Origin of the sequence: Ruegeria discodermiae (assembly GCF_030758345.1) — a bacterium.
Lineage (GTDB): Bacteria > Pseudomonadota > Alphaproteobacteria > Rhodobacterales > Rhodobacteraceae > Ruegeria_C.
In genome coordinates, this window is sequence record NZ_JAVAMO010000001.1 from 282,530 (window position 1) to 337,228 (window position 54,699).

Here is a 54,699-nt window from a genome sequence, read left to right on the forward strand (position 1 = left end):
GCAAAACGTCCCGTCAGCCGCGATGCCCCGGCGCGGTCACCTGTTATCAAGGTCTTGAAGAAAGGACCAAATCCTGCTGATCACCACAGACCCGTCACCGACGGCAGACGCAACGCGCTTGACCGATCCGGCGCGCACGTCCCCCACGGCGAAAATTCCCGGGTGTGAGGTTCCATAGAGCGAGGCAGCGCCGACATCGCGACCGGTTTTTACAAACCCCTTGTCATCAAGCGCGACGCATCCTGAAAGCCAGCTAGTATTCGGAGCCGCACCGACCATGACAAAGACTGCGGGGGTCTTGAGCGTCCATTCGGTTCCCTGTTCCGTATCGCGGATCACCACCTCATCCAGATGGTCGTCGCCTGCGCAGGCAGACATCTGTGAATGTGTGTGAAGCGTAATTGAGGGGTCGTTTTCAAGACGGTTGCGCAGGTAATCCGACATCGAGCTTGCCAGCGACGTTCCCCGGATAAGCACATGCACATGTCGTGCGGTACGGCTCAGATACATCGCCGCCTGACCTGCGGAGTTTCCGCCGCCAATGACAACAACCTCGGACTGGCCGCAATAGCGTGCTTCCAGATCGGTTGCGGCGTAGTAAATGCCGGAGCCTTCAAAATCTTCCAACCGGTCGATATTCAGCTTCCGGTACTGAACGCCCGTCGCAACCACGATGGAGCGCGCCATAACCTGCTCTTCATCCTCCAGCGTCACGCAGAACGTACCGTCCGCATCCTCCGACACCGCCTTTGCTCTTCGCGGAACGGCAAAGCGCGTGCCGAATTTCATCGCCTGGACCTCTCCGCGCCAGCACAGATCGGCGCCCGAAATGCCCGTCGGAAACCCCATGTAGTTTTCGATACGGCTAGACGTTCCAGCCTGCCCGCCAATCGCGAGGTCTTCGATGACCAGGGCTTCAAGCCCTTCGGCACCCGCATAGACCGCGGCGGCAATGCCCGCAGGTCCGCCCCCCACGATGAGCACATCGTAAACGCGATCCTTCGACAATGTGACATCGAGGCCGAAATAGGCAGCCACCTGCCTTGGCGTCGGGTTTTGCAGTGCGATCTCAGGGCCGAGGATCACGGCCGGATGGGTCGGATCCAGACCGGTTTCATCGGCCAGTTTTGCGGCTTCCGGTGATCCCAATGCAATTTGGCGGGCCGGGATTCGGTTGCGGTTCGCGAAATCGGCGATTCTGCGGATGTTGCGGTCTGTCTCGCCAGACAGCAGGGTCATTCCTAACAGGTTGTTTTCGATCATGTGGCGGCGTCGGGCGGCAAAGACCGAAACGATATCATCCCCAAGTTCGGGGATTTTCGACATCAGGTCGAGCATAGCCGGACGCGGAATTCTGAGCAGGCGTACATTGGTCGCCGCGCAGATATCGACCTGAGCCCGGCCACCATAGAGGAAGTCGATCTCGCCTATGAACTCGCCTTTGCCCATTCTGCCGTAGGAAAAGGGCACGTTGGTGATCGGGTTTATGACATCGACCAGGCCGTCGGTGATCTGGTAGAAATAATCCTGCGGGCCACCCAGAACAAATATCTTCTGGCCTTGGCTGAACGTTACCTCTTCTCCGATTTTCTGCATGGCTTGAACATGCTCTGGAGAGAGGCGCTTGCGCGCCAGAGAGGCAATATCTTCAGCAAGGCTTTCCATTTAGCGCATCCCAAGCAAGGTTTGAGATTGGTTTCAGGCTCGTGCCCGGATGGTGTCGGAACGCAAGGAGACTGGCAAGTGGTCACCTTGTCTGCCCATGCGCGAAATAGAGATCGAAAACTCTACCCGCAATCCCTGTCTGGCCGCTCAAAACTTTCCTTCTTACATCCCGTCGCCACGCTTGAACCTTTTTGCGCTAACGCATAGGTTCTCGCAAAATTTGCGGGGTGTGCCCGCTCTTCTGGACAAAGGAACATCCCATGGAAGGTGGCGCAATCGCCCAGTTTCTCCCCCTCATTCTGATCTTCGCGATCATGTACTTCCTGCTGATCCGTCCGCAGCAGAAGAAGGTCAAGGAACATCAGGCCATGGTCAACGCGCTGCGCCGGGGTGATCAGGTGGTCACGCAAGGCGGTCTGATCGGCAAGGTGACCAAGGTCAAGGATGATGGCGAACTTGAGGTCGAGATTGCCGAAGGCGTCAAGGTCCGGGTGGTGCAGGCGACCATTTCCCAGGTGCTGAACAAGACCGAACCGGCGAAGTAAGAACGTCGGTCAACCCATTAAAAAGGCAGGGTAATGCTGCAAATCGATACCTGGAAACGGGTCCTGATCTGGCTGGTCGTGGTGGCTGGCCTGCTTCTGGCCCTGCCGAATGCGTTCTACACCCGTGTGGAACAATCCAACGATGCCCGTGCCGCGATTGAGCTGGGCAATGACACGCCGCAGATGCGGGCCGAGGCGGGGCAATGGCCCTCCTGGCTGCCGTCGGGGCTGGTCAATCTGGGTCTCGATCTGCGCGGGGGTGCGCATCTGCTGGCCGAGGTCAAGGTCGAGGATGTGTATGAGGTGCGCATGGATGCCATGTGGCCGGAAATCCGCGATGCGCTGCGGGATCAGCGTGCGACGGTGGGCACGATCCGCCGTCAGGACAGCGCGCCGGGTGAGATTCGCGTCCGCATCAGCCAGCCCGAGGGCATGTCGCGCGCGCTGCAGGTTGTCCGCGAACTGGCAACGCCGATCCAGACCCTTGCCGGTCCGACGGGTACTGATATCGAGGTTTCTGCCCAAGGCAATGACATTGTCGTGACGCTGAGCGAGGCCGAGAAGCTGGCCTCGGATGATCGCACGGTGCGCCAGGCGCTGGAAATCATCCGCCGCCGGATCGACGAGGTCGGCACGCGAGAGCCCACCATCCAGCGTCAGGGCCCGCAACGTATCCTGATCCAGGTGCCGGGCATCGGCAGCGCCTCGGAACTCAAGGAAATCATCGGCACCACGGCGCAGCTTACCTTCAACCCGGTTGTCTCGCGCACCACCGACGCCGACGCCCGTGTGGGTCCGGGGGAAAAGCTGGTCCCCTCAATCGATGAGGCGGGGACGTTCTACATCATCGAAGCTGCCCCCGTGGTCACCGGCGAGGAACTGGTCGATGCCCAGCCTGCCTTTGACCAGAACGGTCGTCCGGCGGTGAATTTCCGCTTCAACACCACCGGCGCGCGCAAGTTTGGCGACTATACGCTCGACAATATCGGCGCGCCCTTTGCGATCGTGTTGGACGACGAGGTCATCTCGGCCCCGGTGATCCAGAGCCATATTCCTGGCGGTTCGGGCATCATCACTGGTAATTTCAGCGTTGAGGAAAGCACCAATCTGGCGGTGCTACTCAGGGCAGGGGCTTTGCCCGCCGGGCTGGAATTCCTAGAAGAGCGCACCATCGGCCCCGAACTGGGTCAGGACAGTATTGATGCGGGCAAGGTGGCGACCATGGTGGCCTTTGCCGCGGTGCTGGTCTTCATGGCGCTCAGCTATGGCCTGTTCGGCCTGTTTGCCAATGTGGCGCTGATCATCAATATCGGGCTGATCTTTGGCCTGTTGTCGCTGATCGGGGCGACGCTGACGCTGCCCGGTATCGCCGGGATCGTGCTGACCGTGGGTATGGCGGTGGACGCCAATGTGCTGATCTTCGAGCGGATACGCGAAGAGTTGAAAACCGCCAAGGGACCGGCCCGCGCCATCGAGCTGGGTTATGAGAAAGCGCTGAGCGCCATTCTGGATGCCAACATCACCACCTTCATCACGGCGGTGATCCTGTTTGCCATGGGCTCCGGCCCGGTGCGCGGCTTTGCCATCACGCTGGGCTTGGGTATTCTCACCTCGGTCTTCACCGCGATCTTCGTGACGCGTTTGCTGGTGGTGATCTGGTTCGAACGCCGCCGTCCCAAAATGATCGAGGTGTGATATGAGACTGAAACTTGTCCCCCAGAACACCTCGTTCGATTTCTTCAGCCGCTGGAAATTGTGGCTGGGCATCTCGGCCTTCATGATGCTGCTGGCGGCGGGGTCGTTCCTGTATCAGGGCCTGAATTTCGGCATCGACTTCCGCGGCGGTACCACGATCCGCACCGAAAGCGCGCAGCCGGTGGATGTGGGCGTCTATCGCGGTGCGCTGGATGCGTTGGAGCTGGGCGATATCACCATCACCGAGATTTTTGACCCCACCTTCGGCCCCGACCAGAACGTCGCCATGTTGCGCATTCAGGCGCAGGAGGGCGAAGAGGCCGCAACCGCCACCATGGTCGCCCAAGTCGAAAGCGCGTTACAGGGCGCAGTGCCAGACATCGAGTTTGTGTCCGTCGAATCCGTTGGCCCCAAGGTCTCGGGCGAGTTGATCCAGACGGCTGTAATTGCTGTGGTCCTCGCGATCGGGGCGGTGCTTGTCTATATCTGGCTGCGCTTCGAATGGCAGTTCGCGCTGGGGGCTGTGGCCGCACTGGTGCATGACGTGATCCTGACGATTGGCGTGTTCTCGGAGCTGCAGATTCGCTTCGACCTCGCGATCATCGCGGCGCTTCTGACCATTGTCGGTTACTCGCTGAACGACACGGTGGTGGTCTTTGACCGGGTGCGTGAAAACCTGCGGAAATACAAAAAAACCCCGCTCAAGGATGTGCTGAACGTCTCGATCAACGAAACGCTGAGCCGAACGGTGATGACCTCGGTCACCACGCTCTTGGCGCTGATCTCGCTTTATGTGCTGGGCGGAGACGTGATCCGTGGCTTTGTCTTTGCGATGATCTGGGGCGTGATCGTGGGGACGTATTCCTCGGTCTTCGTGGCCTCGGCGATTCTGCTCTATCTGGGCGTTAAGCGGGACTGGACCAAGCCGTCCAACACCGCTGGCAACCAATACGCCAATATCGATGCCTGATCCCCGCTCACCCGTCTGGCATAAGGGCCGGAACGGGTGAGCGAACATCTGCTTTCCCTGGAAATTGCCGATCTCGCGGTGCTGTTCGTCGCCGCTCTGATGGCGGGGTGCACAAGGGGCTTTACCGGGTTTGGCACCGCGATGGTTTATCTGCCGCTGGCGGGGATGGTGCTGGACCCGGTTTCGGCTGTCACGACGCTGATTCTGATGGATATTTTCGGGCCGGTGCCGATGGTGCCCAAGGTGCTGCCGCATGCCCATCGCGCAGACCTGCTGCGGCTGCTGGCCGGGACAGTGCTGGCCGTGCCGCTGGGGCTGGTGGCGTTGTTCGTCATGAACCCCGACCTGTTCCGGGTGCTGGTTTCGTCCGTGTCGCTGTTGATGCTGGCGGGGCTGCTTATGGGCTGGCGTTATAGCGGTGCGCTGGGTCCGCGTGCGGTATTCGGGACAGGGCTGGTCGCGGGGTTTCTGGGCGGTGCGGTGGGCATGCCGGGGCCGCCGGTGATCTTCGTCTACATGGCCAGCCCGCATCCGCCGCAGGTGATCCGCGCCAATACCACGCTCTATCTGCTTGGCTATGACATCCTGATGGTGACGTTTCTGGCGCTGGCCAGCCGGCTTGACCCGGCAATCGCGGTCACCGGCTTGCTGCTGACGATCCCGAATATGCTTGGCAATCTCGCGGGCAGCGCGCTATTTGTGCCGGAACGCGAGAAACTCTACCGCTCCGCTGCCTACATTCTGATCCTCGGCGTCGCGCTGGCGGGGCTGCCAATCTGGACCTGACCCATGCGCCTGAACGAGATCGCCTTTACCGATGCCCAACCCGTCGATGGCTACGGCCCGGGGTTTTTCCGCATCGCAGGCGAGGTGCTCTATGGTCCGGTTCTGACCGGTGCCTCTGGTACGTTTACGTGGGGCGGCTACGACGATACCGCGCCGCTACTCGAACTGGCAGGCCAGATCGATGTGCTGTTCATCGGCACCGGTGCTGAGATGGCGCATCTGCCCGACGCTTTGCGCCGCGCATTGGAGGAGTCAGGCATCGGGGTGGAGAACATGTCCTCTCCCGCCGCCTGTCGCACCTATAACGTCCTGCTCTCCGAAGGCCGCCGCATTGCGTTGGCGGCCCTGCCTGTGTGACTGGGCCCGCTTTTCATCGGGTCAAATTTATTTCGGAGAGTTTGCATCATTCCCGCTAGATGTCACAGACGCGACACTCCGTCCCTGCGCGACTCCGGCCTTTTGCCGCCCCCTGCAATCGGTTAAGCGGGTTTCATGACCCTGATCGTCACCGACCTTGCCATCGCCCGCGGAGGCGTTCCCGTGCTCGAAGGGCTGGGATTTGCCCTTGAGCCGGGGCAGGCGCTGGTTGTGCGGGGGCCCAACGGGATCGGCAAGACAACGCTGTTGCGCACCATCGCCGGATTGCAGCCACCGCTTGCGGGCCAGATCGCCGGGGCTGAGGACCGGATCGCCTATGCCGGCCATTCCGACGGCATCAAGCCGACGCTCACGGTGACCGAAAACCTGAATTTCTGGGCCGCCGTCTTTGGCGCGCGCGGCATCTTGGGCGCTTTGGACGCTTATGACCTGCACGAGCTTGCCGACCGGCATGCCGGTAACCTTTCGGCGGGACAGAAACGTCGCCTGGGTCTGGCGCGCCTGCTGGTCACCGGGCGCCCGATCTGGGTGCTGGACGAGCCGACCGTTTCGCTCGACAAAGAGGCCGTTGGAAAATTCGCCGATGCGGTGCGGGCGCATCTGGGGCAGGGTGGGTCGGCGCTGATCGCCACCCACATCGATCTGGGGCTCGAAGCAGCGACGCTGGATGTCGGCCCATTCCGCGCGGTGCCGAAACCGGTCGATGATTTCGACGGAGACTTCCTGTGATCGCGCTGCTGTTCCGGGATCTGAAACTGGCCATGCGCGCCGGGGGCGGCTTTGGTCTGGGGCTGGTCTTTTTCCTGATCGTCACCACGCTGGTGCCCTTTGCGGTGGGTCCGCAATCCGACCTTTTGGCCAGCATCGCGCCGGGTGTGCTGTGGTTGGGCGCGCTTCTGGCCTGTCTTCTGTCGCTCGACCGGCTGCTGGCGCTGGATTGGGAGGACGGCACGCTGGACCTGCTGGCCACCGCCCCGCTGCCGCTGGAGGCCGTGGTGTCGGTCAAGGCGCTGGCACATTGGATCACCACAGGCCTGCCGCTGGTTCTTGCGGCCCCGGTCTTTGGCGTGCTGCTCAATCTGCCGGGGCCGGGCTTTTTCTGGCTGGTGGTGTCGCTGGCGGTGGGCACGCCCGCGCTCAGCGTTGTGGGCACGTTTGGGGCGGCGCTGACCGTAGGGCTGAAACGCGGCGGGCTGCTGTTGTCGCTCTTGGTGCTGCCGCTCTACGTGCCGACCCTGATCTTCGGGGCCGAGGTGGCGCGGCGCGGCGCGCAAGGGATGGAGACGGGCACGCCGCTTCTGATGCTGGGCGGGATCACGCTGGCCACGATCGCTCTGCTGCCATTCGCCAGCGCGGCTGTCTTACGTGTGAACCTGCGTTGATTTGTGTCAATTGAGAATGCAAGCGAGTCGGGCTAGATAACTCCCATGTCGATAGCCGCCAAAGCCAACACGATCTGGCAATATGCCAACCCAAAGAAGTTTCTGGCCACCTCCGAACGGGTGCTGCCGTTTTTCTGGGCCACCGCCGCGATCTGCCTTGTTGTAGGGCTGGTCTGGGGGTTTTTCTTTACACCCGATGATTTCAGGCAGGGATCGACGGTGAAGATCATCTATCTGCATGTGCCTTCGGCGCTGATGGCGATCAATTGCTGGCTGATGATGCTGGTGACCTCGCTGGTCTGGCTGGTGCGGCGCCATCATGTCAGCGCGCTGGCGGCCCGCGCGGCGGCGCCCATCGGGGTGGTGATGACGCTGATCGCGCTGGTCACCGGTGCGATCTGGGGGCAACCCATGTGGGGCACCTGGTGGGCCTGGGACCCGCGGCTCACGTCGTTCCTGATCCTGTTCCTATTCTATCTGGGCTATATCGCGCTGTGGGAGGCGATCGAGGATCCCGATACCGCCGCCGATCTGACCTCGGTCCTGTGCCTGGTGGGCAGCGTGTTCGCCATTCTCAGCCGCTATGCGGTGAATTTCTGGAATCAGGGCCTGCATCAGGGGGCCTCGGTGATGCGGGCAGGGGCCGTAACTGGCACCGATACGACCGAAAAGGTCAGCAACGTGTTCTTCTACCCTCTGTTTCTGTGCATCATCGGTTTTGTGCTGCTGTTCATCGCGCTGGTGCTTTATCGCACCGGGACCGAGATTCGCGCGCGACGCATCCGGGCGCTGCTGGCACGGGAAAGGGCAGGCGCATGATGCCGGATCTGGGGAAACATACCGAGGCGGTGCTGTCCTCTTACGCGCTGTCGCTGCTCATGCTGGTGCTGCTCGTCGCGCTGAGCCTGTGGCGCGGGCGCAAGGTCCGGGCCGAGATGGAAAAGACCGAACAAAGGATGTCGCGCAATGGCTAAGATATCCCCTATGATGATCGCGCCGCCGGTGATCTTTGCCGCTTTTGTGTTGCTGGCCGCCGTGGGCATGTTTCGCGACGACCCCGAGGCGCTGCCCTCAGCCCGTGCCGGACAACCTGCGCCGCCGGTTGTGATGGAGCCCTTTGCCGACAAGCCGGTCTTTGACGATGCGACCCTGCGTGATGGCGAAGTGAAGCTGGTGAATTACTGGGCCAGTTGGTGCGCCCCCTGCCGGGTTGAGCACCCCAATCTGGACGCTTTGTCCAAACAGGGCATCCCGGTCTATGGGGTGAACTACAAGGACCAACTGCAAAACGCTGCCGGTTTTCTGGAGGAGCTGGGCGATCCCTACACCGCTCTGGGCCGCGACCCTCAAGGGCGCATGGCGCTGGATTGGGGCGTCTATGGCGTGCCCGAGACCTATGTGGTGGATGGCGATGGCACGATCCTGCTGCGCTTTGCCGGGCCGGTCACCCAACGCGCCTATAAGGAACGGATCGAGCCGGTGCTGAGCGAGGCGCGCGCGCGGGCCACCAACTGATCAGGTCTTGGGCTGCCTTGCCAGTTGCACGGCAAGAATACCGGCTGTGATCACCAGAACGCCGATGGCGTCCTGCAGCGTCAGCCGCTCGCCCAGCAGCAGTGCCGCGATGCCGACTCCGAAGACCGGGTTGAGAAAGTGGAAGGTGGCCGCGCGCACCGCTCCGATCCGATCCAGCAGCCGGAACCAGATATAGGTCGCGGCCAGACCGGGGATCAGCGTGGTGTAGGCAAAAGCCGCCGCAAGCGGCCAACTGGGGGTGACCCGGATCACCTCAAACAGTGGCGCGGCGAGGAACAGGATCGCCGAGCCGACCAGCATTTGCAGCCCGACCACCATCATGAAATTCCCGCCCGTGGTGGCGTTTCGCACGGACAGGGTGGCCAGTGTCAGCGCCACCGCGCCAATCCCGCAGAGCATCACGCCAAACAGATCAACCCCGGCGCTGATCCGCGCGCCCATGATCAGCGCGACGCCAACCAGCCCCGCCAGCAGGCCCAGAACCCCCATCAGGTTCAGCCGCTGACCTAGGATGAGCCAGTTCGCCAGCGCCACCAGCAGCGGCATGGTCGAGGCGATGATGGCCGCGACCGAGGCCTGCACGGTTTGCATCGCATAGAAGTTCAGACCCAGATAGAGCGCGTTCTGGCAGATGCCGAAGATGATGGTCGCGCGCCATTGCGCCCGGGTCAGATGCCAGCTCTGCCCCATCAGCCGCGCGATCCAGACCCCCAGAAGCCCCGAGATCAGAAACCGGACCGCCAGCGAAAACAGCGGCGAGGCATCCGCCACGATGATCCGGGCCGAGGTGAAGGCCGAGGACCACATCAGGGCAAACGCCAGCCCCATGATCAAAGCGCGGATGTCCAAATCTGGGGTCCTTTCAGGAGAAGGGGCTGATGTGCTGGCGGTCTGTCAAAGACGATAGCCGCCCGAAACGGCCAGAATCTCGCCGGTGATGAAACCGGCCTGATCTGTGGCGAGGAAGCGCACAGCCTTGGCGATGTCCTCTGGCGTGCCGGGGCGACCAAGGGCTGTCTCCTTTACAAAAGCATCGGTCAATTCCTTGCTACGTGGTTTTTCAGGCGTGTTTATGGCCCCTGGCGCCACCGCATTGACGCGTATCCCCTTGGGGCCAAGTTCTTTGGCCATACCGCGCGTCCAGAGGTTCAGCGCGGCCTTGCTGGCACCGTATGCGACAGCTCCGAGAGGTGGCAGGGCGGCATTGATCGAAGAGATGTTGACGATGGCGGCGCCCGGTTCCAGATGCGGCAATGCTGCGCTGAGCAGTGCCGCCGGGCCGGTCAAGTTGGTCTCGAAGAGGCTGCGATGCGCAGCGATGTCCATCTCGTCGACAGGGGTGGCGACCACCAGTCCGGCATTGTTCACGATGACATCCAACCGCCCAAATCTGCCGATAACCTGATCTACAATGCTCTGAGGACTGTCGGGATGGGTCAGATCGGCCCTGATCGCCAGTATGTCGGGGCCGGTCTGTAACAGCGCGTCGGGATCGGTACTGCGCCAGGTGATCGCGACATCGTGGTCTTGGGCCAGATCCTGCGCGATTGCGCGTCCGATGCCGCGTGCGGCGCCTGTGACGAGGGCGACTCTGCGCATTTTGATCCTCCTGCTCGTGAAGGAAGAAGGGCGCCCCGTGGGGCGCCCGTCAAGCGGATATCGGACCGGCTCAGCTGGCCTTGGCCAGATTGCGCAGCACGTACTGCAGCACGCCGCCATGTTCGATATATTCGATCTCGGGCGCGGTATCGATCCGGCATTTCAGTGTGATGGTCTTCTCGCTGCCATCGCCATAGGTGATGGTGCAGGGCACGTCCTGCAGCGGCTCGACACTGTCCAGCCCGTGGATCGAAACGGTTTCATCGCCTTTCAGGCCCAGTGTCTTGCGGGTGTCGCCGCCGGTGAACTCGAACGGGATCACGCCCATGCCCACCAGGTTGGAGCGGTGGATACGCTCGAAGCTTTCGGCGATCACGGCCTTGACGCCCAGCAGCGCGGTGCCCTTGGCGGCCCAGTCACGGCTGGAGCCCGCGCCATATTGCTCGCCACCAAACACGACCAGCGGAGTGCCCTGATCCTGATAGGCCATGGCCGCATCATAGATCGAGGTCTGCGCGCCATCGGGGCCTTTGGTATAGCCGCCCTCGACCCCATCCAGAATCTCGTTCTTGATGCGGATATTGGCGAAAGTGCCGCGCATCATGATCTCGTGATTGCCCCGGCGTGAACCGTAGGAGTTGAACTCTCGCGGCTGCACCTGCCGGTCGGTCAGATAAGTCCCCGCCGGGGTGGTGGTGGCAAACGAGCCTGCGGGCGAGATGTGGTCGGTGGTGACCATGTCGCCGAGAATCAGCAGCACCTTGGCCCCGTCAATGTTCGAGATCGTGCCAGGCTCCGTCCCCATGCCCTGGAAATAGGGCGGGTTCTGGATATAGGTCGAGGTCGGCGGCCAGTCATAGGTCTCTGCATCGGTGGTTTCGACCGACTGCCATTTCTCGTCACCTTTGAAGACATCGGCGTATTTCGACTGGAACGCGTCGCGGGTCACGGTCTGCTGGACCAGATCGGCGATTTCCTTCTGGGTCGGCCAGATGTCTTTCATAAAGACGTCGTTGCCGTCCTTGTCGGTGCCAATCGGTTCCGAGGTCAGGTCGATATCCATGGTCCCGGCCAGCGCATAGACCACCACAAGCGGCGGTGAGGCCAGATAGTTGGCGCGCACATCCGGGCTGATCCGGCCTTCAAAGTTGCGGTTGCCTGATAGGACCGAGGTGGCGACCAGATCGCCTTCGGCAATCGCTTCGGACAGTTCCGCCTGAATCGGCCCGGAGTTGCCGATACAGGTGGTGCAGCCATAACCCACGAGGTTGAAGCCGACCTTGTCCAGATCTTCCTGCAGGCCAGCCGCCTCAAGATAGGCGCTGACAACCTGCGATCCGGGCGCGAGCGAGGTTTTCACCCATGGTTTTCGGTTCAGCCCCAGCGCAGCCGCTTTGCGTGCCACAAGGCCGGCACCGATCATCACATAGGGGTTCGAGGTGTTGGTGCAGGACGTGATTGAGGCGATCACCACCTTGCCCGATTCCAGCGTGTAATCTTCGCCTTTTACGGCAACTTCCTTGCCCATGGGGCGCTTGAAGGTCTCTGCCATTTCTTTGGTGAAGGCCGCTTTGGCATCGGTCAGCGCCACGTAATCCTGCGGGCGCTTGGGGCCGGAAATCGCCGGAACGATGGTGCCCATGTCAAGGCTGAGCGTATCGGTGTAGATCGGTGCGTAATGAGCATCGCGCCACAAGCCGTTTTCCTTGGCATAAGCCTCGACCAGCGCGATGCGGTCTTCGTCACGGCCAGTGTTGCGCAGGTAGCGGATGGTCTCGCCGTCGATTGGGAAGAAGCCACAGGTCGCGCCATATTCAGGCGCCATATTGGCGATGGTTGCGCGATCCGCCAGCGGCAGACGGTCCAGACCGCTGCCGTAGAATTCGACGAATTTGCCCACGACGCCCTTTTCACGCAGCATTTCCACGACCTTCAGAACCAGATCGGTCCCGGTGGTGCCCTCGACCAGATCGCCGGTCAGCTCAAAGCCCACAACCTCGGGGATCAGCATCGAGATCGGCTGGCCCAGCATCGCGGCCTCGGCCTCGATCCCGCCAACGCCCCAGCCCAGAACCGCGGCGCCATTGACCATGGTGGTGTGGCTGTCGGTGCCCACCAGCGTATCGGGATAGGCGACCTCATCCCCGTTCTGGTCGGTATCGGTCCAGACGGTCTGGGCCAGATATTCCAGATTCACTTGATGGCAGATACCGGTGCCGGGGGGCACAACGCGGAAGTTGTTGAACGCGCTCTGGCCCCATTTCAGGAACTGGTAGCGCTCCATGTTGCGCTCATATTCGCGGTCCACATTCATCTGGAAGGCGCGCGGGTTGCCGAACTCGTCGATCATGACCGAGTGGTCAATGACCAGATCCACCGGGTTCAACGGGTTGATCTTCTGTGCGTCGCCGCCCAGGCCCACGATCCCGTCGCGCATCGCCGCCAGATCGACCACCGCCGGAACGCCGGTGAAATCCTGCATCAGGACGCGGGCCGGGCGATAGGCGATCTCGCGCGGGTTCTTGCCGCCCTGCGCGCCCCATTCACCAAAGGCCCGGATGTCGTCGACCGAGACTGAGAAGCCGTCATCCTCGAACCGCAGCATGTTTTCCAGCACCACCTTAAGCGCGGCGGGAAGGCGGGAAAAATCGCCCAGACCGGCATCCTGCGCGGCGGGTATCGAGTAATAGTTGATGGTCTTGCCATTCACGCTCAGGCTGCGGCGTGTCTTGGCGGTATCCTGTCCAACTTTGATGGGCATCTGATGGCCTCCCTCTCAATTGCGGTGGATTGCGGGATTCGCTGATGGGTATCTGCATCAGGCAGGATCACACTTCAAGGATCAAGCGACCAGATGCAGCATTTTTGTATACCATGGCACACAAATTTGCCAATGGGGAGATGCCGCTCACCGATTTTCAAGAATCCTTGATTCGTCAAACCGCGCGCGGGCCGCTAGATCGAAAGGAGCAAAAAGCCGAAAGCCTTATCATGAAAACCCTGACCGCCAGCCTTGCCATTCTGTTCACCAGCCTCGCCGCCCCGCTTGTGGCCGGGGAAAACCCTGTGGTGGTGGAACTTTATACCTCGCAAGGCTGTTCCTCGTGCCCGCCAGCGGATGCGATGATGCACAAGCTGGCCAAGCGTGACGATGTGATCGGGCTGGCGCTGCATGTGGATTACTGGGACTATATCGGCTGGAAGGACGAATATGCTGATCCTGCCCATACCAAACGCCAGCAGGGCTACGCGCGCAGCGGCGGGCGGACGATGATCTATACCCCACAGATGATCGTTGCCGGGCAGGAGGATGTGGTCGGCGCCCGCGAAGGGGAACTGATGGGCCTGATTGAGGCGCATCGTGCCGCGCCCGACACGGCGATGGTTACCGCAACGCGGGAGGGCGATGCCGTGTCGATCTCGGTCGCCCCTTATGAAGGTGCTGCGCAGGGGACCTATATGGTGCAGCTGGTGCGCTATACGCCGATGAAGCACGCCTCGATCCGGCGGGGCGAGTTGGCGGGGCACGAACTGGATTATGCCAATGTGGTCGAGAGCTGGGATCAGGTCGGGCAGTGGGACGGGGCTGGACCTGTTGAATTGAACGCCGCGCTTGCGGGCGATCTGCCCGCCGTTGTGCTGGTTCAGGCCGCCGGGCATGGCCCGATCGTGGCAGCGACGCGGGTCGACTAAGGGCTCAGGCGTCCTGCACGCCCAGCCCGTACCAGGGCTTCCAGCGGCGGTGAATCCAGAACCACTGGCCCATATGCTGGCGCACCTGCGCCTCAAGATCATCATTGATGTATTGCGTCATGGTTTTGGGGTCGGAATGGGGAACGGGCTCGTTCAGCACGATCTCGAAATCCGCGCCATTGGGCTGGCGGATGGCATAACAGGGGATCATCACCGCTTTGTATTTCATCGCCAGTTCGGCATTCAGCACCGAGGTGACGGCAGGCTTGCCAAAGAACATCAGCTCCTCGCCACCATGGGCGTGCAGGTCTGAAACGATGGCGATGATGCCGCCCTTTTTCAGCGAGCGTACCATTTCCATCATGCCGCGGCGTCCCTGTTCGAACATCGGCTCGCCGGTGCGCAGGAAGGCATCGACATAGGCGTCGTTGAAATAGGGATTGGCCATGCGGCGATAGAGGCAGCCAATGGGCTTGCCGTTGCGCGATTGCAGGGCGATCCGCGCCGCCAGGTAATGGCCGAAGTGAGCGGTGATCATCATCACCGGCTTGCCCTCGGCCAGCGCTGTCTCGAAGGCGGCGATGCCGGGGCCGCTGACCTTGGCGTTTTTCTGGCGCTCGGTGAACTCCTCGGGTGAGAAATGTTCCATAATGGCGCGCCCGGCATTGTCGGGCACGGCGCTGCAGATGCGCTTGAGCTCCGCTTCGGGCAGGTCCGGGCAGACCAGATTGAGGTTGTTTTCGACCCGTTTGCGAAAGCCCACCAGCGGCGAGACCGCCCGCGTGATGCGCCCCATCGCCGCCAGTCTGGCTTCATATGGCAACAACCGCAGGCCTGCGATCATGGCCTGAAGGAACAGGTTCGCGACATAATATCCGGCCAGTTTGGATTTGCTCAGTTCCGACTTTTCTGCGGGCATCCTGCCGTCTCATCGCCTGTTTCTTTTGTTCGATCAAACATATAGACCCGAACTCGCGATCACAAGCGTCACGAATGGCGCGCCGGAGGTCGTCTGGCGGCTGCGCTCAGCCGTCTTCCTCCTCCTCGTCGGGGGACAGCAGCGTCAGGCCGCCCTCCTGTTCCAGCGTGCGGATGGCGGCGACAATGGCGGTCATGGCCTGTTCACCGGCGGCCTGCTTGACCTTGCCTTTCTCGGCCATCTCCTCGCGCAGGGCATCGGCCATGCGGCTGGTCATGTTGCTGAGCAGGAATTCCGCAGTGCTGACATCATCGGGCTCACTGGCCGCCACCAATGCGGTCACCAGCACGTCCTGCTCGACCGCGCGCGCCACGGTGGTGGCATCCTTGGGGGCGATACGCCGGGCGATATCGGCAAAGGTGAACAGAACCTTGCGCACGCAGGTGGCGAAATCGGAATCCTCTTCGTCGAGCGCCGTCAGCACCTGATCGCGGGTGGCGGATGGGGATTGATTGAGTATTTCCCCGACCCGCTTTTCGGGCCGGTCTTCGAAGGCGGTGGGCGGGCGTGTCTCGGACTGCGCCAGCAGCGCGCGACCGATCCGGTCCACCGCGTCGGGCGAGATATGGGTGGTGCGCGAAATCGCGTAGGTGATCCGGCGTGCGACCGGGCCGGGCAGCAGGCCCAGCAACTCGGCGGCCTTGGGCGTGTCGAGCTTTGACAGCAGCACGGCGGCCACTTCGGTGCTTTCGCTCTGGGCGAAACCGGCCAGTTCTGCCGCATCGAGTTTGCGCAGCTTCGGCCAGGGATCACCGGTCTGCTGCACGCCAGCAGCGCGGCGCAGGCGCGCGGCGGTGCCGGGAGCGATCTTGCCATCCATCGCGGTGAGCGCATCTGCGATACCATGCGGGAAGGACAGGCCAACCCCCTCAAGCGCCTCGACAAATTCATGCGCCACCGCGTCCAGCGTCAAGCGGTCGATCAGACCCATGCCCGCCATCTGATGGGTCAGGATTTCCTGCAGATCTTCCGGCAGGTCCTCAATCGGGATATCGGCCCCTTCGGTCAGCAAAAGCCGCACGATCACGGCGGCCTTTTCGCGCCCGTCCAGTCGGCGCGGCACCCGCTTATCGGACGGCGCGTACGCCGCGCCGGGTTCCACAGTGTTCATGCCAAGCGGCATCAAGGCGGTATCGTGCTGCATCTGTCCGCGTCATCCATTGAGGTCTGTCGCGGACAGGATAGGTCAGGGGGCGTAAAGAAACCCTGAAACTCAGTAGCTGTAAGTCAGCCCGGTGCGGATGGCATCGCGCAACGAGACCTCGGCCCAGCTGCCTTCACCGCCACGCGCCTTGATCTCGCGCCATTGAGCGACGGCCAGATCGGTCTTGCCTTCTTCGACAAAACCCTGCGCCATATAGCTGCGCGCCAGAAGATTGTCGGGATTGGCGTCGATCGCCTGCTCATAGAACATGTTGGCTAGGTCGATCTCGCCCATCTTGCGATAGGTGAATCCCCAATAGGTCAGGACCCGGTCATCCTGCTGATCGCGCATCTCGGACAAGGCGGTCTGCGCGTGCTCATACTGCCCATTATAGGCCAGTTCCCGCACCGCGTCATACAGCGAGTCATCGCTGAAATTGGTTTTGTTCGGTTTCAGGCACCGACCCGCATTCTTATCCCAGACGCGACCAAACAGGCATTTGCGGGTGGTGTTGGTGGGCTTGGGAGGGTTTGAGCCGCTGCCTGCGGCCAATCCGGCATGGGGCATTGCAACATAGCTGGGCAGCGCAAGCGCCACGGCGAGAAGGATACGCATCGGGAGACTCCTAATAACAAATCAACTTGGAACCAAGGTAGTGCATTTCATCAAAAGTGAAGCACCAGAATTGATCCCGGTGCTTCAAACTAAGGTGAGGTCTCTGTCAGCTATTTACAATAGGGGCGCAGCTCTGGCTGTCAGCGTCCCAGACTGTTCCGGGCGCACAGGACTGGGTTTGCTGGTCATGGCCATAATTGCAGCCCATCGCCAGCGCCAGGCCGGGCGCAAGGCTCAGCACGGTTGCGGTCATGATGATGCGGAGTTTCATGGTCGCGCTCCTTCCCTGTATCGCAGTTACGAGGCGACCATAACATCTTTTGGGCGACTTGTCGCGGGCTGGTCGCGGGACCGCCGGTATCGGCCGATCCGGGCTGGGGCGAGCGCAGCGGTCACCGCCGGTATTGGCGGTGACACGCCTGAAATCATCAGGCCACGGGCGCCGGGCGGGCCGAGAACACAACGCATTGCGGGTTGCGCAGCCATTCAGCATAGCGCGTGCGCAGGTCAGGGCGCGAATAGGGCAGGTCGCATGCCTGCCAATCAAAGCTCTGCAGACCGGCATCCGTCAGATTCGGTTCCAGCACATCGCGGGTCCAGCGCCAGATTGGACAGCTGAATTCGCCGATACGCATGTGGCTTTCGGGGCCGTCGCTGAAGGTGATATGAACCCCTTCTTCGGCCTGTGCCGCAGAATGATCCGCGTTGGGGTCAATATCGGGGTTCAGGGTCACCATCGCGCAGGTCGCGTTCGGCTTCATATGACGGGCAATGAACCGACCCATGCCGCTGATGGCCTCGGGCGAGTCGGCGTAATGCAGGACATAAAGCCCGGTGACGATGTCGGCCTGCGGCAGTTTGAGCGTCGATTTCCGCAGATCCGCCTGAACGAAGCGGATGCGTTCCCGCATGTGCAGCGGCAGCACCTTGCGCTGATCTCCCGCGCGTTTCAGCATTTCGCGCGAGATATCGACGCCGATCACCGATTTCGCGCCCATCTCAAGCAGCTTCCAACCCAGCCGCCCGTCGCCGCAGCACAGGTCGATCACGGTCTTGCCGTTTGGGTCCCCAATCGTCTCCATCAGCGTATGGGTGGCGAAGAGGTCGCGGTCGTGCTGGTCTGCGGCCCGGACCTCCGTGTTCAGATATGCTTCGGTGTTGTGGTTGAAATACGCCATGGCTTTGTGCCCCTTCTTCGTGCGAGTGTCGCGTCTCAGATGGCGAGGCGGGGCGCAATCACAAGGCGCGCGCATCCGCATGAAGAAGGTTTAACACTGCAGCAATGAAACCTGCAGATGACGGGCCGTGCACCGAGTCGAGAAGGTGGCCCAACCCGATGCTTATGTTCTAGTCTTTGAAGACCCGTTTGAAGATCGTGTCGACATGTTTGGTGTGATAGCCCAGATCGAATTTTTCTTCGATCTCGTCTGGGCTTAGCGCCGCCGTCACATTCGCGTCGCCCAGCAGTTCGGTCTTGAAATCCTTGCCTTCTTCCCAGACCTTCATCGCGTTGCGCTGCACCAGCTTGTAAGCGTCCTCGCGGCTGACACCGGCCTGGGTCAGGGCCAGCAATACGCGTTGGCTCATCACCAGGCCGCGGAACTTGTTCATATTGGCGATCATGTTTTCTGGGTAGACCACCAGCTTATCGATAACGCTCGTCAGGCGTGCCAGCGCGAAATCGAGCGTGATCGTCGCATCAGGGCCGATATTGCGCTCGACAGAGCTGTGAGAGATGTCGCGTTCGTGCCAGAGCGCCACGTTTTCCATCGCCGGAACAACCGCCATGCGCACCAGACGGGCCAGACCGGTCAGGTTCTCGGTCAGGACCGGGTTGCGCTTGTGCGGCATCGCTGACGAACCCTTTTGGCCTTTTGAGAAGAATTCCTCGGCCTCCAGTACTTCGGTGCGCTGCATGTGGCGGATTTCGGTGGCCACGTTTTCGATGGACGAGGCCACAACGCCGAGCGCGGCAAAGAAGGCGGCATGCCGGTCGCGCGGGATCACCTGCGTGCTGATCGGTTCCGGCTCAAGGCCCAGCTTGGCGCAGACATGTTCCTCGACCGCTGGATCGATATTGGCGAAGGTGCCGACCGCGCCGGAGATTGCGCCGGTTGCGATCTCATAGCGGGCTTTCTCCAGCCGGTTCAGGTTGCGGTCCATCTCGGCATAGAAACGGGCGAAGGTCAGACCCATCGTGGTGGGCTCGGCATGGATACCATGGCTGCGGCCGATACGCACCGTGTCTTTATGCTCATAAGCGCGTCGCTTCAGGGCGGCGAGCAGCCCTTTCATATCCTCGATCAGGATATCTGCGGCGCGGGTGAGCTGGACGTTGAAACAGGTGTCCAGCACGTCGGAAGAGGTCATGCCCTGATGCACAAAACGCGCCTCGTCGCTGCCCACATGTTCGGCCAGATGGGTCAAGAAGGCGATCACGTCATGCTTGGTCACCGCTTCGATCTCGTCAATGCGGGCCACGTCAAATTCCACATCCTTGGCTTTCCAGACGGCCTCGGCATTCTCGCGCGGGATCACGCCCAGATCGGCCATCGCATCGCAGGCATGCGCCTCGATCTCGTACCAGATGCGGAACTTGGTCTCGGGCGACCAGATGGCGACCATATCGGGACGGGAATAACGCGGGATCATTGGCAGCGGCACCTTTTTGTGATTGGCATGCGGATACGGGGCGGGTCATAGACCCGTGATGACGCGCGGACAAGGCAGGAGAGTGGATATGAGGCGGTTTGCCCTGATTTTGGCGCTGGTGCCGGGCAGTTTGGCTGCGGAAGAGTTCCGCATGCTGAGCGGGGACGAGATTCTGGCCGCCTTAACGGACCGCAAGCTGACCTATGAGGGTGGCGCGACGCAGATATTCGAGTCATCAATGCAGACGCAGTATTTTTCGAACGGTCCCAGCACTGGCAGATGGGCGGTGCGGGGGGATCAGTATTGCTCGGTCTGGCCGCCCTCGGATATCTGGGCCTGCTATAATATCGAACAGAAGGGTGATGTGATCCGCTTCATCGGCGCGGGCGGCGACCTGACCGACGGGACCTATGTGGAATGAGCCTGCCGCAGAGCCTTGGTGACTTCGCTGGCAATTGGCGCATCACGCGTGAGATCACCGATGCGAAGGCCGGGCAGGTGTTGAGCGCCGAGGGCACCGCCTCACTGGTCTGGGAGGGTGGCGCGCTGCTCTATGACGAGGCGCTGCGCCTGCAAGTGCCCGGGCAGGCGCCGATGCAGGCCACACGGCGCTACCTCTGGCAGCAGGGGCAGGGCGGCATCGACATTCGCTTCGAGGATGGTCGGTTCTTTCACCATCTGGCGCTAAGGCAGGACAGCCCACGCGATCATCACGATTGCCCGCCCGACAGCTATGACGCGGCATATGACTTTAGCGACTGGCCCCGCTGGTCGGTGGTCTGGACCGTCTCGGGGCCGCGCAAGTCTTATGTCATGAAAAGCCTTTATGCGCGGCTGCGGGGCAGCTAAGCGCTACTTCTTCGCCTCAAGCGCGCTTTGCCAGGCGCGATCGGCCTTGTCCCAGATCTCTTTGACCCAATCCGCAGGCCACATGAACTGGCGCAGATATCTCAGCTTTCGGTGCGATTTCAGCGACCGCTTGATATGCTGCCAGGGCGGCAGGAACGCGTAACTGGGATGGTAGCGCCCGGCAATGGCGTCCGGCGGGTTGAGCGAGCCCGCAAAGATCACCACGCGCGTGCCTTTGGGCGGGCGCGACGGCTTGAAATAGTTCAGCGGGAAGGTCGGGATGCACTCGATCCGGAAATGGCGCACCCAGCCGCTTGGCCAGAACTTGATCCCGTTTGGAGCGTTCTTGGTGACGAAATGCTGCTCAAACCGGTATTTATCCGCAACGGCTTGAGGGTCGGCGGCAAATTGCGCCTGCAGCGGCGCCAGCGCCCCGACAGGCATGCGATAGATCGAGGTCTGCCCCAGCTTGTGCAGCGGCTTGGTGATGTTGCGGGCGAGGACGACATCCTCTTCCGAACCGAACTCGAAAAACGGGTCCAGCGACCCGGTGATAACCACATCCAGATCGAGGAACAGGAATGGCCCCTTCAGATCGCCCAACTCAGGCGCCCAGAGGCGTGATTTTGGCCATTGACCGATGGTGCGTTCGGGCATGAAGCCCGGCATTTCGGGCAGATCAAAGCAGACAATGTCGGGATGAACCCCCTCGCGCGTGTCGGTGAAGGCGACAAAACGGAAAGGCGGCGTGATATTGGCGCGTACCATCTCATAGAGACGATTGATGTAAGGCGCGCCGTATTTCGTGCCCCAGTTGATGCATACGATCTGCTTGTCCATGAGGGCAGGGCTAGCAGCCGCCCTGCGTTTCAGCAAGAACGAAAGATGGCGGGCGCGACCGTGCGCGCCTTGCGCCATGGCACGGTGTTTCCAGCGATATTAAACATTTACAGGTTGCGCTTGACGGTCAATGATCACGTTAACCGATTAACGAAAGTGAGTTTCATGCGACCTGCCAAAACGCTTCTCCGCCGTGCCATTTGCGCCGCGCTTCTTGCGGGGCTGCCCGGTGCCGCGCTTGCGGATATGCCCCTGACCTATGAAAGCGACGGGCGGGCCCTGTTCCGGCTGAGCGCCCCGGATTTCTGGCAGGTGCGCGCCGGAGGCCCCCGTGCCATCACCGCCCCCGAAACCGGCGAGGCGCGGCTGATCAACCGTGTGATCGGGATGGAGCCGGTGGCGGACAAAGGCGTCTGGGTTGGCTTCCTGTCACCCAACGGCATCAGCACGCTGGATCAGGCCGAAGACTATCTGGCGGGTATCGGCAGATCGCTGGTCAAGGAACCAGAGGTGACCGAGCGCACATCCATCACATTGGGCGGGCTGCCAACCCACCGCATCACCGGAATCGGGCGGCGCGATGGGCGGGCTGTCAGCTTCACCGCCCTTTTGATCGATCTGCCCACCAACCGGGTCGCGATCTCGCTTGCGGTGATCGAGAACGGGGCGAACCCGGAATTGGTCAACGATGTAAATGCGATCTACAGCTCGTTCCGGGCGATCAGGTAAGGAGGGTAAGATGTTGAAAAAGCTTGTTCTTGCTCTCGGGCTTCTTGGTCTGGCGGGCTGCGATGGTGTCTATGTCGGGGCCAGCACCGGCGGTTATTACGATTCGATGCTGTGGAACGACTATTACTACGGCTATCCGCGCCCGCCTGATCAGCCGGATCGCCCCGATCGGCCCGAGCGTCCTGATCCGCCGAACCGACCGGTGCCGCCCATCGCCAAGCCGCCAATTGCACGCCCGCCCGTGGCAAGACCGCCGGTCGCGCGTCCACCGGTGCACCGCCCGCCGGTGGCCCGCCCGATGCCCGCGCGCGGCGGGCGGCGTTAGGTGACCCCGAGGGTTGGGCCATGCGCTCCGCTTGAGCCCGAGGCAACTGTGCGAAGCGTGGCGATCACCTCACTGCGGTGACCAGTTCGAGCATTGCGGCGTATCCGCACCCGGCGGGCGGTAGGAAATACAGTAGTAGCGCGCGCTGCTCCTTGTGTTTGCTGCTGCCGCGCCGGTCCAATCGTGTTGCCCCTCGCCTCCAACCCAGATGTTGATGAATATCTTCTGGGGAAGGGACGGGATCGGAGCGTCCTCAGTGGTTACGTGCAGCAATTCCCGCCCGTCTACATACCAGGTCAGGCTGTCAGGTTGCCAATCAAACGCATAGAGATGCGGCCCCTCGGTGGCGTCAAATCCAAGATCGACCGCCTGACCGGGTTTCTTCTCGCCCTCAACAAAGGCGGTCAACCAGACCTCGGTTGTGTTTCGCCCCAGAAACTCAAAGTCGATTTCATCATGCGGTGTCTCGAAATGCGGGCCCGTATAGGTGAAAAAGGACGACACGACCCCGTCCCCCGGGGCAGCTGTCATGATCACCTCATAGCGACCGAAGGAGGTCTGCTGACGCAGCTGTACCTCGCCACCTTGATAGGATTTTCCGGTGCTGGATGGCGCGGGCGAAAGCGATAACACAAGCGCGCCATCCTTCGGATCGTACTCCACCGCGTCGCGGGTCCAGACCGTGTCGAGCCATGAGGCTTCGTTGTTGTATTTCGAGATGTACCACCTGTCAGAATTCAGATCATCCCCGTAGGAAATGAACCCCGTCTCCGGCGTTTCGGCGTGATTTGATGTTGTTTCCGCAGCGAGAGGGGTGACCAGGGCAAACATTCCCACAGTCGCATTCGAGAAAAATCTGGATAAAAGCATAGAAACGCATCCCAAGTGAACATCACAAAACAACTGGTTCGGCATCCATGAGGATGCCAATCCGCATCGATCATTATATAGGCCCAACTGCATCCCAGGTCTGCGCCTTTGTCACATTGCAAGTTTGATCCTCGCCTAAGTCGCCCCGGGCTCTTGGTGTGTTGTGCTAACCAGCCACCAACTCGGTCACCACATGTGAGGAGCCTTCAAGTGTCCGGTGCACCGGGCATTTGTCGGCGATCTCCAGCAGTTTGGCGCGCTGTTCCGCGTTCAGCGGCCCGTCGAGGCGGATGATCCGGCGGAACTCGTCGACCTTGCCGCGGGTTGCGGCCTCGGCATCCTGGGCGTGGACCTTGTTGTGGAAGATATCGACGCTGACCCCTTCCAGCGGCCAGCGCTTGCGGCGGGCATACATGCGGATCGTCATCGAGGTGCAGGCGCCCAGACCGGCAGAGACAAAGCCATAAGGCGACATGCCGCTATTGGTGCCGCCATAGGAGGCGGGCTCATCCGCCACCGCGTGATGATCGGGGCCCGATTGCACATCCTGCCTGAAACCTGCCGGGTCGGCCTCTGTCACCCGCACGACGCCTTCGGGTGCGCCCGGTGGCGGGGCTGGGGGCGAGAGGTTGACATAGCGTGCGGCCCAGGCGGCGATGACCTCTCCGGCATAATCAGCATCCCCCTGGCGGGTGATCAGGTGATCGGCGTCGTCCAGCGTCACAAAGCTCTTGGGGTGTTTGGCGGCTAGAAAGATCTGCGCGGCATTGTCGATGCTGACGGTATCATCCAGCGGTGCGTGCAGGACCAGAAGGGCGGCATTCAACTCGGCGATGGCGGGTTCCAACCGTGCCTGCGCGATATCCTCGACAAATTGCCTGCCGATCCGGAAGGGGCGCCCGCCAAGGGTGACATCGGCCACGCCCTCGGCCTCGATCTGTGGCAACGCGTCCTCGAAATGGTGCGAGACATGGCCGGGATCAGCCGGCGCGCCCAATGTCACCACGCCCTTGACCGAAGGGATGCCTGCCCGCGCCCGCAGCACCGCCGCGCCGCCCAGCGAATGGCCGATCAGCAGGGCCGGGGCCATGTTGCGGCCCGCAAGATACTGCGCGGCAGCCACCAGATCCTGCACATTCGAGGTGAAGCTGGTGTTTTCGAACTCACCCCCAGAATGGCCCAGCCCGGTGAAATCGAACCGCAGCACCGCGATCCCCATCATTGCCAGCCGCGCCGCGATGCGCCGCGCCGCCGGGATGTCCTTGGAACAGGTGAAGCAATGGGCAAAAAGCGCGGTGGCCAGAACCGGCCCGTCCGGCAAATCAAGCCGCGCAGCAAGCTGGCTGCCGTCATGACCGGCAAATGTGATGCGTTCAGTGGGCATGGGTGATCCTCTCGCTTTCCATCAGAGACTGGCGTCGAGGCGATCAGATTCCAAGAGGCAAGCCGCCTGTTCACGCCACCGTGCATTGGCGTTAACCCGCTCGTAGCTGCTGCCGGTCTTGTACGCGCAGTTGATGGGCGATATTAGAGAAATGAATATTCATTTCTCTAATACGTGACTCGATGCCCAGACCCAGTAAAGATCAGATCCGCAGCGCCATTCGCACCGCCCTGTTGCAGGAAGTAGCGGAAAAGGGGATTGGCGCGGTTTCGATGGCGGCCGTGGCCAAACGCGCAAGGGTCGCGCCCGGAACGCTCTACCTGCATTTCGACAGCAAGGAGCAGATGCTGCAAGCGCTCTACCTCGAAATCAAGACCGAGTTCCAAGCCATCATGGTCGCCGCGCAGGAGGAACCAAGCTCGCGCGCCATGATCCGCCGTATGTGGAAGGACATGTTCGACTATGTCCGCGCCAACCCGCAGGCCTTCCTGTTTGTCGAATATGCCGGTGCGGCACAGGTGCTGAGCCCGATGCAAAGCAGCTCGATCGCGCATATGCAGGACGAGATTCGCGCCATGCTGCAAGCGGCCATCGACGACGGAACCCTTGCGCCTCTGCCGGTGCGAACGGTGACCGTGCTGCTGGTCGCCCCGGCGATGCATCTGGCGCGCATGGCGCTGATGACGAACGAACACCCGAGTCAGGCAGAGATCGACCTGACCTATGAAAGGGTCTGGCGGTCGATCTGTGCTGAGGGTCAGTAAAACATGAGCGTCGATCTATAAGGATATGAAAAAATGAGCAAAGTAATCCTGATAACGGGGGCCTCGACCGGTCTGGGTGTTAGCCTCGCGGTGCAGGCGGCGCAGGCCGGGCACAAGGTTTATGCCAGCATGCGCAATCTGGACAAGCGCGCCGGCCTGGACGCGGCTGTGGCTGCGGCCGGTGTCTCGGTGGAGTGCCTGCAACTGGACGTTCAGGACGATGCCAGCGTGGCAGCGGCGATGGCGCAGGTCATCGCGAGTGAGGGGCGGATCGATGTGCTGATCAACAATGCGGGCGCGGGTTATGTCCGCTCGACCGAACAGGCCGAGATGGCGGATGTGCATTGGGTGGTGGACGTGAACTTCACCGGCGTCTTGCGCTGCACCAAGGCGGCGCTCCCGCATATGCGCGCGGCGCGCTGCGGCCATATCATCAATATCGGCTCGGTCGGCGGGCTGGTCGGTCAGCCCTTCAACGAGATCTACTGCGCCGCCAAATTCGCCGTTGAAGGCTATACCGAGGCGCTGGCCTGTTATGTCACTCCGCATTTCGGGATCAACTTCACCGTGGTTGAGCCCGGCGGCATCCAGACCGAGTTCGCCAATTCGGTGCTGAAACAGGTCAGCGAGACCGGTGGCATGCTGGAGGATGAATACCTGCCCATCCTGCAAAGCTACATCAGCGGCTCACAGGCGCGCGGCGACACGGCCTATCAGAGCGCGGATGAGGTGGCGGAGGTGGTGATACGCTGCATGGAGGCCGAGACCCCGCCGATCCGCGCCCGGACTTCGGACTGGGCCGAAGACCTGTGCCGCCTCAAGACCGAAGCCGACCCTGACGGCCGGAAGCTGCAGGCGAAAGTGATGCGGGATTTTCTGGGTTTATAGACCGGGTTAACCCATAACATCAACATTTGTGATGTGAAAGTGAACATTAATTCGTTTTTGTGACGCGCAATCCATCTCTATCTGTCCCTCATCTCACGATCAGATGAGGAGATATGGATATGCACGATATGATTGCTCACAAAAACACCGGCCTCAGCCTGGAGCGGGGCAGGACCTTCTTGTGGTCCGTCCTCGCCCTGGGCCTTGGCATCGCGCTTGGCGCCGGGATCGATGGCGGCGCGCCGGACAGGTTTGAACCTACGCCCAACACCGCGCAGACCCTGCCAGCAGCAGAAGACTGGCATGGTAATGTGAAAAGCTCTAACTGGTCGGAGACCCGGTGAGTTCTGCGGCGGGCAGGGACCGGACCTGCCCGCTGCTCCGCCTGCGGATGCAAGGCCATCTAACCGGAATTCCGCGGGTCGAGTGTTGCCTGCTGCCCAACTGATCCGGTCGTGACGGGCCGCGCTGACGGGAATCTTGCCCGAAACGGCGCTGTGACCTAAAGTTGGGGCAGTGTTCAACGCACGGTATTTGAGATGGCTACATATTTAAACCTGCTCCCTGGGGATGTTGCCCCGGACTTTGTTCAACGTTCCTTCCAGAACCCGCAATTCGTGTTCAATTCCGCCGCTGGCCGATATCTTGTGCTGTGCTTCTTTTGCAGTGCTAGCGACCCGCATGGTCAGGCTGCATTGCAGGCGATGTTCGAGCGCACGGATCTTTTCGACGACACGTTTGCCAGCTTCTTTGGTGTCACAATCGATCCCACGGACGACGATCCTGCGCAACTGACGGAGCAATATCCTGGCTACCGCTTTTTCCTCGACCTCGATCTGAGCGTCAGTCGGCGCTACGGGGTGGTGGACAAGGATGCCACCGAACTGCCTCCAGCGCCAGAGATACGGCGTCTCTGGGTTGTGATCGATCCTACCATGCGGGTCATGAAGCTGATCACCTTCAAGACTGACCAGAGCGACATTGCCGAACTGACAGCCTATCTGGATGCCTTGCCGCCGCCTATGAGATTCTCGGGGCTGGAGCTTCAGGCACCCATTATCGTCCTGCCGAATGTCTTCGAGGCAGAGCTTTGCGACCGGCTGATCAGCCTCTATGAGGCGGATGGCGGGACCGAGACAGGGTTCATGCGGGACGAGGGCGGCAAGACCGTGGCCAAGATCGACCGCAAGCACAAGAGCCGGCGGGATTTCCAGATCGAGGACAGTGCGTTGATCAGGGAATTGCAGGGCCGGGTCAATCGCCGTGTTGTACCGGAGATCGCCAAGATCCATCAGTTCCATGTGACCCGCATGGAGCGCTATATCGTCTCTTGCTATTCGGCAGAGGATGGCGGGCATTTCAGGCCCCATCGCGACAACACGACCAAAGGCACCGCGCATCGCCGCTTTGCCGTCTCGATCAATCTCAATGCCGATTTTGATGGTGGCGAGGTCTCGTTTCCGGAATACGGAACCCGCAGTTTCAAGGCGCCTCCGGGCGGGGCGGTCATCTTTTCCTGTTCGCTGTTGCATGCGGTGTCAAAGGTCACGCGCGGCAGGAGATATGCCTTCCTGCCCTTCCTCTATGATGACGCGGCCGCAGAAATCCGCGAGCGGAACAACAAGTACCTCAGCGAAGAGGTCGGGACCTACAGGGATACTGCGCCCAGCCCTGCGGGCTGAGTGGTGAAGCGCCAGATAATCTGACCTTTGGGCACGCCCCAAACACTGGTTTTCCGTCAGCGGAGAACCTGAATGAAGCAGTCGTTTGATCTCTGTCGACGGACAGTTTGAATTGGGAATTCAGATTCCTTCGAAACCTGCTATTCATTGGTGCAGTGTCGAACGGCAGGTTTGTCCGGAGGCTGTGTGAAAACTCCTACGATGATCTGAGAGATGGTATGATTTCGGCATTCCTTTCGGAGGCATTCCATGGGGCAATTTATTGAGGGTGTGGATCGACATCAGGCGATGTTGCTCCCTGAATGTTTGGACGATTATGTTTGCACGGGCAGCCCAGTTCGGGCGATTGATGCGTTTGTGGAGATGCTTGATCTTGCTGCGCTTGGCTTCAACGCAACGCCGCCTGCGACGGGGCGGTCGGGCTATCATCCGGGGCTGATGCTTCGGATTTATCTTTACGGTTACCTCGATCAGGTTCAGTCATCGCGGCGACTGGAACGCGAGTGCGGTCGCAATCTAGAACTCATCTGGCTGCCCGGGCGCTTGAAGCCCGATTTCAAGACGATTGCTGACTTTAGGAAAGACAACGGACCGGCGATCCGTAAGGGGTGTCAGCAGTTTGTCGCACTCTGCCGCGACATCAATCTGCTGGACGGGAAACTGGTGGCCATCGATGGTAGCCGATTCAAGGCGGCCATTTCCAAAGCCAAAAACTACACGCGCGGTAAGCTGCGTCAGAAGCTTAGTGAGATCGAAAAAGCCATTGAGCCCTATCTGGGTGAATTGGATCGCGCAGATGATGTGTTTGAGCAGACCGGAACGGTTTTGCCAGGGGCGCGCATCGAACGCGCTCTGCGGAAGCTGGAGCATCTCCGCAAAGAAGCGGCGCGCTATAGATCGATCGAGAAACGCATGGATGAAACGGTGGAAAAACAGGTCTCGTTGAGTGATCCCGATGCGCGATCCATGGCAACCACGCCCCGCATGCCGCGCGTGGTTGGATGCAATGTGCAGACAGCGGTTGAGGCGGAGAACCATCTGATCGTCGCGCACAAGGTGACCATGCAGGGCTATGATCGGGACGCTCTATCGCTGATGGCGGTGGCTGTACGCGACGCGATGGCTCCGGATCAGCTCGAGGCTATTGCTGACAAAGGATATTGCAAAAGCGAGGAAATCCTCGCCTGTGAAGAGGCTGGGGTTGCGGTGGTTGTTCCCAAGCCTCAGACATCGAATGCTGGTGCACTGGGACAATTCGACAAAGCTCACTTCGCCTACGACGCAGAGGCTGACGCTTACATCTGCCCGGCCGGCCAACAACTGATCTATCGCTTCACGGGCCAGCAAGATGGCAAAGCGATCCGAACCTACTGGTCGAGCAACTGCGATGGCTGCGTGCTCAAGGATAAATGCACCAACAGCAAGGAGCGCCGCATTCGTCGGTGGCAACATGAAGATGTTCTAGAACATGTTCAGCAACGGCTACACAAAGATCCCACCCAACTGGCTGTGCGCAGCACGACCGTCGAACATCCTTACGGCACGATCAAATCTTGGATGGGTGCGACGCACTTCAAGATGCGAAGACTGAAAAACGTCGCCGCCGAGATGGCCTTGCACGTCCTTGCCCATAACATGACCCGCGTGATGAAGATCATCGGCACCCCCACCTTGATCGCAGCGATGAGGGCCTAAACGGCGACAGATCGGCCAAACAGCACAGATAGATCGCCACTGCAATGCCATTGAGCCCAGCTCTGAAGGATCAGCAGCGATCAACCGGTCAAAAATGCATCCAAGACCAAAAGCCGAAAACGCTGTGCAATCATCGCGAGTTCTCACACGGCCTCTCCGGATAGTGTTGAAAAAGTCGATTGATTGGTTGGTCGGTCGCTGTTTCACTCATTTTGAGAGTGGAGGTGGGGCGATAGGACGGTGTCTAGATGAGCGGGGGCGGAACCGGACCGTTTGAGGCTCCAGACTGGGATCTTGAGGACCTCGCATTGATCCGTGGCGCTATGAATGACATTGCGATCTTTGGGTTCGATGCGAGCTATGCATTTGGTCTTCCTGACCAGGTCCGCCCGATTGATCACCTCGTTGGGACTGCAGCGGGTTGGGGCGGTCTGCCCCGAGACGCCGCCATGTATCTGCAGGACAGTGTCGACGCCAACGATGGCGAGACCTCGCACGCCGTCACCGTCAGCGATGTGCCGGTTGACGCGTTCTGGTCGGTAACGGTCTACAACGCGGACGGGTTTGTGGAAGCCAACGATCTGAACGTGAACGGCTTCAACGATTTCACCGTGAACCGAAACGACGATGGCACGATCACACTGCACTTTGGCGGATGCGAGGACGGGCGGCTCAACTGCATCCCGGTCAAGCCCGGTTGGAACTACGGCATTCGCCTTTATGAACCGCAAGAGACGCTTTTGAACGGCGAGTGGGCCTTCCCGCAGATTACACCTGTTGACTGAACCCGCCTTGCGCGCACTTCCCCTTCACTTAGGAGACTTTCGTATGGCCTCTGGCAAATGGATTGCAGCTATTGCCGGCGTGGTATTGCTCGTCACCGCCGGGGCGGATGAGACCTCGGACCTTGCACAGGAATTGGCCAACCCGATTGCGGCAATCATCTCGGTCCCGTTCCAGTGGAACAGAGATGACAATATCGGTGCGACCGACAGCGGGCGCAGAACCATGCTGAACTTTCAGCCTGTGATCCCATTTGGTCTGCACAATGGGGCCAACATCATCACGCGCACGATTGTCCCCTATATCGGGCAGGAGAATGGGGTGCCCGTCACATCGCAGAGCGGATTCGGAGATATCCTGCAGAACGCCTGGTATTCCCCCGCTCCGCAGGGCGATCTGATCTGGGGCGTTGGCCCGATCATGCGCATCCCCACCGGCTCGGATGTCTCATCCGACACATGGGCAGCGGGTATCACCGGGATCGGCGTTGTTCAGACGGGAAACTGGACCTACGGCGCGCTTGCAAATCATATCTGGGACATTGAGAGCAATCCGGACACACCGACCAACTCTACACTTCTACAACCGTTCGTGGCCTATACAACGGAAACCGCCTTGATGGTCTCGCTGCAAAGCGAAAGCACCTATGACTGGGAGGCTGAGCAATGGTCCATACCCGTCAACCTCGCAGTCTCGAAGCTTGCCATTCTTGGCCAAGTACCGGTGAATTTTCAAGGCGGCCTGGGCGATTGGGCAGAGGCACCGAGTACCGGCCCGGAAGGCATATGATGCCGACTACAGGCACAGGTCGTCATACCTCGGGGCTAGATGCATTGTGACAACGCAGCCAAGAGCGGAGAAAGCTCACATCTGTTCATTTGATCTGAACAGGTTGAGCTGATCGGACATGAACAACGAGACCTTATTTGTCTTTGGGGTGATCGCTGTTTCGAGCGTGCTCTTGGCCAGCAACCGTGTTCGTTATGACTTTGTTGCCGTACTTGTCGTTTTGTCACTTATCCTGAGCGGTACGCTTTCCTTGCAAGAAGGCCTTGCCAGCTTTGGAAACTCGGTCATCATCCTCGTCGCCTGCCTTCTGATCCTTGGTGAAATGCTGGATCGCACCGGAGTGGAAAAATGCGTCGGCGACACGATCATGCACTACGGCGGCCGGATCGAAGCCGTCCTGATCGCCCTGATCATGGTAAGTGCAACGCTTCTTGGCAGCATGATGTGTGCAACAGCAGTGGTTGCCATTTCCATACCGATTGTCCTGAGGATTGCGGCAGAGACGGGGAATGACAAATCCCGGCTTCTGATGCCGATGTCCTTTGCCGCGTTGATCAGCGGATCAATGACACTGATCGCCTCGACACCCAATCTGATTATCAGCGACGAGTTGATCTCACACGGCTACACAGGTTTTGGTTTCTTCTCGTTCTCGGCGATTGGCCTGATCATCCTGCTGTTTGCAGTTCTTTACATGGTTCTGATCGGGCGCCACAATCTTCGGTCAACCCCATCAGGCCACCCGACTAACAGGGGTACCACCTCACCGACATTGAGTCAGATGTGGGCAAACTATGACCTGAAGCCGCAGATCGAAGCACTTGAAATCATCACTCCCAAAGGCGTTGCCGCGCTGGCTGACCAGAAGATGAGGGTTTTTGCCCGGATTCGCCTGGATCAGAACGGGAAATTGAGTGCAGCGTTGTACCGGCCAACAATGCAATTCGCGGTGGGTGACGTTCTGCTGTTGCCGCGTTATCCAAAGCAACAGAACCCGCTGGTGCAGTGCGAAGGCACACGGCGTGCGCCCAAGGTCATCGACCGCATGGACGAATGGGTGGCAACGCTGGGCTTTGCCGATGCGCTAGTCCACCCCGAGGCCACAATCCTTGGACAGCCTGCACAGACTGCGCTTGACGCTCTACCGGGGCAGATAGCCGTGGTCGGCATCATGCGCCACGGCACGGCCATCCCGGATGCCAAGTCATGCCCGCTGATGCCCGGAGACAGGTTGTTGTTGGCTGCAACTTGGGACAGGCTGGACGAACTGTTCAGACATCACAACGAGCTGGTTCTTTTGTTCTACTCCCGAGAACGCAACGTGCTGCCTGCAGCGCCCGATGGGTTCTGGCCCGCCATCGAGATTGTTCCGGTGGCAGTTGCGGTCGTGTTTGCGTCATTGGCCTCCGTCCTGCTGCGCTTGCTATCTGCCGAAGACGCGTAGCGAGCAGTCAAGTTGACAAGCCTGGTCGTAGTCGGGGGGATGCTGCCACTGGCTGACGCACTGGAAGTGACCGGCGGCTCGGACGTCCTCGTTCAAATACTCCTTGATCTGGTGAGAACGGCGAGTCCAAGAACGGTTATGGCGGCGATCTTCGGTCTGACGGCGATCATGGGGGTGCTTCTACCCAACATTGCTGCCGCTGTTCTAGTTGCGCCCATCGCGATCACGGCCGCAAAAACACTTGGCATTTCACCCTATTCCCTGGCGCTACGCGTCCTCACCGCCGCATCGGCAACATTCTTCAGCCCCGTTTCGACACCTGTGATTACAGTTGTTGTCGCGCCGGGCGGGTACAGGTTTGGTGACTTTGTAAAGACAAGTCTGCCATTGACCGTTCTGGTAGGGATTGTAACGGTGATGATCGCGCCCATTTTTTTTCCTTATTGAAATGAGTGTGTTAACCGATATTGACCTACCTTTGTGTTTGTATCAAAGCGCACGAACTGGACATCTGGTCAATCAGGCAGGCTGAGGTCGGATCCACCAAAACCATGCTGGACCGCGTAAGGGACAAGTTCGGCATGGTCCCAGACTGGATGATTGCCGATACCGCTTACGGCTCCGGCCCGATGCTCGGCTGGCTCGTGGATCGCAAGATCTATCCCTACATCCCTGTGATCGACAAGGCCGGGCGCCTCGACGGGACCTGGACGCGCACAGACTTCGACTGGGATGCGGAGAATGACCAATACATCTGCCCAGAAGGACACGCGCTCAAGCAGTTCCGACGCAATTACTCTGATCCGAACCGGGGTCCGACGGGCAAGGGTACCGCGAAGTATCGTGCTCTGAAACTGACATGCCAGGTGTGCCCGTCAAAACCCAAATGCTGCCCCAACGCCGATGCCAGATCGATCACGCGCGAAGAGCACGAAGACGCCCGTCAGGTCGCCCGAGAGCTGGCCAAGACGGATGAATACGCGATTGCGATGAAGCTCAGGAAAAAGGTGGAAATCCTCTTCGCTCACCTCAAATGCATTCTCGGGTTGGGCCGGCTGCGACTACGTGGCCCATGTGGCGCGAATGATGAATTTCTTCTCGCCGCCACCGCCCAGAACCTCCGCAAATTGGCCAAGCACTTTCCTGCACCGCAGAAAACGTGCAAAGCCTGATAAGAAATGCGCTTGCGCGCTCTTCAGAGCACAACTTTCTGCGCCTGCAACACTTTGTCTTTCAACAGAATCGGCTCTTCGCCGGCATTCGCCGCGCGTTGCATGAGCATTCGCTTGGCTCGGATTGGGCAGCGGTTCTGCTCGAAAAACAAACTCTCTTTCAATTCTTGCCAAAGTGCTGGCCAAAGGGGTCAAACTATGTGGCCACACACATTTCAGCCGCCCATCAGGGCGGGATCGAACGGGTAGGTGGTCAGGTTCTCATGGCCGTTCTCGGTGATCAGGACCTGATCTTCGAGCTTGATCGAGAAGTCGCCGCCAACCTCGCCCACCGCCGCTTCGACGCACAGCACCATGCCTGGTTCCAGCGTGTAGTCATAGGCGCCCGGAACGGCCTTGTCAGGATAGGCCACCAGCGGCCATTCATCGCAAAGGCCCACGCCGTGCATCAGGCAGCCATATTTTTGAGCCTGAAACCTGTCATCCAGACGATGCGTATTGGCGCTTAACTCCGGGATCGTCACGCCGGGCTCGAGCATCTCCATATTGGTCATGATGTGTTCATGCGCGTGTTGCATCGCATAGATCATGTCCGCGCGGGGCGGCTCATCCCCGATCCACCAGGTGCGGCTGATATCCACGCAAATCCCGTAAGACCCGATCAGATCGGTATCAAAGGCAATGATCTCGTTCTTCTGGGTGATCCGCGGCCCGCATTCCTGAAACCATGGGTTGGTGCGCTGGCCCGAGGCGAGCAGGCGAGTTTCGATCCACTCGCCGCCGCGCCGGATGTTTTCGGCGTGCAATATCGCCCAGATATCGTCTTCGCAGGTTACGCCATCCCCCACATTGGCGCGCGCGAAATCCTCCATCGCTTGCACGGCGGTTTCGCAGGCATGGCTGGCGCAGCGCATGGCAAGGATTTCGTCAGGGCCTTTGACCGAGCGCGACTTTTCGGTGACCTCTTCGCCCTCCATGATCTCGAAACCCTGCGCCTCCAGCGCGCGCAGCCCGTGCAGCATCACCTTGTCCACCGCCAGCCGCATATTGCCCGGGGCATGTTCGGCCAGCAAAACCCGCACCTCGTTTGAGAACACATCCGCCGCCACATCCACCTTGTCGCCGCGGTCGAAATAGAACAGGTCCGCGCCCGAGCGCTGTTCGCGCACCAGCGGGTTGAATTTGCTCAGGAACGGCGAGTTCTTGTAGTCCCAGATCACCATGTAGCCGTCGGCACATAGCAGCACTGCCCGGAACGGGTTGTGGGTGTTCCAGAGCTGCATATTGGTGCTGTCAGTGGCATAGCGGATATTAAGGGGATCAAACATCAGCAGCCCGGCATAGCCGCGATCAACGATATGCCGGGTCAGCCGTTTCCAGCGATGTTCGCGCATGCGCTCAAGGTTGGGTAGTTGCAGCCCGGCTGTCTTCCATTCGGCAAAAGCAAGCTGCGTTGGGCCGATTTCGACCCGATCCATGTCATTCGGAGTGCCGTCCCCCAGCGTTGCGCCGCGCGTGGGGTCAATCTTGCGGCTGTCCCTGTAATGCGTGTTCACGGTGGCTCCCCTTTTTGCTGAGGTCAGTTGAGCGCAGATTTTTGCCCCGATGCCGGTCGATTGCGACCTGTAGACATGTCGTTTTTGGGCCGACAGCACGTTCGAGGAATGCTAAGCCCCTGTCATGACGGGTCTTCTTCAGCGCAGCCTTCCCTATGATCCACTGACGCCCCGGCCGCTGCCGGGTATCGCGCCCTTGCGCATAGAGGACTGGCTGATCCGGGACGAGGTCTTTGCCGGACAGATGGCGCGGCGCGAGGAGTTGCTGGCAGACCGCCGCGCCAAGGTTCTGGCGCTGGATGAGTCGGCACGCCCGGCTGCTGAAGAACTGCTCGATCTGGTGCTGCGCCTTGCCTACCCGCAGGCCGGCTCGCATGTGATGCGCCCCGATGGAGTGTCTGTCTTCATTGACCGTTCCGACCCGATGGGGACGCTGGGGCGGTTGGTGCAGGAGGATCTGTGTCTGTTGCAGAAACAGTGCGAGGAACATGTTCTGACCGGCGCGGTGCTATGCTTTCCGGCAAGCTGGCTGCTGGCAGAAAAGTACCAGCGCCCGCTGATTGCGATCCATGAGCCGGTCGCTTCTTATGACGGGGGCATCGCCAAGCGTGTGCAGCGCCTGTTTGATGGGGTACAGCCCGAGCGCCCGCTCTGGCGATTCAACGCGCTTTGGTATGCGGACCCGGAATTGCACCAGCCCCGCAGTGCGGCGGCGCGGCGCGAAACGCCCGAGGCAACGGTGGCGGATTATCTGCGCAGCGAGCGGCAATGCATCCTGCGCCTGCCAACGACTGGCGCGGTGGTCTTTTCGATCCACACCTATGTTCTGGCCCGCCCAGACGTCGTGCAAACGTAAGACCGCCCCGCTCAGCGAACGGGGCGATCTTACAGGCACGAGAGAGACGGTGAGAGAGAGACTACATCACAAAAAGAAGGATGTTACGCTGTCGATCATGCCAGTATTCTTATAGATCATTATCGAGCTGGTGAGCGCCAGCACATGGGTGTTGAGCCTGAAATCCTCGCCCTTGATCAGGTTGACCGCAGCCATCGACACTGCGACCGGGGCCGAGACGAAGTAAAGGCAGCCGGTCATGCTCCAGCTGGTCAGCCGCCGGATGTCGCTTTCGGGCTGATCTTCCAGCGCGATAGCCTCCAGTTCGGCGGGCAGGGGTTCGGTCCGGAAAGACAGCGCAAGCGCCTCTTCCTCGGAAAGTTCAACCAGCCCCAGCCTGCCGCAATGCGGGGTCTGGGCCGCGACATAGTCGTAATGGGTCGTCAGGTCAGCGACCTCTTCTTCGATGGGGGCGAACCGCGCGCCTTTGTTGGCGATGATGTGTTTGCGGTCGCCCACCCGTTTTGGGGAGAGATCTGCGAACGCTCCCATGAACTGCTCGACGGTTAATGTGACATCCGAGTCGAGCCATTCGATCGACTCGGTGGTTGCTAGATCCACCATGCGGTAGAGCATCACCACCAGGATCAGTTCGGATGTGTCCTGATCGGTAAGCTCTGCCGAGACCGGTGTGAGGGTGATGTTGAGACGGGACTTGCCCTGCGCGGTATCAGCCTGGCCTTTGGCGTTCAGGCCCGCGACACGGTCCAGTATCCTGGAACGGGATTCGGGGTTCGGCACGCGGTCATAGGCCAGCTTGACCAGATACTGGCTGGTGACGATGCGCGCCTCATGCGCATTCACCAGCGCCTGCCGTTCGACCCTATGGCCGTGATCTTCCAGAGTTGCCGAGGCGATCTGACCAAAGCGGTCAAGCGCGCCATCCTCATAGCCCTGGTTTACCAGTCCACCGTGATACCTGCCCGTATCCGTCACTGTTCAACCCTCCACGCGATTGTGTTCAGCAACCAAGCTAAAGGGCGAAGAGGGAAAAACTGTGACCGCGATTGCCAGATTCGAGGCAGTCCGGCGGATATCGGCGGATTGATGCCAATACGGAAACCCCTTCATTTTATGGTGATTATGCCGCTTCATGAGGGGAATGTGGCGATCTTGTGGCGGCGTTGCGGCGCTTAGCCGTCAATGCGTGCGCCCATTATGGCGATCGACTGCTGATAGACCGTGGCCGCGTTCCACTGCTTTATAACGGCAAAGTTGGGCTCTCCGGGCTGATAGCCTTTGCCGGGTTTCCAGCCTTTTTGGCGCAAAAAGTTGGCGGTCGAGGCCAGCGCGTCCGTCAAGTTGTAAAAGTCCACCCGCCCGTCGCCGGTCGCATCGACTCCATAGGTCATTGCATTGCCCGGCAGAAACTGCGTATGGCCCAGCTCGCCATGTTTGGCCCCCAAAGTGGCGGGGGTGATCGCGCCCTGATCGACCAGTTTCAGCGCGCCGATGGCGTGGGGGATGAAAAACTCCGAGCGGCGGCAATCATAGGCCAGCGTCACGATGGCCGAGACAACCTGACTGTCGCCCATGAAATTGCCAAACCCCGTTTCCATCCCGTGAATGGCCAGCAAGACGCCGCTGGGCACGCCATATTGCCGCTCCAGCGCGGCATAGAAGTTGGGGTTGCGCGCCTTGCGCTTGCGTCCCTGCGCGACGATCGTATCAGCGCCACGGATTCGCATGAACTTATCGAGCGTGTATTTGAAGCTCTTCTGGTTGCGGTCAGCGGCAATGGTGCGATTGGCATATTGTGCGCTGGCCAGCGCCTGCCGCCCCTTTTTCTTCACGCCCGCCTTGCGAGCCTGCTTGTCGAAATCCTGTTTCCAGGCCTCAAACCCGGCGCTTGTATTGCCGCAACTGGCGGCCTGCGCCCCAAGCGGCGCGGCAAGAGACAGGATCAGGGCAAGGCAGGGCAGGGATCGCATGGCAGGCTCGCTTCTTGTGAGAGGGGATCAGGGCAGGGTCGGAGCGATGATGTGAAGGGCCTGAAGGGCGCCCCCCGGCTCGATCCCCGGCAATGTGGCTTCAAAGAACTCCTCCATCGAGCCGTCCTCGTAAAGCCCCGAGATCACCCGGTCCACAAACAGGCGGAATTCGGCATCGCCGCGGGTCAGCGCCAGCCCGTGTTTCTCGATGGTCAGGATCTGGTCGGACATCTTGAACCCGTCCTGCATCTTGCCGCCCGCAAAACTGACCAGCATGATGCTCTGATCGGCGAAATAGGCGTCGATCTCGCCATCCGCCATCGCCTTGAACCCGGCCTGATGCGAGAGGAAGGGCACCATCTCGGCCTCGATTCCCGCCTGTTCGAAGCTGTTGTGCACCGCAATCTCGGTCGTGGTGGCGCCCCGCATGCCGACCTTCTTGCCTGCCAGATCGCTCAGGTTCTCGCCGCCCTCCTTGGGCAGGAGCAACGCGGTGCCGTCCACATAGGTGGGGATCGAGAAATCGACCTGCGCGCGCCGCTCAAGCGTGATCGTGGCGGCACCGCAGAGAATGTCGATCTCGCCGCTGGCGATCTTGTCAAACCGGTCCTTTGTGTCGACCGCTACAAAGGTTGCGTTGAGATTGTCGAACTCCAACTCGTTGGCCAGGCTTTGTGCGATCCGGTCGCAGATCAGCACGGAATAGCCTGCGGGCTGCTCTTCGGTGTTGATGTAGGACAGCGGGACAGCATCGGCGCGAAAGCCGATATTGAACTGCCCGGACTCGCGGATACGGTCCAGCGTCTGGGCCGGGGCGGCGGTTGCCAATGTGGTGGCCAGCGCAAAGCTTGTGAGAAGAAATCGCATCAATCATCCAATCTGGTTACTTGGGGTGGACGATAGCGGGCGTTGTCCCGTCCAAAAAGGAAAAAGCGGCCTGGGCGTAAGAAAGGCAATTCCTTGACTTGGCAAAGGAGCCTACGCCCAATGATCCGACAAGGATCGCGACGAACCGGTGGCGAGGGCAACAGATGGACAAACGTTGGTGGATACTGGGCGCCATGGGTGCGATCCTGGGTGTGATCCTGCTCGATGAGACCGTGGTCGGCGTGGCGCTGCCAACCATCCAGAAAGAGATCGGGCTAAGCGCGCTGGGCGCGCATTGGGTTGTGAACATCTATCTGCTGGTGCTCGCAGCGCTCTCGGGCGCGGCGGGGCGGTTTGGCGATATTGTCGGCACCCGCGTGCTGGTTGTCGCGGGGCTGCTGATCTTCGGCCTGTCCTCGGCGGTTGGCGGATTTGCCACGGATGGAACCATGCTGATCATTGCGCGTCTGGCGCAGGGCTTGGGGGCTGCGATTATCTTTCCGCTGTCTCTGGTTCTGGTGTCGATGTCGTTCAAGCCAGAAGAACGCGGCATGGCGCTGGGCATCTATGGCGCGATCGGCACCAGCTTTCTGGCGCTCGGCCCGCTGGTGGGCGGGCTGCTGACCGAGTACCTGTCATGGCGTTGGGTCTTCTGGATCAACCCACCAATCGTGTTGGTCGTGGCAGCGGTCACATGGCGGTTCTGGCGCGACCCGCCCCATGGGGTCGAGGGCAGCTTTGACTGGGGCGGCCTGCTTTTGATGGTCGGGGGGCTGGCGCTGACCGTCTTCGCCATTATGGAGGGGCCCGAGCGCGGTTGGTCGCGACCGGATGTCCTGATCCCACTGTGCCTGGGCGTCACGATGCTGGCCCTGTTCGTGTTCTGGGAATTGCGTGCAATCCCGCCGCTAATCGCGGTTGCTTTGTTCGCAAATCCGACCTTTGCCGCCGCGAACCTGATCGTCCTGCTGGCGCAATTCGTCAAGATCGCCACCTTCGTCTTTGGGGCGATGTATTTTCAAACAAAGGTTGGCCTGTCACCGCTGATGTCCGGCGTGGCCTTGCTGCCTGCTGTTGCGCCGCCGATGCTGATGGCGACATTTGCGGGCAAGGCCGCAGATAGACATGGCACGCGCGCGCCCTCGCTCTGGGGTGTGAGCGGGACCTTTGTTGGGATTTCGGCCATGGCCATCGGCATGGGGCTGGGCGTGACACTTCTGGTCTATGCCGGTCTGCTGATCTGGGGGATCGCTGTGTCCTATCTCTTTGTACCCCCGCAACGGGCGGTCATGATGTCGGTGCCGCCGCAGATGCAGGGGCAGGCGGGTGGGATCGTGCTGAGCAGCCAGCTTTTGGGCGGAACCATGGGGATGGCCATTTGCAGCACCATCTTCGCCACGACGGGGGCCTTTGCGGCGGTGTTCTGGCACACAGCCGCCGTGGCGGGGGTGGTGCTGATCTACGGCTATCTCGCGTTGGAACGCCCGGCACAAACCGGCTAACCGTTCCTTCCTGTGGGTGGCCTGTTTGCTTAAATGGCGCGTTGCAGGTCTTCGGCGGTCAGCACCGGCTGAATCTCGATCGCGGCATCAAGTGCAGCAAAAAGCGGCTCGTTGATCACCGGCATGCGCGCCTGATCCGTTTCTTCGAAAATCACGATGCCCATGCGTTTGCCATCCTCCAGAGCAAAATATGAGGCTTCGGCCTGCACCTCCTGCACGAGCGCTGCGATCGCCTTGCCGAGTGAGCCGTTGCGCTCGGCCTCATTTCCCTTTTCTACCGGGATGGTGAATTTCAGCATCAGACGCATATCAGTTCCCCTGTCGCAGATTGATATCCTGCCAGCTTCCGCGCGCTGCATCATCTGGTCAAGCGATATGCGCGGACAAAAAAGGGCGCCCCGAAGGGCGCCCGCTCAGTTCTTCTCTCGCATTAAGATCAGCAGCTGTAATACATGCCGTATTCAACCGGATGCGGCGTGTGCTCGTAGGTTTCGACCTCTTCCATCTTCAGCTCGATATAACCCTCGATCTGGTCCTTGGTGAACACGTCGCCCTGCAGCAGGAAGTCGTGATCCGATGCCAGAGCTTCCAGCGCTTCGCGCAGGCTGCCGCAGACGGTCGGGATACCGGCCAGTTCCTCGGCAGGCAGATCGTAGAGGTTCTTATCCATGGCTTCGCCCGGATCGATCTTGTTCTTGATGCCGTCCAGACCGGCCATCAGCAGAGCGGCAAACGCCAGGTAGGGGTTTGCGGCCGGATCGGGGAAGCGGGCCTCGACGCGCTTGGCTTTCGGGCTTTCGGTCCACGGAATACGCACGCAGCCCGAGCGGTTACGGGCCGAGTAGGCGCGCAGAACAGGCGCTTCAAAGCCCGGGATCAGGCGCTTGTAGCTGTTGGTCGAGGGGTTGGTGAAGGCGTTCAGCGTCTTGGCGTGCTTCAGAACACCACCGATATACCAGAGCGCTTCATCCGACAGATCGGCATATTTGTCGCCTGCAAAGAGCGGCTTGCCGTCTTTCCAGATCGACATGTTCACATGCATGCCGGTGCCGTTGTCGCCGGCGATAGGCTTCGGCATGAAGGTCGCCGATTTGCCATAGGCATGTGCCACGTTGTGGATGACGTATTTGTATTTCTGCAGCTCGTCGGCCTGTTTGGTCAGGCTGTCAAAAATCAGACCCAACTCGTGCTGACACGACGCCACCTCGTGGTGGTGCTTGTCGACCTTCATGCCCAGACGCTTCATGGTGCTGAGCATTTCGGAACGCAGATCCTGGCTTTCATCCACCGGGTTGACCGGGAAATAGCCGCCCTTGACGCCGGGACGATGGCCCATATTGCCCATCTCATACTCGGTGTCGGTGTTCCAGGACGCATCCGTTGCGTCGACCTCGTAGGACACCTTGTTGATCGAGTTCGAGAAGCGCACGTCGTCGAACAGGAAAAACTCGGCCTCGGGACCCATATAGGCCGCATCGCCGATGCCGGAGGATTTCAGATAGGCTTCGGCTTTTTCAGCAGTGCCGCGCGGGTCACGCTCATAAGCTTCGCCAGTGTCAGGTTCGACAACCGAGCAGTGCAGGCAGATGGTCTTTTCCGCATAAAACGGATCGACATATGCGCTGTTGGTGTCGGGCATCAGTTTCATGTCGGAGGCTTCGATGGATTTCCATCCCGCGATCGACGACCCATCAAACATGAAGCCTTCTTCCAGGAAATCTTCGTCCACCTGATCGGCCATCACCGTGACGTGCTGCAGCTTGCCGCGCGGATCGGTAAAGCGGATGTCGACATATTCGGCATCCTCGTCCTTGATCAGCTGAAGAACTGTGTCCTTGCTCATTCTATTCGGTCCCCTTGTTGGAAGATGTTTCGGAATTACAATGCGTCCGAACCGGTCTCGCCGGTGCGGATGCGAATGGCTTGCTCGACAGGGCTGACAAAGATCTTGCCGTCGCCGATCTTGTCGGTCTTGGCGGCGCCCACAATGGCGTCGATGGCGGCATCAACCTGATCATCGTCCAGAACCACGTCGATTTTGACCTTGGGCAGGAAATCAACAACGTATTCTGCGCCACGATACAGCTCGGTATGGCCTTTCTGGCGACCAAAGCCCTTAACCTCGATCACGCTCAGGCCCTGAACGCCAACTTCCTGCAGCGCTTCTTTCACCTCATCGAGTTTGAAAGGCTTGATGATGGCCTCGATCTTTTTCATTGGCGGAGCCTCCCTGAAATCTTGTCAGTCCGGCTCAGATCATGTCTGAATAAGAGCCACAATCCGATAGTGGCGCCGGGACCATTGGAACGAGGCGATTTCTAACGCCCGGTCAAAAAATAGGCAAGTTGCATAAAAACTGCGCAGTTTTGAATCGCGAGGGGTTTTCGATGAGTGAATTGCTGACCGCCGCCCAGATGCGGGCCATCGAAAAAGCGGCCATCGACAGCGGCGAGGTGACCGGGCTGGAGCTGATGGAACGGGCCGGTCAGGGGGTGGTCGAGGCGATCTTTGAGGAATGGCCGGAACTGGCGGAAAGCGCCGGTCGGGCGGTGGTGCTCTGCGGTCCGGGCAACAATGGCGGTGACGGGTTTGTCGTGGCGCGGTTGCTGAAGGAGCGCGGCTGGGAGGTGGAGGTGTTCCTCTACGGTGATCCCGAGAAACTGCCGCCGGATGCGCGGACGAATTATGAGCGGTGGTGTGGAAACGATTTGGGTCGGGGTTGGGATGATCGCGCGATAGAGGATCTGCTAGACGAGCAAAATCATGATCTGGTCGTGGATGCCCTATTCGGCACAGGTATGACCCGCTCGATGCCCGACAACACCGAGAGGGTTTGGCACGGCCTTGTGCCGACCGTCACGCATACCCGACCGGAAAGGCGTCGACAAAAATATGTTGCAGTGGATTGCCCTAGCGGACTTTGCTGTGACTCTGGTGCAAATTTCGGGGCATTCCCGACTGATCTAACGGTTACTTTCCACACAAGAAAAGTTGGTCAATTTCTACTAAGAGAGGGGCATTATGGTGGGGGTCCCGGACTCTGTAAGAAGCTTATTGTCACAGATATTGGGCTGAACACGCCACCGGCGCGAGAGTATGTGAGGATGATCTCTTCGCCCTTGGAGGTTGGTTTTCACGGGAAATGGGAAAGCGACCACAAATATTTCCACGGCCACGCCCTGATCCTCTCCGGTGGCGCGGGTAAAACCGGCGCAGCGCGGTTGGCCGCAAGGGGCGCGCTCAGGATCGGTGCGGGGCTGGTGACGTTGGGGGTGCCGCCCTCGGCGCAGATGGAGGTGGCGAGCCAGATCACCTCGCTGATGCTGCGCCGGGTCGAAGGGGGCGATGGGCTGGCCGAATTGCTGAGTGATGAGCGGCTTAACGCGCTTTGTCTCGGGCCGGGGCTTGGGCTGGAGCGGGCGCGGGATCTGGTGCCAGGAGCGCTGAAAACCGCCCGCCCAACTGTTCTGGATGCAGATGCTCTGTCGGGTTTTGCGGATGCGCCGGAGGGGCTTTTTGCAATGCTGCATGAAACCTGTGTGCTCACCCCGCATGGGGGCGAGTTTGCGCGGCTCTTTCCTGATATCTCCGAAAAACTGAACGCGGTGCCCACCAAGGGACCGGCCTATTCCAAGGTTGACGCCACGCGAGATGCCGCAAAGCGGGCAGGCTGCGTCGTTCTGTTCAAGGGGCCCGACACCGTGATAGCTGCGCCGGATGGGCGCTGTTCGGTCAACTCCGCCCATTACGAGCGCGCCGCCCCGTGGCTGGCGACGGCCGGGTCAGGGGATGTGCTGGCGGGGTTCATCACCGGGTTACTGGCGCGGGGATTCGCACCGATGCAGGCGGCTGAGACAGGAGCGTGGCTGCACGTAGAATGCGCGCGCCATTTTGGTCCCGGCCTGATCGCAGAAGACCTGCCAGAGCAATTGCCAGCGGTGTATCGGGAACTGGGCTTTTAGGCTGCGTGGCTCATCGCTGCGCCCGATGGTTCAGCCGCCAGTTCCAGCCCGCCCGCATAAAGTACATGGGGGGCATCGAATGCGATCTGATAAAGCACCATTTCGCGGATGCCCAAATCGCGGATGAACTCTCCGTCAAGCAGCGCATCGGCACGCACCATGGCGCGGTCTGCATTGAACAGCGCCTGCGCGCGCCAGTCGCGGATCAGCACTTTCTGACCGGCGGGCAGAACCAGATCCTGATCGGGTCGCGTGTCGCCAAGCGAACCTGCAGCGAAGGAGATCGCGCGGCAGCGGCAGGTGGTCCGCTTTACGCCGCGCACCAGAACAAAGCCGCGATCGCGCGTGATGATCTTGTCGCCTTTGGCCAGATCCTCAACCGGGCATTCGCCGCGCTGGGCCATCACCACGGTTCCGGACAGAAACCCCGTATCTGCCTTTGCCTTTGCCTGAAAGCGGGGCAGGGTGGGCTGATCGGTTCTGTGGTTGACACTGGTCTGGGTCATGGCGCTCTCACTTGACGGCATGCGCCAGTGTGGCGTTGGGAATGTGGCAAAAGCGTGAGGCTGGGGCGGCAATTTTTAAGCCACTGGTTTTGTCACCGCCAAATAGTGTGCGCCGAGACTGGCGAGGGTATCGATCCGAAGTTCACTGAAACCCCAGAACTTTGAACGCGTAGCCGGGAAGCGCCAATCGCCTCTAGACCGCGGCCTTTTCCGGTGTGCGCGGGCGGGCCAGAATATTTGTCCACAAGACGGCAAGATCGTCGGGGTCGCGGGATCGAAAACGGGGTGCCAGCACCATCTCGTTCAGGGCATTTCTTGCCCCGGAATCCAGGATGGGTCGCTCCAGCACCAGGTCAAATCCAGCGGCATCCACCATCGCGACGTAATCGGAGTGGCGCAGGCGATTTGTGTAATCCTGCGGGTTCAGGCACAGAAGTTTCCAAATCGTTTCGCTATAGCGCAGGAAGTCGACGCGGCTCAGGCGCGCATCTCTGTGTGCTCGGTGGTCGGAATGATCAATGCCGTGGGAAATGACTCCGCCAGGGCGCAGGATGTCGCGACTTTGCTCCAGCAACGCGACAATGACTGCGGGCGGAACATGTTCCAGCACCGTGTGACTTATGATGGCATCGACGCGGACATCCATTTCCTTGAGTGACGCCTGCACCCGATACGCCAACCCCAGCGCATCCAGGGCTTCATCTAGCGGTGCATCATGGGGAAAGGTAAGGGTCTCCTCGATCTTCTCGACACTGGTGCCCAGGCGCTCTGCCAGATCGGTGCGGCGCGCCCTCAGGAAATCCACCGCTGCCTTCAGCGTTTCCCGGTCGAGCAGCGGGTGGGCGTCCGTCAGGATGACCTGCCTGGCGCCTGCCAAGCGCAACATTAGCGGAATCACCGGATACCAGCCGGTCCCTATCTCGAGAATCGTGCTGCCTTGAAGGTCCAGCCCCGCTTCGCTCAGGAAGTTGATTTGGTCGAAACCACCTGAATAAACCGATTGCTCATGGATCTGATGCGCCTTGCCGGCGATGCGCCTCTTCAAGGCGCGCAGCCTTTGCTGAAAGGGCAACATCGCGGTGAGCGTGTTCTTTGCACAATTGACTTGCCACATATTTGAGAACCCAAACCCTTCCAACCACCATGCAACACGTCGACAGGGCAGTTCCATCAAGCTTTTTGGGAACGCGGCTACCTGGGTCGCCCCCAAATTCCTCGGGTGCCTTCCGACTTGATCTGTTTGCCTGCGAAGATGATCGCCCGAACATGGTTACCGCTTGAGGAGGTTCACGTCCATGTAGTGAATGCTGCGGCAATGGTCGCGGCCTCTTACGCGAAGTTATCCTCGATGATGTAGAAACGCCCATCCGCGCCCATACCGTGAGCGGGCATGAATGGTTCTATATCGACGATCTTCTGTTTAAAAACAAAGTGGTGCGGGTGAAGGGACTTGAACCCCCACGCCTTGCGGCGCCAGAACCTAAATCTGGTGCGTCTACCAATTCCGCCACACCCGCAGCCGCGCAGCCCCAGGGCCGCGCTGTGCGGCGGTGCATAACAAAGGTTGAAACCGAGTGCGAGCGAAAAAAGCGCAAGCTGCCGGTTTCCAATCCCCGAGCGCGCGCCCGGCCTGACTGCCGCAGGCTTTAGTAGTCTGACACCAGCAGATGGGAGGGCGAGACATCCTCGTCGATATCGGAAAAGCGTGCGATCGGGGCTTCGAAGACGTTGTCTGTCCGGTCGTCATTGACCGTCGACACCTCGCCGATCAGGCAATCGCCCTGTTCCGCCCAGAAGGCGTGCCAGATGCCAGGCATCAGGGTGACGCTCTGGCCCGGTTTCAGCCGCAGCAACCCACCGGGGTCGAGCGTGACCATCACACCATCGGAGGGCACGGTGACCTTGGCCTCGCGATCGATATTGCCGCTTGCATCGGGCGACCAGAGTTCCAGCACCAGATCGCCGCCGCCGCGGTTGATGATATCCTCGGCCTTGATGTTGTGGCGGTGCATCGGGGACAGCTGCTTGTCCCGCGAGATCATGATCTTTTCGGCATAGAGCATACCCTTGCCCGCGCCCAGATCCTCGACCGCGCCGTTGCGGGTGGTGAACAGGAACAGGCCCAACTCGTGAAACCGGCCCTCGCCGTAATCGGTGATGTCCCAGCCCAGGCCGCGATCGCGGATCAACGCGGCGTTGTCGCCGCGCAGTTGTTCGGGCTGCCAATACGCAAAGGGGGGCAGAATGACGCCGTGCTGGCGCATGAAGGCATCACCTTCGGCGAGGATATCGTTGATCTCGGATCGTTTCATGATGTGGCCTTTGGCAATCAGTTGGTCAGGTCTTTGGCCCAGGGCGGGTTTGCGCCTGCGCGCGAGACGGTCACCGCCGCCACCTGAGCGGCAAAGGACAGGCAGGAGAGTAGATCGGTTTTGCTGGCGGTTTGCAGCTTCTGCCGAGTCAGCAGGCCAAGCTCTTGCGCCTTGGCCATGAACCCCGCGTTGAACGTGTCGCCCGCGCCCACCGTGTCCAAGACGGTGACCTTTCGGGCCTCTGCGCTGACTGGTTCGGCACCGGTGCGCAAAGCGGTGGCCCCGGCGCTGCCGCGGGTCAGCAGGACCAGCGCGGGACCGGCCTGCAAAAGCGCGTCGGCTCGGCTCAGGTCATCGGGAAGGTCGGGACGCAGCCAGGCGAGGTCCTCATCCGAGACCTTGATCAGGTCTGCGGCGGCGATCAGGCGCGTCAGCCTGTCCCGGTAGGCGACAGCGTCGCTGACAAAGCCCGGGCGGATATTGGGGTCGACCATGATGGTGCGCCGCCCGGCCTCGCGTTCGGCCAGCGCAACAAGACTGTCGCAGAAGGGCGGGTTGCACAGGCTGATGCCGCCAAAGAACAGCGTCTGGACCCGGTCGGGAATATCGGGCAGTTCTTGCGGCGTGATCCCGCGCCCGGCTGAGTTCTCGTCGTGAAAGCTGTAGCTGGCTTGCCCGTCCTTGAGCTGCACAAAGGCCAGCGTGGTGGGGCGGTTGCTGACAACCGAAAACTCGGGATCTACGTTGCTTTGGTTCAAAGCGTCCCGCAGCATCTCGCCCCAGAAGTCTTGCGACAACCCGGTCAGCAGGCCGGTTTCAATCTCAAGACGTCCCAGCGCAATCGAGGTGTTGAACACGGCACCACCGCAATGCGGCGCAAAGGCGTCTGCTCCGGCGGTGGTCCGGGCCGGGAGCATGTCGATCAGGGCTTCGCCACAACACAATATCATGCGACTGCTTTCAGACTTGGAGTGATTGCGCTAACGTTTCTGATATTTCCAAACATTAAACAAGTAATTTGATCGGGGTTGAGGCTAAAAAACGCCGGTCCAGAATATTGAGGCACCGGGTGGGGTCGCTTCGATCGGCGGATGTCGACCGAAACCAGCGGTGCGGCAATATGCGGTCTCCGCTTCTGGCGGCTTTGAAGTATCAGGGTGACATAAAGGTTGGGCGATCAGTCTGCCGATTAGAAGACAAGGTCGTTTGTTTAGATCAACAAAAACAAATCTATCGATCACGTCGAACAGGGTGTTCCAGCAACTACCGTTATGGGTGAATCCAATGACTAAGACTCTCAGGGCCGTTTCCCTCACGGCGCTTATGGTTTCGGCGTTTGCCGCCCCCGCTGCAGCCGAACTGAAATATGAAAACAACTCGGGCGGTTATGTGAAGCTCTATGGGCAGCTCAACCCGGCGATCATTTCGGTCGATGACGGTCAGGAGACCGAGACCAATGTCCGCGACTACGACGCCTCCAACAGCCGGGTCGGGCTGGAGGTGATCCAGCCCTACGGCGCGAACACCTTCCAGTTCCGCTTTGAAACCGCGCTGGGTCTGCCGAATTCGACGGAAACCAGCCAGCTTGGCAATGATTTCGGCGGCTGGACCCGTCAGGATATCCGGCATGTCGATTTTTCGCTAAAAGGCGACTGGGGCAAGGTGTCGGCCGGGCAGGGCAGCATGTTTGCTGATGGCGCGGCGGAGCAGGATCTGTCTTATGTCGGACTGGCGCTTTATTCCTTCACCGCAGATTCCAACTTCAGTTTCCTTTTCCGCGATTCTGCTGGAGTACTGAGCGGCCCGACTGTCGGGGACACAACGGATGATTTCGATGGCTCGCGCCGAGCGCGCATCCGCTATGACACCCCGTCCTTCAACGGCTTCAGCTTTGGCGCGGCCTGGGGTCGCAACGTTTTGGCCGATGATGATGACCGCGACTATTACGATTTTGGCACCTATTACTCGAACGAGTTCGCGGGCACCAAGGTGAACGCGGCGCTGGCCTACCAGGTTCGCGAAGGGGACGGCAGCGCCAAACGCGAGGATTTGATCGGCTCTGCCTCGGTTCTTTTGCAGAGCGGGCTGAGCTTTACCGTGGCCGCTGGTACCCGCGATGTCGATTCCGACATGGATACCGACCCGAACTACTATTATGCCAAGGTCGCCTATGAGACCGAGGACTGGCTGCCAAATGTCGGTAAGACCGGCATCGGTGTGCATTACTGGGACGGCGCGGACTTCAACACCGATGGCTCCGATTCCAGCGTCTGGGGTGTGGGTGTGGCTCAGCGGATCGAAGAATACAACGTCGATACCTACCTGACCTATCAGAACTATGCCTACGATGATTCGACCAACGATTTTGACGATCTGTCGACTATTGTGCTGGGCGCGCGCTGGAGGTTCTGAGCCGTCATCGGATTATACATGTGCGGGCCGCTCCGGGAATCCGGGGCGGTCTTTTCTTTTTGGCGGTCCGAATCGGGAATGATGCGCCAGATGGGCCTTGCACAGGCGGGGCAGGGCCAATAGAAGGCGTCAAATTTGCTTGGCGCGCCAGGGTTGCGCGCCCCAACCTCATGGGGATACCAGATGCAGGTCACCGAGACGCTGAACGAAGGTCTGAAACGCGGCTATAACATCGTCGTCACCGCCGCCGAGCTGGACGACAAGGTCAACGAGAAACTGACCGAGGCACAGCCCGAAGTCGAGATGAAGGGCTTTCGCAAGGGCAAGGTGCCGATGGCGCTGCTGAAGAAGCAGTTCGGCCAGCGTCTGTTGGGCGAGGCGATGCAGGAAAGCATCGATGGCGCGATGAGCCAGCATTTCGAAGACAGCGGTGAACGCCCTGCGCTCCAGCCCGAGGTCAAGATGACCAATGAGGATTGGAAAGAAGGCGACGACGTGCATGTCGAAATGTCCTATGAGGCGCTGCCCGAAATCCCCGAGGTCGATCTGAAATCCATCGAGCTGGAAAAGCTGGTGGTCAAGGCTGATGATGCCGCCGTGGACGAGGCGCTGGGCAACCTGGCCGAGAATGCGCAGGATTTCAAAGCGCGCAAGAAAGGCTCCAAGGCCAAGGATGGCGATCAGGTCGTGATGGATTTCGTCGGCAAGGTTGACGGCGAAGCTTTCGAGGGTGGCTCGGCCGAGGATTATCCGCTGGCTCTGGGCTCCAACAGCTTCATCCCCGGCTTCGAAGAGCAGCTGGTTGGTGTGAAGGCCGGTGAAGAAAAAGACGTCACCGTGACCTTCCCCGAAGAGTACCAGGCCGAGCATCTGGCCGGTAAGGAAGCTGTGTTCTCCTGCACCATCAAAGAGGTGAAGGAACCGGTGGCCGCTGAAATCGACGACGAGTTGGCCAAGAAATTCGGTGCCGAGGATCTGGCCACGCTGAAATCGCAGATTTCAGAGCGTCTGGAAGCGGAATATGCCGGTGCCGCGCGCGCGGTGATGAAGCGCGGCCTGCTGGACAAGCTGGATGATCTGGTCGCGTTCGACCTGCCGCCGACCCTGGTCGAGGCCGAGGCCAAGCAGATCGCGCATCAGCTGTGGCACGAGGAAAACCCCGATGTCGAAGGTCATGACCACGAAGAGATCGAGGCGACCGAGGAGCACAACAAGCTGGCGTCGCGCCGTGTGCGTCTGGGCCTGTTGCTGGCCGAACTGGGCAAGAAGGCCGAGGTTGAAGTGAGTGACGCTGAAATGAGCCAGGCGGTGATGGCGCAGGCGCGTCAGTATCCCGGGCAGGAGCGTCAGTTCTTTGAATTCGTGCAGCAGAACCAGCAGATGCAACAGCAACTGCGCGCGCCGATCTTCGAAGACAAGGTTGTGGATTATGTCTTTGAGCTGGCCCAGGTCAGCGACAAGGACGTCAGCAAGGACGATCTGCAGAAAGCCGTCGAGGCGCTTGAGGACGAGTGATCCTCTTTACTGCAATCGCACGATCCTAAAGGAGAGCCGCCTCAGATAACTGGGGCGGCTCTTTCCGTTCGCGAGTGAGTGGCGAGACGGGACGCGCTTAGGCGCCTTTGGCGAGAACGCGGCCCGCGCCCAAGCGCATCGCGTCCTTTTGTTCGCTGGACAAGGTGTTGGACAGAGCATCCATCAAGCGCAGCGCCGCCTGGCGTTCGCTTTCGTTGGTCGCCTGGTCAAGCTGCTCGAAAAGGTAGTTCTCAAGCTGGCTGCGCGGAAGGTTGTCTTTGTTCGCGGCGGCCGGGGCAAAGGGGTTTTCGGGCGCTGGATCGGGCACTGTTGTGCCGAACCTGGATAACGCTGCTTCTTCATCGATGAAGACGTCATGGTTAATGCCCGAGAACTCACGCACCCGGTTGATCCGTTCCTCCGAACAGTCGAGCAGGGCGGCAAGCGCGGGTACCTTGCCCATTCCGACCTTCTTGCCGACGTAATCATAAGGGGCATTGTCAGAACGTTTCAGGACACGGTCCATCACCGGGTCGATGACGGTCACGATATCCGTTATCCCTGACCGTTGGGCAAACTCCAGCGAACCGATCATCAATTCGCATGTGGCGTAGGAGACAGAGTTGCGGTCCTTGCCGCGAGTCAGGCGGTTGGTATCCACACAGAAGCGCGTCGATTCCCACACCGTCGCACTTCGGATCGGCGGTTCCCCGTCGAGGATCGCAGAGAACACGTCCGAGAGCATATGCGGGCCGGTGGTCTGCAGGGCGCGCACGCAAGAGACGACATTGCCATCGTCATTCAGGCCAACGACATAAGCCGGATCAAGGCTGTCGAAATCATCGATTTCCTTGCCGTCTTCCACATTGACTTCCCAGCCCAGTCTTCCCCCGAAGACGCGTGCACGGAGTTGGAACATGTCCTCAAGGATGTTTGTGAACAGGTGTTTATTTAAGGCATCTATTACCAGTATCATGGTTTCCCCCTTAGCGAGTGGTTATGTAAACTGATAGTTACCCAACATAACCGGAAGCACTATTCGGGGATTCCCGTAGTGGACGAACTTTTTGGTTTAGTTGGAGAAGTCCGAGTCTAGCTTGGGTAGATCAAACCGTTGGCTATGGCTCGTCCGACCGCTTGCGGCGTCGTCAGCGCGCAAAGCTTGTCGCGGCTGGATCGCAGGTGCACTTCAACTGTTCGGTGCGAGATCGAAAGGATGTCTCCGATATCCTGCTGCGATTTGCCTGCTGCGACCCATTGCAGGATTTCAACCTCGCGCGAGGATAGGGAGGGATGATAGAGGATGCGGCTCAACTCATCGGAATGCATGACCGAATCGTGGATATGGACCGCCATGGATTGCAACTCGCCAATGACGTTGCCGACCACCTTTTTCCATTCTTCCGAACTGCAATCGCGGTTGACGCTCAGCAGCCCGATATCCCCGAAGGGGCCGCGAACAGGGACGGTCAGCCCCTGATCGCAAATGCCGAAATCCGACGCATCTTTGAAAACATGCTGAAACTCGCCGCTGCGCTCCAGCCTGCTCCAGTCAACCGGAGCGATGCTGCGCTGACTCATATGCAGCGTCGGATCGATCAGCTGGAACTGATTTTCCTCGTAATGCGCCTTCCACTCGTCGTTGTAGGTGACGTGGCCATGAATCGTGCCAGCGGCCGGGTTCATGCCCGCATAAGCGGCATGGTCCATTTCGAACTGGTCGCACAACTGATGCAGAAACTCTTTGTATTGAGTTTCCTGATCAGGCGCCGCCCCGAGATCGATCAGCTTCACCGCATGTCCCCTTTCAAGCGGGTGGCGGCCCGGGCCGCTATTTGGCTTCGTCGAACCGCCTTATAGTTGCATCTTGCGTCAATGTACGCACAAAGGACAAGACCGCATGTTTATGTGCAGGCTTTAAACTGCGATAGATTGACAACATTTCAACAGCATCATGCTCTTTTAGGAAGCCGAATTCATCTTTTGGTGCAGATTTGTCACCAGAATCCGCATTTCCGGGCCGAATCCCGGCAAAAAAGTGGCTTACATGCACGTCTAGCGCCTCAGCGATCGCCCAAAGGCGCGATGCACTGACCCGGTTGGCACCGGATTCGTATTTTTGTACTTGCTGGAACCTTACGCCAATGGACTTCCCCAAATCCGCCTGGCTGACCCCCATAGCTACGCGACGGGCCCGAATCCTCTGGCCCACGACAAAATCAACAGTCTCCACCTTGTCACCTACTAAACCTATTACGTTTCCCCTCACGACCGATCCGACCAAAACACACAGCCCAATCGATCAACGAACCTCACTGTGCATTATTGATTGTTATCAATCAACTATTTTCAGTTTTAAGTTGTTGTTGTGGTAACGTGGACGTGATTATGCGGCCTTTTGGTCGCATAAGTCAGAAACAATCGCTTTGAATGGCGGGTATTTCACGAGGGAGATAAACATGACGAAGAAATTGATTGCCGAATTCTTCGGGACGTTCTGGCTGGTTCTGGGCGGTTGTGGCAGTGCGGTTCTGGCCGCAGGGGTCGCCGATGTGGGAATCGGCTGGCTTGGGGTCAGCTTTGCCTTTGGCCTCACGGTGCTGACGATGGCTTATACGGTTGGCCATATCTCGGGCGGTCATTTCAACCCGGCGGTGACGCTGGGCCTAGTGCTGGGGGGGCGGCATGAGGGTCGCGAACTGCTGCCCTATTGGGTGGCGCAGGTGCTGGGCGCAATCATTGCGGCACTGATTCTTTATATCATCGCTTCGGGCAAGGCCGGGTTCGAAGGCGTCGGCGGATTCGCCTCAAACGGTTATGGCGCGGCCTCGCCCGAGGGCTATGGGCTGATGGCCGCCCTGGTGACCGAGATCGTGATGACCGCGTTTTTCCTGATCATCATCCTGGGGGCGACATCCAAGGGGGCACCGGCAGGTTTTGCGCCGATCGCGATTGGCTTGGGCCTGACGCTGATCCACCTGATCTCGATCCCGGTGACCAATACCTCCGTGAACCCGGCACGCTCCACCGGTGTGGCGCTATTCGCGGATGGACCGGCGCTGGCGCAGCTCTGGCTGTTCTGGGTGGCGCCGCTGATCGGGGCGGCCATCGGTGCGGTGATCTGGAAGATCATGTCGCCCGAAGACTGACATGAAAAACGCGCCGGGCCTCTTGCGGTCCGGCACTCGCTGCTATTTCGGCTGTACCAGCCCGGTTTCAACCAGCATTCCGGCCCGTTTGGCCTCGGGCCAGTAGCCTTTGGCATAAAGCCGGATCGCGTAGGCCTGATCGCCATCGGCCAGCAACCAGGCCCCGCGCAGGTATTTCCCGGCAAATTCCAAATTGGTGTCTGCGTCCAATAGCCCTTTGGGCGAACCGCTATACCCCA

58 protein-coding genes, 1 tRNA gene and 1 pseudogene (1 of these 60 running past the window's edge) are annotated in these 54,699 nt (G+C 60.1%); 31 read left to right on the top strand and 29 right to left on the bottom strand.

The annotated features are described in order from the left end of the window. Nucleotides 1–36: 36 nt before the first annotated feature. Entirely contained in the window at nt 37–1,665 is a 1,629-nt protein-coding gene (locus tag Q5Y75_RS01370; protein WP_306193635.1) for an FAD-dependent oxidoreductase, read from the bottom strand. 260 nt (nt 1,666–1,925) lie between these two features. On the opposite strand from Q5Y75_RS01370, the gene yajC reads away from it, so the two are divergent. The 10 genes from yajC to Q5Y75_RS01420 all read left to right on the top strand — a co-directional run bounded on the left by yajC (nt 1,926) and on the right by Q5Y75_RS01420 (nt 8,936). Beyond that, on the top strand, nt 1,926–2,210 hold the full coding sequence (gene yajC, locus Q5Y75_RS01375; RefSeq protein ID WP_306193636.1) for a preprotein translocase subunit YajC: 285 nt from the start codon (nt 1,926–1,928) through the stop codon (nt 2,208–2,210). A gap of 33 nt (nt 2,211–2,243) precedes the next feature. Beyond that, entirely contained in the window at nt 2,244–3,905 is a 1,662-nt protein-coding gene (secD, locus tag Q5Y75_RS01380) for a protein translocase subunit SecD (RefSeq protein ID WP_306193637.1), read from the top strand. Nucleotide 3,906: 1 nt separating this feature from the next. Beyond that, on the top strand, nt 3,907–4,875 hold the full coding sequence (gene secF, locus Q5Y75_RS01385) for a protein translocase subunit SecF (protein WP_306193639.1): 969 nt from the start codon (nt 3,907–3,909) through the stop codon (nt 4,873–4,875). Between the two features lie 36 nt (nt 4,876–4,911). Then, nucleotides 4,912–5,661: a sulfite exporter TauE/SafE family protein gene (locus Q5Y75_RS01390; protein ID WP_306193641.1), complete on the top strand. Its 750-nt coding sequence runs from the start codon at nt 4,912–4,914 to the stop codon at nt 5,659–5,661. Nucleotides 5,662–5,664: 3 nt separating this feature from the next. Next, nucleotides 5,665–6,018, top strand: a complete 354-nt coding sequence (locus Q5Y75_RS01395) for an Mth938-like domain-containing protein (RefSeq protein ID WP_306193643.1) — start codon at nt 5,665–5,667, stop codon at nt 6,016–6,018. A 135-nt stretch (nt 6,019–6,153) separates the two neighbouring features. Beyond that, a complete protein-coding gene (ccmA, locus tag Q5Y75_RS01400; RefSeq protein ID WP_306193644.1) occupies nt 6,154–6,768 on the top strand; it encodes a heme ABC exporter ATP-binding protein CcmA in 615 nt (204 codons plus the stop codon). After that, entirely contained in the window at nt 6,765–7,421 is a 657-nt protein-coding gene (ccmB, locus tag Q5Y75_RS01405) for a heme exporter protein CcmB (protein ID WP_306193645.1), read from the top strand. The genes ccmA and ccmB overlap by 4 nt, the downstream gene beginning before the upstream one ends. 45 nt (nt 7,422–7,466) lie before the next feature. Continuing rightward, the gene (locus Q5Y75_RS01410; protein ID WP_306193646.1) at nt 7,467–8,240 is read left to right on the top strand and encodes a heme ABC transporter permease; all 774 of its coding nucleotides are present in this window, start codon (nt 7,467–7,469) and stop codon (nt 8,238–8,240) included. Continuing rightward, nucleotides 8,237–8,395, top strand: a complete 159-nt coding sequence (gene ccmD, locus Q5Y75_RS01415) for a heme exporter protein CcmD (protein WP_306193647.1) — start codon at nt 8,237–8,239, stop codon at nt 8,393–8,395. The genes Q5Y75_RS01410 and ccmD overlap by 4 nt, the downstream gene beginning before the upstream one ends. Then, complete coding sequence (locus Q5Y75_RS01420; protein ID WP_306193649.1) at nt 8,388–8,936, top strand: DsbE family thiol:disulfide interchange protein; 549 nt, start codon at nt 8,388–8,390, stop codon at nt 8,934–8,936. Before ccmD ends, Q5Y75_RS01420 begins: the two co-directional genes overlap by 8 nt. On the opposite strand, the gene Q5Y75_RS01425 is transcribed toward Q5Y75_RS01420, so the two are convergent. The 3 genes from Q5Y75_RS01425 to acnA all read right to left on the bottom strand — a co-directional run bounded on the left by Q5Y75_RS01425 (nt 8,937) and on the right by acnA (nt 13,317). Beyond that, nucleotides 8,937–9,806, bottom strand: coding sequence for a DMT family transporter (locus Q5Y75_RS01425; protein WP_306193651.1), 870 nt, complete (start codon nt 9,804–9,806; stop codon nt 8,937–8,939). A gap of 45 nt (nt 9,807–9,851) precedes the next feature. Next, nucleotides 9,852–10,556, bottom strand: coding sequence for an SDR family NAD(P)-dependent oxidoreductase (locus Q5Y75_RS01430; RefSeq protein WP_306193652.1), 705 nt, complete (start codon nt 10,554–10,556; stop codon nt 9,852–9,854). A gap of 70 nt (nt 10,557–10,626) precedes the next feature. Next, the gene (gene acnA, locus Q5Y75_RS01435) at nt 10,627–13,317 is read right to left on the bottom strand and encodes an aconitate hydratase AcnA (RefSeq protein ID WP_306193654.1); all 2,691 of its coding nucleotides are present in this window, start codon (nt 13,315–13,317) and stop codon (nt 10,627–10,629) included. 230 nt (nt 13,318–13,547) lie between these two features. On the opposite strand from acnA, the gene Q5Y75_RS01440 reads away from it, so the two are divergent. Next, complete coding sequence (locus Q5Y75_RS01440) at nt 13,548–14,249, top strand: DUF1223 domain-containing protein (RefSeq protein ID WP_306193656.1); 702 nt, start codon at nt 13,548–13,550, stop codon at nt 14,247–14,249. A gap of 4 nt (nt 14,250–14,253) precedes the next feature. Here the strand turns inward: Q5Y75_RS01440 and Q5Y75_RS01445 are convergent, their stop codons facing one another. The 6 genes from Q5Y75_RS01445 to purB form a co-directional block, all read right to left on the bottom strand. Beyond that, nucleotides 14,254–15,168: a lysophospholipid acyltransferase family protein gene (locus Q5Y75_RS01445; RefSeq protein WP_306193657.1), complete on the bottom strand. Its 915-nt coding sequence runs from the start codon at nt 15,166–15,168 to the stop codon at nt 14,254–14,256. 106 nt (nt 15,169–15,274) lie between these two features. Then, nucleotides 15,275–16,372: a flagellar motor switch protein FliG gene (locus Q5Y75_RS01450; RefSeq protein WP_306193658.1), complete on the bottom strand. Its 1,098-nt coding sequence runs from the start codon at nt 16,370–16,372 to the stop codon at nt 15,275–15,277. A gap of 69 nt (nt 16,373–16,441) precedes the next feature. Continuing rightward, nucleotides 16,442–16,987: a tetratricopeptide repeat protein gene (locus tag Q5Y75_RS01455; protein ID WP_306193660.1), complete on the bottom strand. Its 546-nt coding sequence runs from the start codon at nt 16,985–16,987 to the stop codon at nt 16,442–16,444. A 106-nt stretch (nt 16,988–17,093) separates the two neighbouring features. Next, nucleotides 17,094–17,258 carry a hypothetical protein gene (locus tag Q5Y75_RS01460; protein WP_306193661.1) on the bottom strand — a complete coding sequence of 55 codons (165 nt, stop codon included), beginning with the start codon at nt 17,256–17,258 and terminating at the stop codon, nt 17,094–17,096. 157 nt (nt 17,259–17,415) lie between these two features. Beyond that, nucleotides 17,416–18,165, bottom strand: a complete 750-nt coding sequence (locus Q5Y75_RS01465; protein WP_306193662.1) for a class I SAM-dependent methyltransferase — start codon at nt 18,163–18,165, stop codon at nt 17,416–17,418. A 169-nt stretch (nt 18,166–18,334) separates the two neighbouring features. Next, the gene (gene purB / locus Q5Y75_RS01470) at nt 18,335–19,639 is read right to left on the bottom strand and encodes an adenylosuccinate lyase (RefSeq protein WP_306193663.1); all 1,305 of its coding nucleotides are present in this window, start codon (nt 19,637–19,639) and stop codon (nt 18,335–18,337) included. An 88-nt stretch (nt 19,640–19,727) separates the two neighbouring features. Between purB and Q5Y75_RS01475 the strand changes: the two genes are divergently transcribed. Then, a complete protein-coding gene (locus Q5Y75_RS01475; protein WP_306193664.1) occupies nt 19,728–20,060 on the top strand; it encodes a hypothetical protein in 333 nt (110 codons plus the stop codon). After that, nucleotides 20,057–20,488 (top strand): DUF6314 family protein, encoded by a 432-nt coding sequence (locus tag Q5Y75_RS01480; RefSeq protein ID WP_306193666.1) that lies wholly within the window; start codon nt 20,057–20,059, stop codon nt 20,486–20,488. Before Q5Y75_RS01475 ends, Q5Y75_RS01480 begins: the two co-directional genes overlap by 4 nt. Before the next feature lie 3 nt (nt 20,489–20,491). Here Q5Y75_RS01480 and Q5Y75_RS01485 read toward each other — a convergent pair whose 3' ends face one another. Further along, nucleotides 20,492–21,328, bottom strand: a complete 837-nt coding sequence (locus Q5Y75_RS01485) for a glycosyl transferase (RefSeq protein ID WP_306193667.1) — start codon at nt 21,326–21,328, stop codon at nt 20,492–20,494. Nucleotides 21,329–21,493: 165 nt separating this feature from the next. Here Q5Y75_RS01485 and Q5Y75_RS01490 point away from each other — a divergent pair, with 165 nt between their 5' ends. Together Q5Y75_RS01490 and Q5Y75_RS01495 are read left to right on the top strand one after the other, a co-directional pair. Beyond that, nucleotides 21,494–22,057, top strand: a complete 564-nt coding sequence (locus tag Q5Y75_RS01490) for a hypothetical protein (RefSeq protein ID WP_306193669.1) — start codon at nt 21,494–21,496, stop codon at nt 22,055–22,057. 10 nt (nt 22,058–22,067) lie between these two features. After that, complete coding sequence (locus tag Q5Y75_RS01495) at nt 22,068–22,382, top strand: hypothetical protein (RefSeq protein WP_306193670.1); 315 nt, start codon at nt 22,068–22,070, stop codon at nt 22,380–22,382. Nucleotides 22,383–22,451: 69 nt separating this feature from the next. Here Q5Y75_RS01495 and Q5Y75_RS01500 read toward each other — a convergent pair whose 3' ends face one another. Together Q5Y75_RS01500 and Q5Y75_RS01505 are read right to left on the bottom strand one after the other, a co-directional pair. After that, complete coding sequence (locus Q5Y75_RS01500) at nt 22,452–23,252, bottom strand: family 16 glycosylhydrolase (RefSeq protein WP_306193671.1); 801 nt, start codon at nt 23,250–23,252, stop codon at nt 22,452–22,454. Nucleotides 23,253–23,418: 166 nt separating this feature from the next. After that, nucleotides 23,419–24,636 carry a bifunctional alpha/beta hydrolase/OsmC family protein gene (locus tag Q5Y75_RS01505; protein ID WP_306193672.1) on the bottom strand — a complete coding sequence of 406 codons (1,218 nt, stop codon included), beginning with the start codon at nt 24,634–24,636 and terminating at the stop codon, nt 23,419–23,421. A gap of 182 nt (nt 24,637–24,818) precedes the next feature. Here Q5Y75_RS01505 and Q5Y75_RS01510 point away from each other — a divergent pair, with 182 nt between their 5' ends. The 10 genes and pseudogenes from Q5Y75_RS01510 to Q5Y75_RS01555 all read left to right on the top strand — a co-directional run. Then, nucleotides 24,819–25,400, top strand: coding sequence for a TetR/AcrR family transcriptional regulator (locus tag Q5Y75_RS01510; RefSeq protein ID WP_306193673.1), 582 nt, complete (start codon nt 24,819–24,821; stop codon nt 25,398–25,400). Nucleotides 25,401–25,433: 33 nt separating this feature from the next. Next, a complete protein-coding gene (locus Q5Y75_RS01515) occupies nt 25,434–26,288 on the top strand; it encodes an SDR family oxidoreductase (RefSeq protein WP_306193674.1) in 855 nt (284 codons plus the stop codon). A gap of 119 nt (nt 26,289–26,407) precedes the next feature. Continuing rightward, nucleotides 26,408–26,632, top strand: coding sequence for a hypothetical protein (locus Q5Y75_RS01520; RefSeq protein ID WP_306193675.1), 225 nt, complete (start codon nt 26,408–26,410; stop codon nt 26,630–26,632). 195 nt (nt 26,633–26,827) lie between these two features. Then, nucleotides 26,828–27,970, top strand: coding sequence for a 2OG-Fe(II) oxygenase (locus Q5Y75_RS01525; protein ID WP_306193677.1), 1,143 nt, complete (start codon nt 26,828–26,830; stop codon nt 27,968–27,970). Nucleotides 27,971–28,219: 249 nt separating this feature from the next. Then, complete coding sequence (locus tag Q5Y75_RS01530) at nt 28,220–29,665, top strand: IS1182 family transposase (RefSeq protein ID WP_306193678.1); 1,446 nt, start codon at nt 28,220–28,222, stop codon at nt 29,663–29,665. A gap of 248 nt (nt 29,666–29,913) precedes the next feature. Beyond that, nucleotides 29,914–30,450 (top strand): DUF1214 domain-containing protein, encoded by a 537-nt coding sequence (locus Q5Y75_RS01535; protein ID WP_306193680.1) that lies wholly within the window; start codon nt 29,914–29,916, stop codon nt 30,448–30,450. A gap of 43 nt (nt 30,451–30,493) precedes the next feature. After that, on the top strand, nt 30,494–31,237 hold the full coding sequence (locus tag Q5Y75_RS01540) for a transporter (RefSeq protein WP_306193681.1): 744 nt from the start codon (nt 30,494–30,496) through the stop codon (nt 31,235–31,237). A gap of 118 nt (nt 31,238–31,355) precedes the next feature. Beyond that, nucleotides 31,356–32,681: an SLC13 family permease gene (locus Q5Y75_RS01545; protein ID WP_306193682.1), complete on the top strand. Its 1,326-nt coding sequence runs from the start codon at nt 31,356–31,358 to the stop codon at nt 32,679–32,681. Between the two features lie 12 nt (nt 32,682–32,693). Next, complete coding sequence (locus Q5Y75_RS01550; RefSeq protein WP_371933219.1) at nt 32,694–33,128, top strand: SLC13 family permease; 435 nt, start codon at nt 32,694–32,696, stop codon at nt 33,126–33,128. Nucleotides 33,129–33,196: 68 nt separating this feature from the next. Then, nucleotides 33,197–33,853: pseudogene (locus Q5Y75_RS01555) on the top strand (transposase); the annotation flags it as partial. Between the two features lie 215 nt (nt 33,854–34,068). On the opposite strand, the gene dddP reads toward Q5Y75_RS01555, so the two are convergent. Continuing rightward, nucleotides 34,069–35,409 carry a dimethylsulfonioproprionate lyase DddP gene (dddP, locus tag Q5Y75_RS01560; protein ID WP_306193684.1) on the bottom strand — a complete coding sequence of 447 codons (1,341 nt, stop codon included), beginning with the start codon at nt 35,407–35,409 and terminating at the stop codon, nt 34,069–34,071. Between the two features lie 124 nt (nt 35,410–35,533). Here dddP and Q5Y75_RS01565 point away from each other — a divergent pair, with 124 nt between their 5' ends. Next, the gene (locus tag Q5Y75_RS01565; RefSeq protein ID WP_306193686.1) at nt 35,534–36,265 is read left to right on the top strand and encodes a heme-dependent oxidative N-demethylase family protein; all 732 of its coding nucleotides are present in this window, start codon (nt 35,534–35,536) and stop codon (nt 36,263–36,265) included. Between the two features lie 66 nt (nt 36,266–36,331). Here the strand turns inward: Q5Y75_RS01565 and Q5Y75_RS01570 are convergent, their stop codons facing one another. The 3 genes from Q5Y75_RS01570 to Q5Y75_RS01580 all read right to left on the bottom strand — a co-directional run bounded on the left by Q5Y75_RS01570 (nt 36,332) and on the right by Q5Y75_RS01580 (nt 39,102). Then, complete coding sequence (locus Q5Y75_RS01570) at nt 36,332–37,240, bottom strand: hypothetical protein (protein WP_306193688.1); 909 nt, start codon at nt 37,238–37,240, stop codon at nt 36,332–36,334. 197 nt (nt 37,241–37,437) lie between these two features. Beyond that, nucleotides 37,438–38,235, bottom strand: a complete 798-nt coding sequence (locus Q5Y75_RS01575) for a lytic murein transglycosylase (RefSeq protein ID WP_306193689.1) — start codon at nt 38,233–38,235, stop codon at nt 37,438–37,440. A gap of 27 nt (nt 38,236–38,262) precedes the next feature. Continuing rightward, nucleotides 38,263–39,102 carry an amino acid ABC transporter substrate-binding protein gene (locus Q5Y75_RS01580; protein ID WP_306193691.1) on the bottom strand — a complete coding sequence of 280 codons (840 nt, stop codon included), beginning with the start codon at nt 39,100–39,102 and terminating at the stop codon, nt 38,263–38,265. Between the two features lie 164 nt (nt 39,103–39,266). Between Q5Y75_RS01580 and Q5Y75_RS01585 the strand changes: the two genes are divergently transcribed. Continuing rightward, a complete protein-coding gene (locus Q5Y75_RS01585; protein ID WP_306193692.1) occupies nt 39,267–40,604 on the top strand; it encodes an MFS transporter in 1,338 nt (445 codons plus the stop codon). A gap of 29 nt (nt 40,605–40,633) precedes the next feature. On the opposite strand, the gene Q5Y75_RS01590 is transcribed toward Q5Y75_RS01585, so the two are convergent. The 3 genes from Q5Y75_RS01590 to Q5Y75_RS01600 form a co-directional block, all read right to left on the bottom strand. Beyond that, complete coding sequence (locus Q5Y75_RS01590; protein ID WP_306193693.1) at nt 40,634–40,912, bottom strand: hypothetical protein; 279 nt, start codon at nt 40,910–40,912, stop codon at nt 40,634–40,636. A 128-nt stretch (nt 40,913–41,040) separates the two neighbouring features. Next, nucleotides 41,041–42,447: a type I glutamate--ammonia ligase gene (glnA, locus tag Q5Y75_RS01595; protein ID WP_306193694.1), complete on the bottom strand. Its 1,407-nt coding sequence runs from the start codon at nt 42,445–42,447 to the stop codon at nt 41,041–41,043. 35 nt (nt 42,448–42,482) lie between these two features. Next, nucleotides 42,483–42,821, bottom strand: coding sequence for a P-II family nitrogen regulator (locus tag Q5Y75_RS01600; protein WP_306193695.1), 339 nt, complete (start codon nt 42,819–42,821; stop codon nt 42,483–42,485). A gap of 170 nt (nt 42,822–42,991) precedes the next feature. On the opposite strand from Q5Y75_RS01600, the gene Q5Y75_RS01605 reads away from it, so the two are divergent. Then, entirely contained in the window at nt 42,992–44,566 is a 1,575-nt protein-coding gene (locus Q5Y75_RS01605; RefSeq protein ID WP_306193696.1) for an NAD(P)H-hydrate dehydratase, read from the top strand. Here the strand turns inward: Q5Y75_RS01605 and Q5Y75_RS01610 are convergent. The 5 genes from Q5Y75_RS01610 to Q5Y75_RS01630 form a co-directional block, all read right to left on the bottom strand. Next, a complete protein-coding gene (locus Q5Y75_RS01610) occupies nt 44,563–45,072 on the bottom strand; it encodes a Hint domain-containing protein (RefSeq protein ID WP_306193697.1) in 510 nt (169 codons plus the stop codon). The genes Q5Y75_RS01605 and Q5Y75_RS01610 overlap by 4 nt on opposite strands. A 193-nt stretch (nt 45,073–45,265) precedes the next feature. Beyond that, nucleotides 45,266–46,186: a class I SAM-dependent methyltransferase gene (locus Q5Y75_RS01615; protein WP_306193698.1), complete on the bottom strand. Its 921-nt coding sequence runs from the start codon at nt 46,184–46,186 to the stop codon at nt 45,266–45,268. 318 nt (nt 46,187–46,504) lie between these two features. Then, nucleotides 46,505–46,589: transfer RNA gene (locus tag Q5Y75_RS01620), tRNA-Leu, on the bottom strand. Nucleotides 46,590–46,718: 129 nt separating this feature from the next. Then, the gene (locus tag Q5Y75_RS01625; RefSeq protein ID WP_306193699.1) at nt 46,719–47,384 is read right to left on the bottom strand and encodes a D-lyxose/D-mannose family sugar isomerase; all 666 of its coding nucleotides are present in this window, start codon (nt 47,382–47,384) and stop codon (nt 46,719–46,721) included. A gap of 17 nt (nt 47,385–47,401) precedes the next feature. Next, entirely contained in the window at nt 47,402–48,334 is a 933-nt protein-coding gene (locus tag Q5Y75_RS01630; RefSeq protein WP_306193700.1) for a carbohydrate kinase family protein, read from the bottom strand. A 334-nt stretch (nt 48,335–48,668) separates the two neighbouring features. Here Q5Y75_RS01630 and Q5Y75_RS01635 point away from each other — a divergent pair, with 334 nt between their 5' ends. Beyond that, entirely contained in the window at nt 48,669–49,796 is a 1,128-nt protein-coding gene (locus Q5Y75_RS01635) for a porin (RefSeq protein ID WP_306193702.1), read from the top strand. Nucleotides 49,797–49,979: 183 nt separating this feature from the next. Then, nucleotides 49,980–51,311 carry a trigger factor gene (gene tig, locus Q5Y75_RS01640; RefSeq protein ID WP_306193704.1) on the top strand — a complete coding sequence of 444 codons (1,332 nt, stop codon included), beginning with the start codon at nt 49,980–49,982 and terminating at the stop codon, nt 51,309–51,311. A gap of 97 nt (nt 51,312–51,408) precedes the next feature. Here the strand turns inward: tig and Q5Y75_RS01645 are convergent, their stop codons facing one another. From Q5Y75_RS01645 to Q5Y75_RS01655, 3 genes are all read right to left on the bottom strand, one after another. After that, nucleotides 51,409–52,287 carry an acyl-homoserine-lactone synthase gene (locus Q5Y75_RS01645; RefSeq protein ID WP_306193705.1) on the bottom strand — a complete coding sequence of 293 codons (879 nt, stop codon included), beginning with the start codon at nt 52,285–52,287 and terminating at the stop codon, nt 51,409–51,411. 116 nt (nt 52,288–52,403) lie between these two features. Beyond that, the gene (locus tag Q5Y75_RS01650) at nt 52,404–53,105 is read right to left on the bottom strand and encodes a LuxR family transcriptional regulator (RefSeq protein ID WP_306193706.1); all 702 of its coding nucleotides are present in this window, start codon (nt 53,103–53,105) and stop codon (nt 52,404–52,406) included. A gap of 37 nt (nt 53,106–53,142) precedes the next feature. Continuing rightward, nucleotides 53,143–53,544, bottom strand: coding sequence for a helix-turn-helix domain-containing protein (locus tag Q5Y75_RS01655; protein WP_306193707.1), 402 nt, complete (start codon nt 53,542–53,544; stop codon nt 53,143–53,145). A gap of 226 nt (nt 53,545–53,770) precedes the next feature. Here Q5Y75_RS01655 and aqpZ point away from each other — a divergent pair, with 226 nt between their 5' ends. Continuing rightward, a complete protein-coding gene (gene aqpZ, locus Q5Y75_RS01660) occupies nt 53,771–54,460 on the top strand; it encodes an aquaporin Z (RefSeq protein ID WP_306193708.1) in 690 nt (229 codons plus the stop codon). Nucleotides 54,461–54,502: 42 nt separating this feature from the next. On the opposite strand, the gene Q5Y75_RS01665 is transcribed toward aqpZ, so the two are convergent. Continuing rightward, nucleotides 54,503–54,699, bottom strand: the end of a protein-coding gene (locus Q5Y75_RS01665) for a lytic transglycosylase domain-containing protein (RefSeq protein WP_306193710.1). Its footprint extends 292 nt past the window's final position; the window shows 197 of its 489 coding nt (coding positions 293–489); the start codon falls outside the window, past its right edge; it ends in the stop codon at nt 54,503–54,505.

What these genes read in the sequence shown, in the direction of transcription:
- Q5Y75_RS01445 (WP_306193657.1), bottom strand. Translation starts at nt 15,168, where the DNA reads ATGCCCGCAGAAAAGTCGGAACTGAGCAAATCCAAACTGGCCGGATAT.
- Q5Y75_RS01645 (WP_306193705.1), bottom strand. Translation starts at nt 52,287, where the DNA reads ATGATACTGGTAATAGATGCCTTAAATAAACACCTGTTCACAAACATC.
- Q5Y75_RS01520 (WP_306193675.1), top strand. Translation starts at nt 26,408, where the DNA reads ATGCACGATATGATTGCTCACAAAAACACCGGCCTCAGCCTGGAGCGG.
- tig (WP_306193704.1), top strand. Translation starts at nt 49,980, where the DNA reads ATGCAGGTCACCGAGACGCTGAACGAAGGTCTGAAACGCGGCTATAAC.
- Q5Y75_RS01630 (WP_306193700.1), bottom strand. Translation starts at nt 48,334, where the DNA reads ATGATATTGTGTTGTGGCGAAGCCCTGATCGACATGCTCCCGGCCCGG.
- Q5Y75_RS01580 (WP_306193691.1), bottom strand. Translation starts at nt 39,102, where the DNA reads ATGCGATTTCTTCTCACAAGCTTTGCGCTGGCCACCACATTGGCAACC.
- Q5Y75_RS01605 (WP_306193696.1), top strand. Translation starts at nt 42,992, where the DNA reads ATGAGTGAATTGCTGACCGCCGCCCAGATGCGGGCCATCGAAAAAGCG.
- Q5Y75_RS01440 (WP_306193656.1), top strand. Translation starts at nt 13,548, where the DNA reads ATGAAAACCCTGACCGCCAGCCTTGCCATTCTGTTCACCAGCCTCGCC.
- Q5Y75_RS01585 (WP_306193692.1), top strand. Translation starts at nt 39,267, where the DNA reads ATGGACAAACGTTGGTGGATACTGGGCGCCATGGGTGCGATCCTGGGT.
- Q5Y75_RS01485 (WP_306193667.1), bottom strand. Translation starts at nt 21,328, where the DNA reads ATGGACAAGCAGATCGTATGCATCAACTGGGGCACGAAATACGGCGCG.
- Q5Y75_RS01615 (WP_306193698.1), bottom strand. Translation starts at nt 46,186, where the DNA reads ATGTGGCAAGTCAATTGTGCAAAGAACACGCTCACCGCGATGTTGCCC.
- aqpZ (WP_306193708.1), top strand. Translation starts at nt 53,771, where the DNA reads ATGACGAAGAAATTGATTGCCGAATTCTTCGGGACGTTCTGGCTGGTT.
- Q5Y75_RS01625 (WP_306193699.1), bottom strand. Translation starts at nt 47,384, where the DNA reads ATGAAACGATCCGAGATCAACGATATCCTCGCCGAAGGTGATGCCTTC.
- Q5Y75_RS01510 (WP_306193673.1), top strand. Translation starts at nt 24,819, where the DNA reads ATGCCCAGACCCAGTAAAGATCAGATCCGCAGCGCCATTCGCACCGCC.
- Q5Y75_RS01465 (WP_306193662.1), bottom strand. Translation starts at nt 18,165, where the DNA reads ATGGCGTATTTCAACCACAACACCGAAGCATATCTGAACACGGAGGTC.
- Q5Y75_RS01535 (WP_306193680.1), top strand. Translation starts at nt 29,914, where the DNA reads ATGAGCGGGGGCGGAACCGGACCGTTTGAGGCTCCAGACTGGGATCTT.
- Q5Y75_RS01450 (WP_306193658.1), bottom strand. Translation starts at nt 16,372, where the DNA reads ATGCAGCACGATACCGCCTTGATGCCGCTTGGCATGAACACTGTGGAA.
- Q5Y75_RS01460 (WP_306193661.1), bottom strand. Translation starts at nt 17,258, where the DNA reads ATGAAACTCCGCATCATCATGACCGCAACCGTGCTGAGCCTTGCGCCC.
- Q5Y75_RS01635 (WP_306193702.1), top strand. Translation starts at nt 48,669, where the DNA reads ATGACTAAGACTCTCAGGGCCGTTTCCCTCACGGCGCTTATGGTTTCG.
- Q5Y75_RS01495 (WP_306193670.1), top strand. Translation starts at nt 22,068, where the DNA reads ATGTTGAAAAAGCTTGTTCTTGCTCTCGGGCTTCTTGGTCTGGCGGGC.
- glnA (WP_306193694.1), bottom strand. Translation starts at nt 42,447, where the DNA reads ATGAGCAAGGACACAGTTCTTCAGCTGATCAAGGACGAGGATGCCGAA.
- ccmA (WP_306193644.1), top strand. Translation starts at nt 6,154, where the DNA reads ATGACCCTGATCGTCACCGACCTTGCCATCGCCCGCGGAGGCGTTCCC.
- Q5Y75_RS01410 (WP_306193646.1), top strand. Translation starts at nt 7,467, where the DNA reads ATGTCGATAGCCGCCAAAGCCAACACGATCTGGCAATATGCCAACCCA.
- Q5Y75_RS01455 (WP_306193660.1), bottom strand. Translation starts at nt 16,987, where the DNA reads ATGCGTATCCTTCTCGCCGTGGCGCTTGCGCTGCCCAGCTATGTTGCA.
- Q5Y75_RS01430 (WP_306193652.1), bottom strand. Translation starts at nt 10,556, where the DNA reads ATGCGCAGAGTCGCCCTCGTCACAGGCGCCGCACGCGGCATCGGACGC.
- Q5Y75_RS01540 (WP_306193681.1), top strand. Translation starts at nt 30,494, where the DNA reads ATGGCCTCTGGCAAATGGATTGCAGCTATTGCCGGCGTGGTATTGCTC.
- Q5Y75_RS01530 (WP_306193678.1), top strand. Translation starts at nt 28,220, where the DNA reads ATGGGGCAATTTATTGAGGGTGTGGATCGACATCAGGCGATGTTGCTC.
- secF (WP_306193639.1), top strand. Translation starts at nt 3,907, where the DNA reads ATGAGACTGAAACTTGTCCCCCAGAACACCTCGTTCGATTTCTTCAGC.
- Q5Y75_RS01575 (WP_306193689.1), bottom strand. Translation starts at nt 38,235, where the DNA reads ATGCGATCCCTGCCCTGCCTTGCCCTGATCCTGTCTCTTGCCGCGCCG.
- Q5Y75_RS01545 (WP_306193682.1), top strand. Translation starts at nt 31,356, where the DNA reads ATGAACAACGAGACCTTATTTGTCTTTGGGGTGATCGCTGTTTCGAGC.
- purB (WP_306193663.1), bottom strand. Translation starts at nt 19,639, where the DNA reads ATGATCCCGCGTTATTCCCGTCCCGATATGGTCGCCATCTGGTCGCCC.
- Q5Y75_RS01395 (WP_306193643.1), top strand. Translation starts at nt 5,665, where the DNA reads ATGCGCCTGAACGAGATCGCCTTTACCGATGCCCAACCCGTCGATGGC.
- Q5Y75_RS01590 (WP_306193693.1), bottom strand. Translation starts at nt 40,912, where the DNA reads ATGCGTCTGATGCTGAAATTCACCATCCCGGTAGAAAAGGGAAATGAG.
- Q5Y75_RS01420 (WP_306193649.1), top strand. Translation starts at nt 8,388, where the DNA reads ATGGCTAAGATATCCCCTATGATGATCGCGCCGCCGGTGATCTTTGCC.
- Q5Y75_RS01515 (WP_306193674.1), top strand. Translation starts at nt 25,434, where the DNA reads ATGAGCAAAGTAATCCTGATAACGGGGGCCTCGACCGGTCTGGGTGTT.
- Q5Y75_RS01525 (WP_306193677.1), top strand. Translation starts at nt 26,828, where the DNA reads ATGGCTACATATTTAAACCTGCTCCCTGGGGATGTTGCCCCGGACTTT.
- secD (WP_306193637.1), top strand. Translation starts at nt 2,244, where the DNA reads ATGCTGCAAATCGATACCTGGAAACGGGTCCTGATCTGGCTGGTCGTG.
- Q5Y75_RS01500 (WP_306193671.1), bottom strand. Translation starts at nt 23,252, where the DNA reads ATGCTTTTATCCAGATTTTTCTCGAATGCGACTGTGGGAATGTTTGCC.
- Q5Y75_RS01490 (WP_306193669.1), top strand. Translation starts at nt 21,494, where the DNA reads ATGCGACCTGCCAAAACGCTTCTCCGCCGTGCCATTTGCGCCGCGCTT.
- Q5Y75_RS01565 (WP_306193686.1), top strand. Translation starts at nt 35,534, where the DNA reads ATGACGGGTCTTCTTCAGCGCAGCCTTCCCTATGATCCACTGACGCCC.
- yajC (WP_306193636.1), top strand. Translation starts at nt 1,926, where the DNA reads ATGGAAGGTGGCGCAATCGCCCAGTTTCTCCCCCTCATTCTGATCTTC.
- Q5Y75_RS01505 (WP_306193672.1), bottom strand. Translation starts at nt 24,636, where the DNA reads ATGCCCACTGAACGCATCACATTTGCCGGTCATGACGGCAGCCAGCTT.
- Q5Y75_RS01610 (WP_306193697.1), bottom strand. Translation starts at nt 45,072, where the DNA reads ATGACCCAGACCAGTGTCAACCACAGAACCGATCAGCCCACCCTGCCC.
- Q5Y75_RS01480 (WP_306193666.1), top strand. Translation starts at nt 20,057, where the DNA reads ATGAGCCTGCCGCAGAGCCTTGGTGACTTCGCTGGCAATTGGCGCATC.
- Q5Y75_RS01600 (WP_306193695.1), bottom strand. Translation starts at nt 42,821, where the DNA reads ATGAAAAAGATCGAGGCCATCATCAAGCCTTTCAAACTCGATGAGGTG.
- Q5Y75_RS01370 (WP_306193635.1), bottom strand. Translation starts at nt 1,665, where the DNA reads ATGGAAAGCCTTGCTGAAGATATTGCCTCTCTGGCGCGCAAGCGCCTC.
- Q5Y75_RS01475 (WP_306193664.1), top strand. Translation starts at nt 19,728, where the DNA reads ATGAGGCGGTTTGCCCTGATTTTGGCGCTGGTGCCGGGCAGTTTGGCT.
- ccmD (WP_306193647.1), top strand. Translation starts at nt 8,237, where the DNA reads ATGATGCCGGATCTGGGGAAACATACCGAGGCGGTGCTGTCCTCTTAC.
- acnA (WP_306193654.1), bottom strand. Translation starts at nt 13,317, where the DNA reads ATGCCCATCAAAGTTGGACAGGATACCGCCAAGACACGCCGCAGCCTG.